General features: G+C 44.1%; 42 protein-coding genes and 1 riboswitch (2 of these 43 running past the window's edge). Of the genes, 27 read left to right on the top strand and 15 right to left on the bottom strand.

Annotated elements, in window-relative coordinates; translation table 11 throughout:
* Both grdD and OCU77_RS21455 read left to right on the top strand, forming a co-directional pair.
* Positions 1–1,120: the 3' portion of a glycine/sarcosine/betaine reductase complex component C subunit alpha gene (gene grdD, locus OCU77_RS21460; RefSeq protein ID WP_048897593.1), read on the top strand. It extends 44 nt beyond the left edge of the window; 1,120 of the gene's 1,164 nt are visible here — the last part of the coding sequence; its start codon lies beyond the left edge, outside the window; the stop codon is at positions 1,118–1,120.
* 319 nt (positions 1,121–1,439) lie between these two features.
* On the top strand, positions 1,440–2,720 hold the full coding sequence (locus OCU77_RS21455; protein ID WP_053111754.1) for a rhodanese-like domain-containing protein: 1,281 nt from the start codon (positions 1,440–1,442) through the stop codon (positions 2,718–2,720).
* A gap of 166 nt (positions 2,721–2,886) precedes the next feature.
* Here the strand turns inward: OCU77_RS21455 and OCU77_RS21450 are convergent, their stop codons facing one another.
* Positions 2,887–3,585, bottom strand: coding sequence for a DUF4336 domain-containing protein (locus OCU77_RS21450; protein WP_048897594.1), 699 nt, complete (start codon positions 3,583–3,585; stop codon positions 2,887–2,889).
* Positions 3,586–3,623: 38 nt separating this feature from the next.
* A complete protein-coding gene (gene malT, locus OCU77_RS21445; RefSeq protein ID WP_048897595.1) occupies positions 3,624–6,332 on the bottom strand; it encodes an HTH-type transcriptional regulator MalT in 2,709 nt (902 codons plus the stop codon).
* A gap of 499 nt (positions 6,333–6,831) precedes the next feature.
* Between malT and OCU77_RS21440 the strand changes: the two genes are divergently transcribed.
* The 12 genes from OCU77_RS21440 to OCU77_RS21385 all read left to right on the top strand — a co-directional run bounded on the left by OCU77_RS21440 (position 6,832) and on the right by OCU77_RS21385 (position 27,203).
* A complete protein-coding gene (locus OCU77_RS21440; RefSeq protein ID WP_048897596.1) occupies positions 6,832–9,291 on the top strand; it encodes a glycogen/starch/alpha-glucan phosphorylase in 2,460 nt (819 codons plus the stop codon).
* A 94-nt stretch (positions 9,292–9,385) separates the two neighbouring features.
* Entirely contained in the window at positions 9,386–11,578 is a 2,193-nt protein-coding gene (gene malQ, locus OCU77_RS21435; RefSeq protein ID WP_048897597.1) for a 4-alpha-glucanotransferase, read from the top strand.
* A gap of 4 nt (positions 11,579–11,582) precedes the next feature.
* Positions 11,583–13,766: a 1,4-alpha-glucan branching protein GlgB gene (gene glgB, locus OCU77_RS21430; protein WP_162845615.1), complete on the top strand. Its 2,184-nt coding sequence runs from the start codon at positions 11,583–11,585 to the stop codon at positions 13,764–13,766.
* Between the two features lie 386 nt (positions 13,767–14,152).
* The gene (locus OCU77_RS21425; RefSeq protein WP_048897598.1) at positions 14,153–15,064 is read left to right on the top strand and encodes a hypothetical protein; all 912 of its coding nucleotides are present in this window, start codon (positions 14,153–14,155) and stop codon (positions 15,062–15,064) included.
* Between the two features lie 11 nt (positions 15,065–15,075).
* A complete protein-coding gene (locus OCU77_RS21420; RefSeq protein WP_107302605.1) occupies positions 15,076–16,239 on the top strand; it encodes a BamA/TamA family outer membrane protein in 1,164 nt (387 codons plus the stop codon).
* 6 nt (positions 16,240–16,245) lie between these two features.
* The gene (locus OCU77_RS21415) at positions 16,246–17,577 is read left to right on the top strand and encodes a DUF4056 domain-containing protein (RefSeq protein ID WP_084711706.1); all 1,332 of its coding nucleotides are present in this window, start codon (positions 16,246–16,248) and stop codon (positions 17,575–17,577) included.
* The gene (locus OCU77_RS21410) at positions 17,567–18,568 is read left to right on the top strand and encodes a patatin-like phospholipase family protein (RefSeq protein ID WP_048897599.1); all 1,002 of its coding nucleotides are present in this window, start codon (positions 17,567–17,569) and stop codon (positions 18,566–18,568) included. The genes OCU77_RS21415 and OCU77_RS21410 overlap by 11 nt, the downstream gene beginning before the upstream one ends.
* 332 nt (positions 18,569–18,900) lie before the next feature.
* A complete protein-coding gene (locus OCU77_RS21405; protein WP_048897600.1) occupies positions 18,901–20,484 on the top strand; it encodes a methyl-accepting chemotaxis protein in 1,584 nt (527 codons plus the stop codon).
* A 207-nt stretch (positions 20,485–20,691) separates the two neighbouring features.
* Positions 20,692–21,315, top strand: coding sequence for an NAD(P)H-dependent oxidoreductase (locus OCU77_RS21400; protein WP_390624780.1), 624 nt, complete (start codon positions 20,692–20,694; stop codon positions 21,313–21,315).
* Positions 21,312–23,249 carry a monovalent cation:proton antiporter-2 (CPA2) family protein gene (locus OCU77_RS21395; RefSeq protein WP_107302607.1) on the top strand — a complete coding sequence of 646 codons (1,938 nt, stop codon included), beginning with the start codon at positions 21,312–21,314 and terminating at the stop codon, positions 23,247–23,249. Before OCU77_RS21400 ends, OCU77_RS21395 begins: the two co-directional genes overlap by 4 nt.
* 324 nt (positions 23,250–23,573) lie before the next feature.
* Entirely contained in the window at positions 23,574–25,022 is a 1,449-nt protein-coding gene (locus tag OCU77_RS21390; RefSeq protein ID WP_107302608.1) for a Na+/H+ antiporter NhaC family protein, read from the top strand.
* Positions 25,023–25,034: 12 nt separating this feature from the next.
* Complete coding sequence (locus OCU77_RS21385) at positions 25,035–27,203, top strand: molybdopterin-containing oxidoreductase family protein (protein ID WP_048897603.1); 2,169 nt, start codon at positions 25,035–25,037, stop codon at positions 27,201–27,203.
* A gap of 91 nt (positions 27,204–27,294) precedes the next feature.
* Here the strand turns inward: OCU77_RS21385 and OCU77_RS21380 are convergent, their stop codons facing one another.
* Positions 27,295–30,918: a hypothetical protein gene (locus tag OCU77_RS21380; protein ID WP_107302609.1), complete on the bottom strand. Its 3,624-nt coding sequence runs from the start codon at positions 30,916–30,918 to the stop codon at positions 27,295–27,297.
* Between the two features lie 243 nt (positions 30,919–31,161).
* A riboswitch (purine riboswitch) is annotated at positions 31,162–31,261 on the top strand.
* 99 nt (positions 31,262–31,360) lie between these two features.
* Here OCU77_RS21380 and OCU77_RS21375 point away from each other — a divergent pair.
* A complete protein-coding gene (locus OCU77_RS21375; RefSeq protein ID WP_048897604.1) occupies positions 31,361–32,365 on the top strand; it encodes an adenosine deaminase in 1,005 nt (334 codons plus the stop codon).
* Between the two features lie 77 nt (positions 32,366–32,442).
* On the opposite strand, the gene OCU77_RS21370 is transcribed toward OCU77_RS21375, so the two are convergent.
* The 5 genes from OCU77_RS21370 to OCU77_RS21350 all read right to left on the bottom strand — a co-directional run bounded on the left by OCU77_RS21370 (position 32,443) and on the right by OCU77_RS21350 (position 37,509).
* Positions 32,443–32,829, bottom strand: coding sequence for a hypothetical protein (locus OCU77_RS21370; RefSeq protein WP_048897605.1), 387 nt, complete (start codon positions 32,827–32,829; stop codon positions 32,443–32,445).
* A 127-nt stretch (positions 32,830–32,956) separates the two neighbouring features.
* Positions 32,957–35,113, bottom strand: a complete 2,157-nt coding sequence (locus OCU77_RS21365; protein WP_107302610.1) for a cytochrome c — start codon at positions 35,111–35,113, stop codon at positions 32,957–32,959.
* Positions 35,110–35,724 (bottom strand): cbb3-type cytochrome c oxidase subunit II, encoded by a 615-nt coding sequence (locus OCU77_RS21360; RefSeq protein WP_193391641.1) that lies wholly within the window; start codon positions 35,722–35,724, stop codon positions 35,110–35,112. Before OCU77_RS21360 ends, OCU77_RS21365 begins: the two co-directional genes overlap by 4 nt.
* Positions 35,725–37,134, bottom strand: coding sequence for a cytochrome-c oxidase, cbb3-type subunit I (ccoN, locus tag OCU77_RS21355; protein WP_048897607.1), 1,410 nt, complete (start codon positions 37,132–37,134; stop codon positions 35,725–35,727). It lies immediately after the preceding gene.
* A 15-nt stretch (positions 37,135–37,149) separates the two neighbouring features.
* On the bottom strand, positions 37,150–37,509 hold the full coding sequence (locus OCU77_RS21350) for a c-type cytochrome (RefSeq protein WP_048897608.1): 360 nt from the start codon (positions 37,507–37,509) through the stop codon (positions 37,150–37,152).
* 298 nt (positions 37,510–37,807) lie between these two features.
* Between OCU77_RS21350 and OCU77_RS21345 the strand changes: the two genes are divergently transcribed.
* Complete coding sequence (locus tag OCU77_RS21345; protein ID WP_048897609.1) at positions 37,808–38,395, top strand: cyclase family protein; 588 nt, start codon at positions 37,808–37,810, stop codon at positions 38,393–38,395.
* Positions 38,396–38,443: 48 nt separating this feature from the next.
* Positions 38,444–39,142 (top strand): ferredoxin reductase domain-containing protein, encoded by a 699-nt coding sequence (locus tag OCU77_RS21340; protein ID WP_048897610.1) that lies wholly within the window; start codon positions 38,444–38,446, stop codon positions 39,140–39,142.
* Between the two features lie 64 nt (positions 39,143–39,206).
* Here the strand turns inward: OCU77_RS21340 and OCU77_RS21335 are convergent, their stop codons facing one another.
* Positions 39,207–39,638, bottom strand: coding sequence for a DUF2000 domain-containing protein (locus OCU77_RS21335; RefSeq protein ID WP_048897611.1), 432 nt, complete (start codon positions 39,636–39,638; stop codon positions 39,207–39,209).
* A 158-nt stretch (positions 39,639–39,796) separates the two neighbouring features.
* Between OCU77_RS21335 and OCU77_RS21330 the strand changes: the two genes are divergently transcribed.
* On the top strand, positions 39,797–40,237 hold the full coding sequence (locus OCU77_RS21330) for an Lrp/AsnC family transcriptional regulator (RefSeq protein WP_048897612.1): 441 nt from the start codon (positions 39,797–39,799) through the stop codon (positions 40,235–40,237).
* 36 nt (positions 40,238–40,273) lie between these two features.
* Here the strand turns inward: OCU77_RS21330 and OCU77_RS21325 are convergent, their stop codons facing one another.
* A complete protein-coding gene (locus OCU77_RS21325) occupies positions 40,274–41,152 on the bottom strand; it encodes a LysR family transcriptional regulator (protein WP_048897613.1) in 879 nt (292 codons plus the stop codon).
* A gap of 149 nt (positions 41,153–41,301) precedes the next feature.
* Here OCU77_RS21325 and OCU77_RS21320 point away from each other — a divergent pair, with 149 nt between their 5' ends.
* Entirely contained in the window at positions 41,302–42,831 is a 1,530-nt protein-coding gene (locus OCU77_RS21320; protein ID WP_107302611.1) for an amidase, read from the top strand.
* Between the two features lie 72 nt (positions 42,832–42,903).
* On the opposite strand, the gene OCU77_RS21315 is transcribed toward OCU77_RS21320, so the two are convergent.
* Positions 42,904–43,788, bottom strand: a complete 885-nt coding sequence (locus OCU77_RS21315) for a LysR family transcriptional regulator (protein ID WP_048897615.1) — start codon at positions 43,786–43,788, stop codon at positions 42,904–42,906.
* A gap of 155 nt (positions 43,789–43,943) precedes the next feature.
* Between OCU77_RS21315 and OCU77_RS21310 the strand changes: the two genes are divergently transcribed.
* The 5 genes from OCU77_RS21310 to OCU77_RS21290 all read left to right on the top strand — a co-directional run bounded on the left by OCU77_RS21310 (position 43,944) and on the right by OCU77_RS21290 (position 49,296).
* The gene (locus OCU77_RS21310; RefSeq protein ID WP_048897616.1) at positions 43,944–44,858 is read left to right on the top strand and encodes an SDR family oxidoreductase; all 915 of its coding nucleotides are present in this window, start codon (positions 43,944–43,946) and stop codon (positions 44,856–44,858) included.
* 156 nt (positions 44,859–45,014) lie between these two features.
* A complete protein-coding gene (locus tag OCU77_RS21305; RefSeq protein ID WP_048897617.1) occupies positions 45,015–45,689 on the top strand; it encodes a response regulator transcription factor in 675 nt (224 codons plus the stop codon).
* On the top strand, positions 45,683–47,071 hold the full coding sequence (locus tag OCU77_RS21300) for a sensor histidine kinase (RefSeq protein WP_048897618.1): 1,389 nt from the start codon (positions 45,683–45,685) through the stop codon (positions 47,069–47,071). Before OCU77_RS21305 ends, OCU77_RS21300 begins: the two co-directional genes overlap by 7 nt.
* A gap of 101 nt (positions 47,072–47,172) precedes the next feature.
* Positions 47,173–48,585, top strand: a complete 1,413-nt coding sequence (locus tag OCU77_RS21295; RefSeq protein WP_048897671.1) for an FAD-dependent oxidoreductase — start codon at positions 47,173–47,175, stop codon at positions 48,583–48,585.
* A gap of 54 nt (positions 48,586–48,639) precedes the next feature.
* Positions 48,640–49,296, top strand: a complete 657-nt coding sequence (locus OCU77_RS21290) for a GNAT family N-acetyltransferase (RefSeq protein ID WP_048897619.1) — start codon at positions 48,640–48,642, stop codon at positions 49,294–49,296.
* 122 nt (positions 49,297–49,418) lie between these two features.
* Here the strand turns inward: OCU77_RS21290 and OCU77_RS21285 are convergent, their stop codons facing one another.
* On the bottom strand, positions 49,419–51,065 hold the full coding sequence (locus OCU77_RS21285) for an ABC-ATPase domain-containing protein (RefSeq protein ID WP_048897620.1): 1,647 nt from the start codon (positions 51,063–51,065) through the stop codon (positions 49,419–49,421).
* Positions 51,066–51,255: 190 nt separating this feature from the next.
* Here OCU77_RS21285 and OCU77_RS21280 point away from each other — a divergent pair, with 190 nt between their 5' ends.
* On the top strand, positions 51,256–51,498 hold the full coding sequence (locus OCU77_RS21280; RefSeq protein WP_048897621.1) for a hypothetical protein: 243 nt from the start codon (positions 51,256–51,258) through the stop codon (positions 51,496–51,498).
* 104 nt (positions 51,499–51,602) lie between these two features.
* Here OCU77_RS21280 and OCU77_RS21275 read toward each other — a convergent pair whose 3' ends face one another.
* The 3 genes from OCU77_RS21275 to OCU77_RS21265 are packed head-to-tail and all read right to left on the bottom strand — an operon-like array spanning position 51,603 to position 53,963.
* Positions 51,603–52,946 (bottom strand): ATP-binding protein, encoded by a 1,344-nt coding sequence (locus OCU77_RS21275; protein ID WP_107302612.1) that lies wholly within the window; start codon positions 52,944–52,946, stop codon positions 51,603–51,605.
* Positions 52,930–53,595 carry a response regulator transcription factor gene (locus OCU77_RS21270; RefSeq protein WP_107302613.1) on the bottom strand — a complete coding sequence of 222 codons (666 nt, stop codon included), beginning with the start codon at positions 53,593–53,595 and terminating at the stop codon, positions 52,930–52,932. Before OCU77_RS21270 ends, OCU77_RS21275 begins: the two co-directional genes overlap by 17 nt.
* Positions 53,592–53,963 carry a PepSY domain-containing protein gene (locus tag OCU77_RS21265; protein ID WP_107302614.1) on the bottom strand — a complete coding sequence of 124 codons (372 nt, stop codon included), beginning with the start codon at positions 53,961–53,963 and terminating at the stop codon, positions 53,592–53,594. The genes OCU77_RS21270 and OCU77_RS21265 overlap by 4 nt, the downstream gene beginning before the upstream one ends.
* Before the next feature lie 207 nt (positions 53,964–54,170).
* Between OCU77_RS21265 and OCU77_RS21260 the strand changes: the two genes are divergently transcribed.
* Positions 54,171–56,063 carry a methyl-accepting chemotaxis protein gene (locus OCU77_RS21260; protein ID WP_048897623.1) on the top strand — a complete coding sequence of 631 codons (1,893 nt, stop codon included), beginning with the start codon at positions 54,171–54,173 and terminating at the stop codon, positions 56,061–56,063.
* 398 nt (positions 56,064–56,461) lie between these two features.
* A protein-coding gene (locus OCU77_RS21255) for a peptide MFS transporter (protein WP_048897624.1) crosses the window boundary here: on the top strand, positions 56,462–57,671 show its 5' portion. 287 nt of this gene lie beyond the right edge of the window; only the first 1,210 of its 1,497 coding nucleotides appear in the window; it begins with the start codon at positions 56,462–56,464; its stop codon lies off the right edge, out of view.

Below are 57,671 nucleotides of genomic sequence, written 5' to 3'. Positions count from 1 at the left end.
GGCGGATGGCCTGTTAAGTGGACAATTTGGTAAGAAAACCCGAATTGCGCTTACGCTGATCGGCAGCGAACACGGCCCACAAGAACTGCTTCGTGGTGCTCAGTTAGTTGCACGACAACACAGCGACATCGAACCTGTGCTCATTGGTTGTAATGATCCTGAGTGTGGTTTTGAATGCCACCCTGCAGAGGATTTAAACCAATGCCACCAAGTGATGGAAAGCTTGTTTGAGCAAAAGCAAATCGACGGCTGTGTCACTTTGCATTATGCCTTTCCTCTCGGTGTGAGCACCATGGGTAAAGTGGTAACACCGGGTACTGGGCGTGAGATGATCATTGCCTCTACCACAGGTACCACAGATACCAATCGTCAAGCGGCGATGCTCAAAAACACCTTGTATGGGATTGCACTAGCAAAAGCGACGGGGATCGAAAAGCCAACGGTTGGGGTGCTAAACATTGATGGTGCAGCCCTCTGTGAGCGTGGTCTACGAGACCTTCAACAAGCGGGTTATGACATTCATTTTGCAGAATCAGGACGAGCTGATGGCGGAATTGCCATGCGCGGTAATGATTTGCTGCAAGGTACACCAGATGTCATGGTGACTGATAGCCTAACCGGCAATTTGCTGATGAAAATGTTCTCTTCGTTCACTACAGGTGGTAGCTATGAAGCCTCGGGCTTTGGTTATGGACCGGGCTTAGGTGAAGGTACGGCAGGTAAGCTAGTGAATATTATCTCTCGGGCGTCAGGGGCACCAGTTGTGGCAGGAGCCATGAGATTATGTGCAGACGCAGCAAAAGGAGAGGTAATGAAGCGCGTTGACGAGGAGTGGGAAGCAGCAACCTTATCAGGCTTAAACAGTACTCTGGCAAAATATTGTCAGCCAAAAGCGCCAGTAGAAACCAAAGAAACCGTCGTCGCACCACCTGAAAAGGTGACAGACTCGGAGATCGGTGGCATTGATATCTTAGAGATTGAAGATGCATGCCAATCATTGTGGCAAGCAAATATCTTTGCTCGCACTGGGATGGGCTGTACAGGCCCGATTATCTTAGTTGCGAAGGAAGATATCGATGCTGCCAAAGCTCGCCTAGTTGAAACGGAGTTCTTAGGCTAGTGCTGTGATTTAAGATAATATTGAGCACGAAAACCATCATGGTGAGTAGTGCTTTTTCTTTCTGTTCTCTCTTCTTATCTTTTCTTTTTTCTTTTGAATTGTGTCTTTCCTAATTGAACTATCCTATTTTGCTTTCGTCCCCTATATGCATGATTTGATATTTAATTTTGCTTATCTCTAATTTTTAAGTGTGAAACTTCATCAAAGGCAAAGTTGAGAGCCGAGTCGCCATAATATGTGCTTTGTTTCATTATAATCAGTAGAGTTTTTAATTTATATCACTCAGTTTGAGTGGTGATAAGCACAGTAAGGTTGGCTGATGAATACAATGAGGAAAGTGCTGGTACCTGTTATTGTTTTTTCAAGTTTTGGACTTCAAGCAATGACGTTTGATCAGTTATCTAAAAGCCTTGATGAATCAACGCAAGTGATTGATTGCCGATCGAGTAATTACTATAACGGTTGGCCTGAAATCGGTGCTAAGCAAGGAGGACATTATCCTGGTGCTGTTAACTTAGATGCTCAATGGCTAGGGATGATTGAAGACTCAGCGTTTAAACAGTTGTTGGTGGATAAACAACTGAAGGTCGATCAGCCAACCTATCTATATTGTGCTCAAGCAGATAGCCAGAGAGTGGAAAAGGCACTGTTAAGTCAAGGGTTTAGATCGGTTAAAGCAATTGAAGAACCACTTTCAAATTATTCAGGTTCACTCACAGCTTTACCTCAATTCCAGCAGCTTGTGAGTCCTGAATGGGTGAAACAAGTGATTGATGGTCAGCAACCACTCTACGCCCCTAAAAAAGGGTATAAGTTAGTCGAGGTCGCATGGGGGCCACCAACTAAGTACCTAGTTTCACACATACCCACAGCCTTGTATTTGAATACCAATAACATTGAAACTAAACCGCTTTGGAATCGTGTAAGCAATGAAAAACTAACGACATTAATGCAAGATCTTGGTATTCGTTATGACACCACAGTGATCTTGTATGGGCGCGATAATATGGCCGCGGCGCGTGCAGCGAGCATAATGATGTACGCTGGTGTTGAAGATGTCCGCTTACTTAACGGAGGCTGGAAATCTTGGGTAAACGCTGGTTTTGCGTCTGAACCTATGCTGCAAAAAACCGATAAAGTGATGGATTTTGGCCGTGATATTCCTGCCAACCCAGAGCTGATTATTGATATGGCTGAAGCGAAAGCTATTCTCGATGGCGCTCCTCAAAATAACTCGTTGGTGAGTATCCGTAGTTGGGATGAGTACTTAGGTAAGATCAGTGGGTACCATTACATCAAACCGAAAGGGCGCATACCGGGGGCGAAGTGGGGGCATGGCGGTAGTGATGCCAATAGTCTTGAGGATTTCCGTAACCCTGATGACACCATGAAAAGTGCTGATGAGATTGAGCATTTTTGGCATCAATGGGAAATCGATCGTGACCAGAAAGTATCTTTCTACTGTGGTACAGGTTGGCGGGCATCAGAAACGTTTTTCTATGCTTATGTGATGGGCTGGAAAGACATTAGCGTTTACGATGGCGGTTGGTATGAATGGAGTGGTATTAAAACCAATCCAACCTTAGTTGGCCCTGCGTAATAGCGATTTTAATAGGATTAGCACATTCTCTTCGGGAGAGAAACTTCGCATTGCGAAGTGGGTAGCGGGCATATTCGCCCGCTATTTTTATGCTTATTAATCGTGCCAAGTCTTTTGTTCGGGGCGATATTGAGTAGCTAGTGGCAGATGGTAGGGCGTTGTAAGGTTATCTGGTTACTGCCGCTGGCTTTAATGCCCATGCAAATGCATCGGCAAAATATTGTTTGCCATTTTCTGGGATCACTTGACCATGCGCCAAAATAATACGGTCGAATGGCCAAGTTAAGATCTCTTGTAGTGATTGGCGTAAACGCGTTTTATCGTGAAAGGATAAACGCCAATACAGCGGCATTGCTGGCTTAGAGTAACAGCCGTTCAATAAAGCCAAGCCAATCGATAATGGGTGAGTGCTATCTTTCATCCAAGCCAGCGCATCACCTACTATTAAGGTGTGCGATTGCGGATCGCAAAATACCACTTCTTCCATTTTATCACTGCCCCTAATCAGGGTTTGTAATAGCTGATTGCGCCATAGCGAGGGGGTTGTGGCACTTAGGGCATTATCAAATATTAAGTCAGACCGTTTTTGCTGTAATCCTGGCGGTGCAAAAAAGTAAGCATTGGGGTAGGCGAGCCACCATTCTGAAAGAAACAGGTGATGGTTATGGTTCGGTGTCAGTATTGCGTGTACTTTGCCTAACTTACTCAGTGACAGTTGAAGTTTGGTTGTGAGTTGAATAGGGGAATGAATCAGTAGTTTCTGATCCTTCAGTCGAATAACGGTCATACGGGCACCAACAGGAATACCGCTCACATTGAGCGGCATATCTTGGTACCAAAGGCGCTCATTAGCCCATTCTATCAAGTGGTCATCCTTAACCTTATTTGTGGTCTAAAGGGGTACTAGAACCCCATTAATCCAAGTAAACTTTCTGCTGTTTCAATCGCTTGCTGACGATTGGCAATGTTGAGTTTTTGGTACAAATTGCGAATGTGAGTTTTGATGGTTGTCGATGCGACATCTAGCTCAGATGCAATTTGTTCATTGCTGTAACCTGTGTAGATTAAGCCTAATACCTGCCATTCCCGTTGGGTTAACGGGCTAGTACGTACTAACTCAGGTACATCAGGCAAAGTCAGTAACTTGTCGACAAAGCTTTCATCAAAATGCACAGAGCGATTGCGCTCTTTACTCGTCATTTCACGCAGTAATTGTTGTGCTCGGTGAAGTTCCAGTTCGCTGAGCTGGCGTGTGTCGACTAACTCTTTAAGCAAATCACAAATGGTATTGGCTTCACAGAGGAAGTTGCCAATCATGCCTGTGCTGTTCGTGAGTTTTAATGCATCTTTTAGATACGCTAGCGCAGTCTCACGCTCATTTTGGTATTTGCTCAATACCGCTTGTACCACAAGGTTTCGATTTTTGTCTGTGACTAAATTGTACTTTTCCGCATCTTCTTGCAAAGACAGTAATATTTCATGTGCTTGGTCATACTCACCTAGTGTCAAGTGAGTGCGAGCAATATTACGCCACTGTAGTTGTTGGAAGTGGTTGCAAGCGCCCTCAGGTCGTTCTGCTTGCTTTAACCATTTCGCTAAACTTTGGGTATCGTCTTTAGCTTGCCAGTAAAGAATATTGGCAAAATCAGCATTAGCACGCCAGTCGATGTGATACTCAGAACGTTCAACTAAGCTGTTACACAGTTCAAGGTAGCGTGCGCCTTTGTCTAATTCGCCGCGGGTAATCGCAATACGTGCCAGCATCGAATAGGCGTGTAATGATTTGGTTTCATCAAAGGGTGCTAATACTTCTAAGCTCTTGTGGGCGCACTCTTCTGCTTCTTCTAAGCGGTTCCAACACCATAGAATTTGTGCGCGTAACCGGAGTAAGAACTCATGCAGCGGCACTTGTTGCAGGTGTTGCTCTTTTACCAGTTTAAAGGCTTGATCTAATAATTCGTAAGCCGATTGAATGTAGCCTTGAGCGACTAAGATCTCACTCTGTTGCAGCAGTGCCCACAATGCTTGGTGATAAACATGGTACTGGCGCGCCATTTTTTCTGTCTGCTGCATCATAGGTAATGCACGGCTTAGGTTACCTAAGCAGTGGTGGACCTCACCGACTACCGATGTTGCAACAATTCGGCTGCGGTAAGTCGTTGAAGGCAATTGACCTAGCGCTTGTTCTGATAATAGCAAAGCGTCTTCGGGTTTAGATTGGTTGATCGCAACCTGCGCCAGTAAGGCGTTAAACTCACCTTGTAGCGCATCATCTAGCTCAATGCTGTGCTTGCTTAATTGTGTCTTGGTTTCATTGATCAGTTCACCGACATCATTATAACGGTGCTGACTTTGAGCAAGCCATGCACGTAGTAATGCAAGACGGGGGGAGGAGAACAATTTATCAGCGGTTAGAGAGGCAATGGAGTCTTCAAGTAACTTCAGCTCACCATGGTGATACATGTTCCAGCCGTAATCGGTAAGTACCTCAACAATCAGGTCTTGGTTTTCACTTTTTAAGGCATGGATTAATGCTTGTTGTGGGCTTTTTTGTTTTAACCACGCGTAAGCAGCCTGTGTGTGTAACTCTGTACGTTGCTGTGGGATCTGGGAATAACGTTGGTGACGTAAGAATTCTGCAAATAAGTTATGGAAGCGATACCAGTTATCGTTACTTTCTAACGTGTTTAAGAATAAGCCGAAGCGATTTAACGATTCCAGCATAGATAACGCATCACTACGCCCTGTTAAGTCCGTCACTAACTGGGCATTGAAAATGTCTAATACTGAACATTGTAATAAGAACTGCTGAGTATCACGATCGAGTTGGTCAAAGACCTCCTCGGCTAGGTAATCCCATAAGTGGCTACGGTTGAAACTCGCCATTGATTCGGCAGATTCAGCTAAGTTGTTGGGCTTTTGCTGGGCGTGCAGTGCGATAAGCTGTAGTGCAGATGGCCAACCTTCAACTTGCTCACGCAGTGAATTGAGCACAGTGAGCTCAATGTCTTCACTGACCCGTTTTTGGAAGAAGCGTTCTGTTTCTTCTTGGTCAAATGCCAAATGTTCATTGTCGACTTCAATTAATAAGTCGCGTACGCGCAAGTTTGCAGTACTAAGCGGCGGTTGCGTTCGGCTCGTGACCACAAGAGTAATGCAATCTGGCATGTGTTTAAGGAAAAAACGCATACCATCATGAATGTCATCGTTGTTGATGACATGATAGTCATCGAGCACTAAATAGGTTTGTTCATGGTATTCTGCAATTTCGCCGAAAAGCTCACTAAAAAGGGTGGATAAGCATGCAAATTGGCGTCTTTCAGCCATAGATTGCGTTTTTAAACATGCCCCGTTTGTTGCTTTATTGATAGATTGCAAGAAGTAATTGGCAAAGCGAAACGTATCGTTATCGCTCTCATCAATATTCAACCAGCCTGTATGCGGATGATCGTTTAGCCATTGAGCAGCCATAGTGGTTTTACCGTAACCCGCTGGAGAGCGGAAAAGTACAAGACGGTAAAATGGCGCTTGATTAAGACGATCCAGCAAGCGTGGACGGAGAATGGCATTGTGAAGACGTGCCGGGCGCGTTAGTTTCGATGGTATCCACATAGTTCTTTTGTCTAATCCGTTGTTTCAACTCTGAATATGACCAAAGTATAATTTTTGTTATGAGAGAAGGTGATGTAACAACCTTTCACTTCCTTGATCTTTTATTCTCATTAGGCACTAAAATCATGCCTCAAATGAATAGGGTGGCATTTGATCTTGCCCAATACTTTACCTAGCAAAAGGGCAATGTAACCAGAACATCGCCTTCTCATCCCTTGATTTATGAACTAAATCACAAATATACGAATTCAAATAGAATAATCATCATCCAGCTGCACGCGAAAATTAGCCGTTAAATTGTGAATCATGTTGCATTAATTTTCACTAGATGATGTTCTCTCCCCCCTGAACTTTGGTTTGAGTCACAAAAAGTACGCGCTTAACTAACCTACGCCCCTCCTCCTCCTCCCTCTAGTCCAAAAATTCAGGAGGATGCTTTTGCTAGGGATAACAGGCAGCATAGATTCCAGTTGAGATAATCTTAGAGAGAGAACGAACCATGACAACACGTGGTCAAGCACAACAATTTGATAAAGCACAATTTAAAGCTTCAGTAGAGAAGCATTTACTGACGACGTACGCGAAAACCAAAGAGACAGCAGATGCTCGTAGTTGGTACTTAGCGGTAGGTAAGGCTCTAGCTGAAATCAGCACAGGTAGCCTACTTGAGACTGAAAAGCACGTTGCTGAGCAAAATGTACGTAGCGTTAACTATCTTTCTTTAGAGTTTCTAATTGGTCGCCTAACAGGTAACAACTTAATCAGCATGGGTCTGTACGACGAAGTCAGCGCCGCAGTTGAAGAGTTAGGCCTTAATTTAACTGATCTGCTAGAAGAAGAACGCGATCCAGCACTCGGTAATGGTGGCCTTGGCCGCTTGGCTGCGTGTTTTATGGATTCACTGGCAGCACAAGAATTTCCAGCTGTAGGCTATGGCCTGCACTACGAGTACGGTTTATTCCGTCAATCATTTGAAGATGGCCATCAAGTAGAAGCGCCTGACGCTTGGCGTGGTATTGAAGGTTACCCTTGGGAAGTTGTTCGTCCTGAGCTTGGTCAATCAGTGGGTCTATTTGGCCATGTTGAAACCTTCATTAACGAACAAGGTGAATCATGCCGCCGCTGGGTTCCTGCAATGAACCTTGACGGTGTGGCATGGGATCTACCAATTGTTGGTTACGACAATAAAAGCGTTTACCCACTGCGTTTATGGGAATGTCGTTCGCCAGCCCCATTCAATTTAGCGCGTTTTAACGATGGTGACTACGTAGGTGCTCAGTACGGTCAGCTAGAAGCCGGCAACGTGACTAAAGTACTTTACCCAAATGACAATCACGACCAAGGTAAAATGCTGCGCCTAATGCAACAGTACTTCCACTGTGCATGTTCGGTTGGTGATATTCTTCGTCGCCACGAAGCGGCGGGTCACAGCATTGAAGATCTTGCGAAGCTTGAAACCATTCAACTTAACGATACCCACCCAACGATTGCGATTCCTGAACTTATGCGCGTCTTGATTGATGAGCACCAATTAGGTTGGGATGCTGCGTGGGCAATTTCTTCAAAAGTCTTTGCGTACACTAACCACACGTTACTACCTGAAGCGTTGGAAACATGGAGCGAAAAACTGATCGCTGACATGCTGCCACGTCACATGGAAATCATTTTTGAAATCAACCACCGCTTTATGTTGGAAGTTGAAGCAAAATGGCCGGGCAATAATGAAGTGAAGCGTAAGCTTTCTATCATTCAAGAAGGTCCACACCGCATGGTACGCATGGCAAACCTATGTGTAGTGAGCACTTACGCTGTGAATGGTGTTGCGGCACTTCACTCTGAATTGGTTAAGCGTGACCTGTTCCCTGAGTTCAACGAACTGTTCCCTGGTCGCTTACAAAATGTAACTAACGGCGTAACACCACGTCGTTGGTTGAAATTCTGTAACCCAGGACTGACTGAACTAGTTAACGAAAAAGTAGGCAAAGATTGGCCTGCAAACTTAGAAAAACTGTCTGGTCTGGCTAAATTTGCCGAAGACAAAGCGTTCCAAAAACGCTACATGGCAGTGAAGAAAGATAATAAACAACGTCTGGCTGACTGGGTTCTGGATAACATGGATATCGAGCTTGATACCAATGCTATCTTCGATGTTCAAATCAAGCGTCTGCACGAGTACAAACGTCAGCACTTGAACCTGCTACATATCTTAGCGTTATACCATCGCTTAGTGAACGATCCGACATTTGATATGCACCCTCGTGTATTTATCTTTGCAGCAAAAGCAGCACCGGGTTACGCACTCGCGAAAGACATTATCTTTGCTATCAACAAAGTGGCAGAGAAAGTAAATAACGACCCACGCCTTGGCGGCAAACTGAAGGTGGTCTTCATTCCTGATTACCGCGTAAGCCTAGCTGAAATTATCATTCCAGCGGCAGATGTGTCAGAGCAGATTTCGACTGCCGGCCTAGAAGCTTCTGGTACAGGTAACATGAAGATGGCGCTAAACGGTGCATTAACGGTTGGTACTATGGACGGCGCAAACGTTGAGATCCGCGAAGAAGTGGGCGATGAAAACATCTTTATCTTCGGTCTATTAGTAGACGAAGTATTGAAACTAAAACAAGAAGGGTATGACCCTTACCGCTATTACCATGCAGATAGTCTGTTACGTGCAGCACTTGATGTATTGGAAACCGATGAATTCACACCGGGTAACCCAGGTCAACTGGCTGCGATTCGTCAAAACCTACTTGAAGGTGGCGATCAGTACCTTGTCTTAGCTGACTTTGCTGATTACGTAAAAGCGCAAGCTCGCATTGATGCTGAATACCGTGACCAAGCTACATGGGCACGTAAAGCGATTCTGAATACAGCACTCGTAGGTAAGTTCAGTTCTGACCGTAGTATTCGTGACTACGTGAATAACATCTGGAAACTAAAAGCGGTGAAGCGTTAATCATATTCAGTGATTGACAATCTGGGTTAACAAACCTTTTTATCAGCAAAAATTAAACATCGTAGCGGCTCTTGGGCCGCTAACGGAGAGAACGATGAAAGACAATCAAGCATTAAAACAAGTTGCTGAAATGGTGGGAATTGCCGACAGCTACGTCAGCGCTTGGGGTGATGAAGCTAAAGTAAAAGACGAAACCATTCGACGTTTACTGATGGCTTTAGGCTACGACACTAAGAACGACGAAGCATTGCTCGAATCGGCACGCAAAAAACACCGCCCAGATGTACTTGCACCTGTAAAAGTGGTACGTAGCGGTGAAGCAATGCACATCGCTTTACAGTTGGGGGCTAGCGCACGTGTTAGCGACTTTAGCTGGCGCTTAACTACTGAGCAAGGTGAGGTGATGGAAGGCTGGTTGCAGTCTCAGCTAGTGAAAGACGACCGTGAAGATGGAGGGGAACTAACATTCGCCTTACCTGATGATCTTGCATGGGGTTACCACAAGCTAGAGTTGTTCCGTAAACGCCGTAAATCACCGTTTGAAATGACTTTGATTGTGACACCAAAATCTTGCTACAAGCAGGAAGATCTCCTTAACGAGAAAAAACTTTGGGGTACCAGCGTTCAACTATACTCAGTGCGCACTAACCATAACTGGGGTATTGGTGACTTTGGTGATCTGAAACAATTAGTGGCAGACATTGCTGCGCGTGGTGGTGATTTTGTAGGCCTAAACCCAATCCATTCATTGTTTCCTGCGAACCCTGAAGGGGCGAGTCCATATAGCCCATCTTCTCGTCGTTGGTTAAACCTAATGTACATTGACGTTAGCTCGGTTGCTGAGTTTGCGCAGTGTAATGAAGCTCAGCAGCTTGTTGGCAGCCCTGAGTTTCAGCAACGCTTAGTGGAAGCGCGTGAAACCAATTGGGTGAACTACAGTGAAGTCTCTTGCTTGAAGATGGCTGTACTTCCACTGTTGTTCGATACCTTTGTTGAACGCCACATTAATAATAAAACAGCGCGTGCTGATAACTTCTTGAAGTTTGTTGAAGAAGGCGGTGAAAGTTTACTTCACCAAGCAGCTTTTGATGCATTACATGCACACTTGAAGAAGCAAGATGATAATACTTGGGGTTGGCCTGTTTTCCCTGAAGAATATCGTCACTTTGATAATGCAGCCGTTAAAGCCTTTATCAAAGAGCATAATAAAGACGTTCAGCTATTCATGTACCTTCAGTGGTTGGCTGATAGCCAATTAGCAGAAGTGAATGAGCTGGCTGAAGAAAAAGGCATGGTGATGGGGCTTTACCGTGACTTAGCGGTTGGTGTTTGTGATTCAGGTGCTGAGACATGGGCTGACCATGGCGCACTCTGCCAAGATGTAAGCATTGGTGCGCCACCGGATATCTTAGGCCCTCTAGGTCAAAACTGGGGCTTACCGCCACTGAATCCGCAAGTGCTACAAGAACTATCATACGAACCGTTTGTGCAGCTATTACGTGCCAATATGCGTAACTGTGGTGCATTACGTATTGACCACGTATTGGGCTTGCTACGCTTATGGTGGATTCCAAAAGGTGAATCGGCAACGGAAGGGGCGTACATGTACTACCCAGTTGAAGATATGATGTCGATCCTTGCTCTAGAATCACACCGTTACCAATGTACTGTTATTGGTGAAGATTTAGGAACAGTGCCAGACGAGATTGTTGATCAACTTTCTGATGCTGGGATCCATTCGTACAAGGTATTTTTCTTCGAAACAGCGGAAGATGGTGGCTACTATTCACCAAGCCATTACCCGAGCCAATCGATGGCAACACTATGTACACACGATATGCCAACCCTACGCGGTTTTTGGCATTGCGATGACCTGAAAATGGGTCAAGAGCTGGGTTTATACCCAGACGCAGAGCAACTCAGTGGTTTATTTGACAGCCGAGCTGAAAGTAAGCAAAAAATCCTTGATAGTTTGAGCTGGCACGGTTACCTTCCTCAAGGTGTTGGGCATAATGCTGCATATGTACCTATGGACCGTTCGTTAAGTGAAGGCATGCAACTTCACCTTGCTGCGAGCGCTAGTGCATTGTTAAGCCTACAACTGGAAGACTGGTTGGAAATGGATAAACCAGTCAATATTCCAGGAACGGTGAATGAATATCCAAATTGGCGTCGTAAGCTTTCTACTACTTTGGACGATCTATTTACCCGCCAGGACATCATTGACCTGACTCGTCGTTTAACAGAAACACGAGCAAAAGCTAGTCCAAACAAAAATCAGGAGTAATGCGTTGGACACCACCCAAGTGACCCGCAGTGATAAGGAATATTTGCAGCTCGAAAGAGCTGCATTCTCAGATCCGTTTTCGTTTCTCGGCCCACAATATGATGCAAACGGTATTGCCTTAAGGGTATGGATACCAGGTGCAGAAAGCGTAACCGTAGAGCTACAAAATGGTCAGAAGTATCCATTAACCCGTGAAGCCGATAGCGGCTTCATTTTGACTGGTGACATGGATTTAACCACTGCTTATTATCAGTTACACATCAGCTGGCCGAAAGGTGAGCAAACGATTCATGACCCTTACCAATTTCATTCTATTTTACCTGCAGGTGATGCACTGACTACACCATCGCAAATGCATTGCGAAATGGGGGCTCAGCTAATTACCTTGCAACAAGGCAATACGCCAGTTGCTGGCGTGCGCTTTTTGGTATTTGCACCGCATGCATCCGCTGTGAGTGTGGTGGGTGAGTTTAATGCGTGGGATGGCCGTCGTCATCCACTTCAACGTCTGGATGATGGCTTGTGGGGTTTGTTTATCCCAGATTTAAAAGAAGGCACGCAGTATAAATTTGAATTAAAAGACAGCCAAGGAAATGGTTTACCGCACAAAGCAGACCCTTGGGGCTATGCGTCAGAGCAGTACCCGTCTTTTTCATCACAAGTTTACGATCAATCTCGTTACCAATGGCAAGATAAGCAGTGGCAGCAACGCCCTGTAACAGCAAAGCATCAAGAAGCGCTGTCTTTTTATGAACTGCATGCGGGTTCTTGGCGTCGTAATGAGCAGGGTGAGTTTTTAACTTACCGCGAATTGGCAGCAACACTGATCCCGTATATTGTCGATATGGGTTACACCCACATTGAGCTAATGCCAGTATCAGAGCATCCATTCTATGGTTCATGGGGTTACCAGCCGATTGGTTTGTTCTCACCAACCAGCCGTTTTGGTTCGCCAGATGATTTCAAATACTTTGTTGATCAATGCCACCAAGCTGGTATTGGGATCGTTCTTGATTGGGTGCCTGCGCACTTCCCATCGGATGATCACGGTTTAGCTAACTTTGATGGTACAGCACTGTATAACGATCCTGATCCTCGTCGTGGTTGGCACCAAGATTGGCAAAGCTACATTTACGATTACGGTCGTGATCATGTTCGTCGTTTCTTAGTCTCTAATGCTTTATTCTGGTTTGAGCATTACCACATTGATGGTTTACGTGTCGATGCTGTTGCATCCATGCTGTACCTTGATTACTCGCGTGAGCATGATCAGTGGATCCCGAACCATGATGGTGGCAATGAGAACTACGATGCCATTAGCTTATTGCGTTGGATGAATGAAGAAGTTTACCGTCATTATCCAAATGCAATGACTATCGCTGAAGAATCTACGGCCTTCCCTGGGGTATCAAAACCAACAGATATGGGCGGTTTAGGGTTCGGATTCAAATGGAACATGGGTTGGATGCACGATAGTTTATCGTACATGCAAGAAGAGCCTATTAATCGTAAGTATCATCACGATACTATTACTTTCCCGCTGGTTTATGCATTCAGTGAAAACTATGTATTATCTTTATCACACGATGAAGTGGTATATGGCAAAGGCTCACTATTGGATAAAATGCCGGGCGATGAATGGCAGAAAACGGCGAATTTACGGGCATATCTCGGTTATATGTATGGCCAGCCGGGTAAAAAACTGAACTTCATGGGGGCGGAAATTGCTCAAAGTGCTGAATGGGCACATGAAGGTCAACTCGAGTGGCATTGGTTAGAGTATCCACGCCATAGCGGCACACAAGCGCTAGTGCGTGATTTGAATAAGATGTATACCTCAGTGCCTGCATTGTACGAGCAAGATTGTTCGCCAGAAGGTTTTGAGTGGCGTTTAATGGATGATGCAGAGCAAAGTATTCTTGCTCATGAGCGTTTTGCATTAAATGGCGATAAAGTCTTAGTTATATCAAACTTCACCCCTGTTCCACGATTGGGTTACACCTTAGGTGTTCCTCAAACAGGGCAATATGAATTGCTGATCAACACAGATAGTAAAGCATATTGGGGCAGTGGCGTTGCTGTAAATTCAGTGATCCCAACGCAAGCTGTGAGTTCACATGGACTGGATAATTCCATTGTTATTGATTTACCGCCACTTTCAACTGTGTTCTTATCATTCAAGAAATAAATCATAACAATTAAAGTATTCAAGCTCGTAATCTTATTGCGAGCTTTTTTATTATTAATCATAAACCTGCCCAATACTTCTTTTTTAAAGTAAATATTTACTCACTGGTCAAACCTTCATTGTAATTGTATTATTCGCACCATGAATGCCTTGGTTTATTGTCCTCTTATAATCGACTAGTGTTCAATTATTGCTGTGTCTAGCTCTAATTCACTAACCGTGGCTATATTGACTAATTAATCTGCTGAATATTAATGCACTTTACTTGGTAATATTATGAGTAATAGTGGAATTTTCACGTAAGTAAAAACTATTAAAAACAACATCTTCTACCAGATTTCAATGCGGTATCTGAAGGTGAGTGTTATTTTTGTCGAGATGAAATTTTGAAAACACCCGCTGCTGTCTTGCTGTTGGCCGCATTATTTGCGCCAACAACATTTGCACAACAATCTTATTTCCCTATTTGGGGCGATGAAGCTGAAAAATTGGGTTACACATTACCGAAGCCTTACGGTATTTCTGTATCTTACATGGATATGAGTAACCCGATCACTGTTGAAAGCATTAAGTTAACTGGTGCGCCTATGCTTGATGCGATTGATGTCGACGCAAGAAATGCCACTTTCACAGGATCTAACGTTACTGTTCGTGGTGATGTGTGGGTTTTTCCGTTTATGAATGTTTACGGCATCATTGGTTACACTCAGGGTGAGAGTAAGGCCAAAATTAATTCAGTAAGCTGCGATGCGAGCAAATTAGGCGGTCCTAATTTACTTTGCAGCGTGATTAATCTTGTTGGTGATAAGCTGCCAGCAAACACCATGTTTAACCTAGAAATGGATGGTGGTACATACGGTATCGGCACAACGCTGGCTGGTGGTGTTGGTAATTGGTTCGGTTTGCTTGATATGAACTACACCTACACCAGTATTTCAGCGATAGAAGGGGATATTCGTACTTTTGTTGCTGCGCCACGTGTCGGTTACCGCTGGGAGTACGAGGGGGGGCGTGAACTGCGAGTTTTCACCGGTGTTATGTATCAAAAAGTGGATCAGTTTTTATCGGGCGATATAGCAAGCCTAGGGTTGCCATCAAGTGTTGTAGCCATTGCAGATAAGATTGCGAATGATGCGGGTAACGACAGTGCAGGGTTCGAAGTTAGCCAGCATGCCAACAGTAATTGGAATAATGTGGTTGGGATGCAATATGCCTTCAATCGCGACTGGGATGTATTAGTCGAGGCTGGCTTTGGTGCACGTGAATCTTTATTTATCGCCCTTGGCCGACGATTTTAAGTGAGTGAACAATGAAAAAAACACTCGCATTATTGCTTGCAGCGACCTGCTCATTACCTACATACGCTGAAGATAAAGAACCGACAACCTACGAACGTTATCAAGCCTGGTTGAATCAGATGTTGCTTGAGTTGGGCGCAGACGGCCAATTTAACCCTGAGAAAGGGGTCGATTGGAGTGTGATGCCTGGGCCGTTTTACACACCTGAAAAACAATTCGGTGTGGGGATATCAGCGGTTGGTCTCTATAAGCCGGATCTTGACGATACCGTGACGCAGCCTAGTTCCGTTACGTTAAATGGATTTGGTTCTATTAATGGTGCTTATGGCCTGTCATTTAGTAACACCAACTACCTTGCTCATGATAAATACCGCTTATTTATTGATGCTGAACTGATGGATTCTCCCGACGTCTTTTACGGTATAGGGATGGACGCAGGCTTGAATAATGGCCGCGTTGATTACACACGTAGAACTTATGCAGCGTCCGTTAAGGGTCTGTTACAGGTAATGTCGTACACTTATGTGGGCTTAGGGGTAGAGTTTTCGAAAAACGAAGCGTCAAAGGCGGAAATTGATGACCCCGACAAGCCATGGATTGGGCATACGTTAGCTGAATTCCCTGATAAGCAATTCAGCGCAGGTGTGACCATGTCTTTAGTTTACGATTCGCGTGACTTTGCTTTAAATGCCTCGCAAGGACATTTGCTTAAATTGGATTACACCCACTTTAGCCAAGCATTGGGATCCGATCATGAGTTCGATCGTGTTGCGCTGAATTACAGTGATTATTACTCGCCGCAATCTTTTGATGGTGTTATCGCATGGCAGGCATTGCTTGAAGCTAACTTTGGTGACGTGAGTTGGGACCAGATGGCTCTGCTTGGGGGCGCGAGTGCACTGCGTGGCTATGAACAAGGGCATTACCGTGACCGAAATATGCTGCTGTCGCAAGTCGAGTATCGTCAACCTCTGAGTGGTCGACATGGCATGGTGTATTGGGTTGGGGCTGGCACATTGTCTAACCAGCTTGATGAGTTAGGACAGGAAAAGTGGTTAACAACGGTTGGTGTGGGTTACCGCTTTGAAATTAAAGAGCGGGTCAATTTACGGCTAGATATGGGCTTTGGTAACGGCGAAAGCGGTTTTTACTTTGCAATAAATGAAGCATTTTAATCAGTAATGATAAATTTTAGTTTGAAGCCACTGCTGAGCTTAGCACTGTGTGCAGTACTCAGTGGTTGTGCAACTGAGGCGTGGCAGATTCATGCAACGCCTTCTGAATCACAGGTTCAAACCATACTGTCTGGCGGAGAAATCCGCCAAGAAGAGTGGTTGATAACGCCGTCGCAATTGCCTGATTTGTCTGTACCTGACAATGTACGCCCTTGTTGTGCGTTTGGTGATATGCAGAAGGTGAGGCTAGGCCCTGTACCGCTCCCATTTTTTCGCTTAAACAATGTTGTTAGCCTCGATGAGGTTGGTCCGCATAAGTTTGCAAGTGGAATCTACCACTATACACCGGCTTCAGCATCAGCATCTGGTATTACAGGTAGTGAAAATAATGGGCTGCTTTATACCACGCAAGGTGGCTTCATCGACTTAGCACATGTACGTGATACCGCCGATGATACTATGGGTTTATTTTTTGAAATGTTGCTCCATTTAGGCACTACGCATCGGATCGAGCTACCTGCAGAACTTGGCCCGCGTTATGTTGAAATGAAAGCGTTTGATGTGTCTGGGTTTACTGATTCTCAAAAGTGGCTGATAGCGGCCAATATGGCTGCGCGTATTGCTTATTTCAAAGCGGAATCGCATGAAATTGCTCAATGGCATGGCTACAGTAGTTTCTCTCAATGGCCTGAAACGATTTCTGCCTATTCGCCCGAAGATTTGTACTCCAATATGTTAGGGGCAAAGTTGTCACTAGCGTTGATTGAACAACACAAGATGTTGAATGAAACCGAGTATAACCAGAATCTGACACTGTGGATTGCCGCAAGCTTAAAGCAGCTTGGGGCTGTCAGCACCGAGCAGGCCCAGCTCGCGTTAGCGGCTGTTGATGGCCAGTGGTGGGATTCGACAGAATCGATTCCTAGCAAATATATGATATTAAAACGCCATTACACCATGGGTGATCATCAAGTGCCCCATGTGTTAGGGACGAAAGGTGGCGATAAGGATGTAGTGGCAGGCGATATGCTTAAAAACATGGTCGCTGATGCCGACACTAATGGTAACAGTGAAGAGCAGCAAAACCGACACGCTTTACTTGCTCACATTGAACCGACAGCCTTGTCGTTAGCCAGTGAAGTAGAAGGGATTCAGTTAGATGATATTGCTCGCTTAGTACTGGAAGTTGATGAAGACTATGCCGATACGTTTTCTCATGTCCCGCCAGCATTGTGGAAACATCGCATCGAGCATACTCATTTTCAACAGATTGCTGATTATGCCCAGCAACTAGATGAACAAGATTTACTTCAACTAAGGCAGTCTAATGACCAATAGCCAGCAAAATACGTTAGGTATGCGATTTAAGCCACTGAATAGCTCAACCAAAAAGTGGGTAATGGCTGTGTGCCTGATCGCTGGCTTAGCGGGATGTGGGACGACCAATTATTACGATGCACTTACCACGCAAGACATAGTGCCTCCAACTGATAACCAAGCGACTCACCGTGAGATAGGTGTGACCGAAGGTAAAGCAACGCGTCCCCGCTTAGCGATTGCATTTGGAGGTGGTGCAGCTCGCGGTATGATGCATCTTGGAGTAATGAAAGCGCTTGATGAAGCAGGGATAAAAGCAGATCTTGTAACGGGCACGTCCGTTGGTTCTATCGCTGCGGTGCTTTATAGCAGCAAGGATTACGATGAAATTGAAAAGATCATGTATTCTTTTGCTGAACATGAAATTGCGGACTTTAATGTTTCGAAACAAGGCCTAATTAAAGGTAGAGCGTTAGCTAAGTGGCTCAATAAACAAGTGGATTATGAGGATGTTGAAGATCTTCCGATTCCTACTGGCATCATAGCAACCAACCTAACAACTAAACGCACCGTGATGTTCACGCATGGTGATATTGGTCGTGCTGTACAAACGTCATCGAGCGTGCCTGGTGTGTTTGTTCCCGTTCAAAATAATAACGATATTTTGGTTGATGGTGGTGTATTGTCCCCCGTACCTGTTTACGCCGCTCGCCAGATGAAAGCGGATATTGTTATTGGGATTGATGTATTTTGTAGTCAGCCTCCACCCTTGACAGACAGTGCTGCGACTGTAATAGCCAATACGTATTGGCTGCAAAGTTGTGATGCTTCAAGCAAAGAAACGAATAGTGCTGATATTGTTGTCAGACCAACGCCATGGGATGACAGCTTGGTTAATTTTGGTAATAGACAAGACCGTGAAGCCGCAATGTCCGCTGGCTATCAAGCCATGCTGCCACATATTCCTCAGCTAAAGGCGTTGTTAAATAAGTTTGAGGGTACAGACAAATAGGCGGTTTAGTTGGATGTGAGTTAATTGTATTTGACGTTAATCTTTATTAATAAACGATCACCGGTTAGATACAAAACTAGCGAGAGCATGCGACGATTTTTCACATGTTTTTTTAATTTAAAAATAATATGGTTGATATTAAATCAATTAAATATTTCAAACTTACTTTGCACCATTAGTGACTTGTTTTTACTCGCATTTAGTATATAAAGTTGGACAAATGTCACAGTTTCGTCCTTTATGTGCAGGTTGTTGCTTATTTTTTATTTCTCTGCTGTGAATGGCAGAGGCCTGATCTGCTTGTAATAAACTTTATTCTTTAAGGGCTGGTAATGCATCAAACAACGCCGCTTCAAGATACCCGACCTCAGGGTAAAGAGCGTGAGTATTCCTCGTCGCTTAACCTTATTTCGACAACTGATCCGAAAAGTCATATTACGTACACGAATCAGCATTTTTGCGATGTAGCAGGTTACCAAGCTGAAGAGATGTATGGTGAACCTCATAACTTAGTGCGTCACCCGGATATGCCTAAAGCTGCTTTCGCTCAGCTATGGCAATACGTTCAGTCAGGTAAGAGCTGGATGGGGGTGGTAAAGAACAGCTGTAAAAATGGTGATCACTACTGGGTGTCAGCATTTGTAACTCCAATTACCGATGATAAAGGACAGATTGTTGAGTATCAATCGGTTCGAAGTCGCCCATTACGTGATGAGATTAACCGTGCGTCTGACATTTACAGCAAACTAAAACAGGATCAAAAAGCAGGTGTTGCCACACGTCCGCGTTTACGCCAAGGGCATTTGTTAAATGGCTTGTTGGTTGCGACTTTAGGTCTGGCGGCTTACCAAATGTTTGCTTCTGATTATAGTCTTGCTTCTGTTGGTATGATGGCAATCTCGTCGCTAGCATTGGGTTTATCAGGCATTATGGGCAAGCGTCAAGCGGCAATCAATGAACTTGCAGCTAAGGCTTACGATAATCCATTGATGGAAGCTGTTTATACCGGTCGTAAAGATGACTATTCTGCGGTTGAATTAGCGTTGCGTATGCGTCAAGCAGAGCTTCGTGCCATTGTTGGCCGTGCCAGTGAAACCTCGGCAGATATTCTGATTTCAGCTGAAGATGAACGCGCTAACTCACAAGAAATAAAAACCAATTTGGCACGTCAAACACAAGCCACAGAACATGTTGGTGTCGCGATGGGACAGATGTCGACTTCTATTCGTGAAGTTGCGGAGAGCGCAGCCCAAGCCTCGGAGCTTACTTCACAAGCACAGTCTATGTCGGAAGATGGGCAGCAACGTGTGCAGCAAACCATTGATTCTGTACAAGCACTACACAGTGAATTGGATAATTCTAAGCAAGTGATTAATGCGCTATCCGATAGTAGTCGCCAAATTGAAAGTATTCTGGATGTGATTGGTTCTATTGCTGATCAAACTAATTTGCTTGCACTTAACGCGGCCATTGAAGCAGCGCGTGCGGGTGAAGCTGGTCGCGGTTTTGCGGTTGTTGCTGATGAAGTCCGTTCTCTGGCACAAAAGACACAAACATCGACGGAAGAAATTCAAACGATGATCACTAACTTGCAGCAAACAGCAGAGCAGGCTGTGACTGCCGTTGAGCGTGGTGGTGATTTATCTGAACAATGTCGTGCCCAAGCGCTAGAAACGGGCGATCAACTGAGTCAAATTAATGAGATGCTCAATCGTGTGACGGATAATAGCCATCAAATTGCTGCAGCAGTAGAGGAGCAAGCGGGTGTGTCAGATGATATTGGGCGTAACGTCGAGCAAATTAACGAGTTGTCTTTTGCTACTTCTTCTGTGAGTGATAGGGCTGTTGAAAGTACCCAACGCTTGGTTGAGCGATTAGAAGGGCTGAGCCGCTTGATGAAACAGTTCCAACGTTAAGTTTCTTGCTACGTGAATACAACTAACGAGCCTCAGTGTTATTGCACTGAGGCTTTTTATTTTGTACCGCCATTTAGCCGTAATACTCAATATCTCCCATTAAGTCCTATAGTTATCAGTTAACATATATGTGATAACTATAGAACTCAATGTCCAGGCTTCGGCCAAGTATTTACTAGATATTTCAGCAGCATAATAAGGGATATTATGACCCAAAAGGTATTGGTGCTTTTTGCACATCCTTCTCAGCATCGTTCTGAGGTTAATCTTCCCCTTTTTGACGTGGCAAAGCAGGTGGATGGTGTAACAACTGTCGACTTATATGCTGAGTATCCCACGTTCAATATCAATATAGATCGAGAACAAAAGCGTTTACGCGAGCATGATGTGATCATCTTTCAGTTTCCACTCTATTGGTACTCTACACCAGCAATTTTAAAAGAATGGCAAGACTTAGTGTTGGAATACACATTTGCTTATGGAACTGGCGGTGATGCTTTAGTGGGCAAGACATTTTTCTGTTCGCTGACTGCCGGTGCAAAAGTAGATGCTTACCGTGCCGAAGGCTACAACCATTTTACAATTCGCCAATTACTGTATCCACTTGAGCAAATGGCAAGTCTAACGGGGATGCATTACCTTCCTCCCTTTTGTTTGTTTGGCTCGCGTACTGCGCTTGAGGAGAAACGGATTGATGCGCACCTTGCTGAATGGCGGAATCTACTGCAGCTATGCGTCGCAGGTGATATTGATCGTGAACACGCAGCCCAGTTCGAGAAACTCAATCACTATCTAGGTGATGATCAATTTAAGATGGAGGTGGCGAAATGACCAGTATCTTTCTGCAAGCCTTCATCTATCTCGCCGCAGCCGTTATCGCAGTGCCTGTTGCTAAGCGCTTGGGGTTAGGCTCGGTATTGGGCTATCTGATCGCGGGTGTAGTGATTGGCCCTATTATAGGTTTAGTCGGTGAAGAGACGACAACTATTCAGCACTTTGCTGAGTTTGGTGTGGTCATGATGTTGTTTTTGGTTGGCCTCGAACTTGAACCGAAAATGCTATGGGCGATGCGAAATCGCCTTATGGGATTAGGTGGCTTACAAGTTGGAGGAACGGCCGCAGTTGTGATGGGAGCTGCGCTGTACTTTGGGCAACCTTGGACGATAGCGTTGACGATAGGTTTAATCTTCGCACTGTCTTCAACAGCCATTGTGCTGCAAACCTTTAGTGAAAAAGGATTAAGCAAAACCGAGGGCGGCCAGAATGCCTTCTCGGTATTACTCTTTCAAGATATCGCCGTTATTCCTATGTTGGCGTTTATTCCGCTGTTGGCTATGCCGGATCTGGTGGCGCAAGCACAGTCAGCCGTAACTACAGCTGCTGAACACCATGACGAACTGAGTTTAGTTGCTGGCCTTCCTGGTTGGGCGTATGGCTTAGTGATCACAGGCTCTATTATCGCAGTGGTGGTTGGTGGACACTATTTGAGTCGTCCACTGTTTCGTTTTGTTGCTAGCTCAGGCTTGCGGGAAATTTTTACAGCGACTGCGCTAATGTTGGTGATTGGTATTGCCGCCTTAATGAGCCTAGTGGGTCTATCGCCAGCGTTGGGGACCTTCCTTGCAGGGGTTGTGCTTGCCAACAGTGAATTTAGGCATGAACTTGAGTCTAATATTGATCCGTTCAAAGGGTTGTTGCTTGGCCTGTTCTTTATCACGGTCGGGGCTGGGATTAATTTCTCGGTATTGTTTAATGATTTTGTCGTTATCATCGCATTAACCTTGGCTGTCATGGTTGTGAAAGCCTTGGTGCTTTACAGCCTTGCACTGATTTTCAAAATCAAAGGTAGCGATCGCTGGCTATTTACATTGAGTCTTGCGCAAGCGGGTGAATTTGGTTTTGTGCTATTGAGTTTCTCGCTGCAAAATCATGTTATCCCTGCTGATATTGCTCAAACACTATCGTTGGTGGTTGCGCTATCTATGTTCTTAACACCGGGCTTGTTTATTCTATTCGATAAAGTCATTTTACCGCGTTTTGAAAAGACCTCGAATGATCGTGAAATGGATGTGATAGACGATCAAGGTACGGTGATCATTGCAGGGATAGGGCGTTTTGGTCAGATCGTAAATCGTTTATTGATTTCTAATGGTGTGAAAACGGTAGTGTTGGATCATCAAGCCAATCAAATTGATGTTGTGCGTTCTTTTGGCGCAAAAGCCTTTTATGGTGATGCGACTCGTCCTGACTTATTACATACGGCAGGTATTGAGCATGCGGCGGCTTTGGTTATAGCGATTGATGATCATGAGCACAGTGTCGAGTTGGTGAAATACGTTAAACATACCTACCCGAAAGTAAAAATTATAACTCGCGCTTTCGACCGTGGACATGGCTACCTTCTACGACAGGCAGGGGCGGATATTATTGAATCAGAAACCTACCACTCTGCACTGGAAATTGGCGGGCATGCCATGAAAACACTTGGTCTGCATCCTTTCTTTGTTGAGCAGCAAAAAAACACCTATAAGCGGGTAGAAGAGCGTAAATCCGACAAGCTCTATGCTGTATGGGAGGATGACTCTGAAAGCGAACGGTTTGATAATCACTATCGTGAACTCTTCATTCGCCTTGAAGAAGTCATGGCAGAAGAAATGAAAGTTGACCGTAGTGATAAACATGCTCGTTCTGAACGTGGCTGGACGCCGCCACCAAAAGGTTATGCCGACGGTTTAGAGGATGACGAGCAGCCTCAAGTGAACTAACTGATCGTGTAAGCAAACGAATCAAACACCGCCTCTAATGGCGGTGTTTGTGATTGGGCTTTATAAATTTCACGATAAATAATTGTGATTTAACTAAGGGAAATAAACGCGGCTGATAGGGCGAAGTTGGTGTTTCTTTAATCTAGTGTGATGTTTTAGGGTGCTATATTGTTAATAAATTGATTTTTTATACGATATACAGTGATTTGTATAACAAAATAAAGGTTGTAGTATAAAGTCTACTAAAACAACCAGTTAAGTCACAGATATTGTCTGTTTCCTCTTTAGAATTGCTCTTTCAACTTTTCTTCAGAGGAAGTGACCGTGGAAAACCGTTCATCACTTATCGATAAAAGAAAAGGTATTCGCCTGCCGTCTTTTGGCGAAGCCGTGTTTCTACTTTCATTCATCACTATATCTTTGATTATTGGCATCATGGTTTTTCATCTTGATGTCCATATTTTGCTGATTATTGCAGTGGTTCTCACCATGTTACTTTGCTGGCGTTGTGGTTATAACCTCGATCAGCAAATTGAGATCATGGGTAATAGTTTAAAAAATGCCACGGGCGCTATGTTTGCCTTTTTGCTTATCGGCATGATCATCGGTGTCTGGATTTTGGCTGGTACAATTCCAGCCTTGATCTACTACGGGCTAGATATTGTTTCCCCCGCACTCTTTTTACCTGCTGGCTTTTTAGTCTGTTGTGGCATCACCTATGCCACGGGGACCAACTGGGGTGCAGCTTCTACCATAGGTGTCGCGCTCATCGGCATGGGGATCAGCTTAGGTGTGCCGTTACCTGTGATTGCTGGCATGATCATTTCAGGCGGTGTGTTTGGTGTTAATTTATCGCCACTTTCTGATGTCACGATTTTATCGTCGGCGACAGCAGGAACCACAGTGAGTGATCACTTAAAAGCGGTCAGTAAAGTTAACCGCATCGTATTAGTATTATCTGCTGCCGCTTATTATTTTATGGGCGCGTATTATGCGGGTTCAGAAACGGGTGGGACTGAACATATTGTTGAGCTACAACATGTCCTCAGCCAAACCTTTGATATGAATCCTTTGGTATTAGCACCCATTGTGATCACCTTGGCGATGACTTTCGCCAAAATACCCTCTCAAGTAGCCTTGTTTTGCGGCATTATCGCCGGCGGTCTGGTGGCTGCTGTTGTACAAAGTAATAGTCTACATGACATTTTTGCAGCGCTTAACTACGGCTTTACTCACACTACGGGTCATGAACTGGCTGATACCTTGCTGGTCCGTGGCGGTATTCAAAGCATGATGTGGACTTTCTCGTTGGCGTTTATTGCTCTTTGTATGGGCGGCTTACTTGAGAAAGCACATTTTCTTACTGTGATGCTTGAGAAGATCCTTCCCAAGCTTAAAAGTAACGTCAGTTTGGTGTTCACCACGTTGTGCACCTGTGTACTGGGTAACGTTACAACCAGCGAAGTCTACCTATCGATGATCCTTAACGGGTCCCTTTACAAAGAGGTATATGCACAACGTGGTTTTAAGCCTGAAATGCTTAGTCGTTTGCTGAGTGAAGGGTCAATGACATCAGGTATGTTATTACCATGGACAACTGCAGGGGCATTTATGACGGCGACGCTAGGGGTTAGCCCATTAGTCTATGCGCCTTATGCTGTGTATGTGTGGCTTACACCTATTATCTCTCTGTTGCTCGTTGGCATGGGGCGTACGCTTATTAAGTACGAACCCGCACAAGGCTACAGTGTGCCTAAAGACATTACAAACTGATTGGGGGCGACCATGTTGAACTTATTTGCAGCGGCGCCTCTCGCGCTTAATCGACAGCAAGATAAAAAAGTCACAATAACCAGCTGCGCGCTTTGTGGTGGCGGTTGCCAGTTAAAAGTTATCGAGTCTTTTGATGGCAGTCAGAAAATCATGGGGGATAGTGATGATCCCGTGTCGCAAGGTCAGTTATGCCGTAAAGGGTGTAACGCATTAGCAATCATGAACCATCCCGATCGCCTAACACAGCCATTAATGCGAATTGGTCAGCGAGGAGATGGGCATTGGCAAGCGGTGAGTTGGCAAGAGGCGATTAATTATACGGCTGAGCGTTTAGCGCAAACTCAGCAACAGTGGGGCGATAACAGTGTTTTTCTGGCTTATGGGCATTCGAAAGACTTTATCAATACCCAGTTATTACGACTTGCCAATGGCATGAATACAGCCAATATTGTCGGCCCTGAAACTGTCTGCTGGGCTCCAACAAAACTGGGCCGTGAATATACATTAGGTTATAGCCCAAGTCATGATATCAATGAACAAACCCAGTGCATCATGTTTTGGGGAGTTAACAAGTATCACACGCGTTTTAGTGAGGTCAAAACCTTAAAACGAGCCCTTAAAGCGGGTTCTAGCTCAATCTGCATTGATCCACAAAAAACGAAGCATGCTCAGCAGGCCGATCTGTGGTTACGTGTTGCACCAGGAGCAGACCTGTCCCTAGGGCTGGCGATGCTTAAAGTGATTATTGAAGAGGATCTTTATGATCATGATTTTGTCGCCAATTGGTGTGTAGGCTTTGAATGGCTTCAGCAGCAGCTTAGTTGTTATTCATTTGAGCGTTTGGCACAAGATGCACAATTAGAGATAAGCCAAATTCAGGCTGCAGCACGAACCTATGCGCAAGCTAAGCCTGCGGTAATAGTAAGTGGTAATGCGCTCGATCATAACAGTGACAGTTTTCAAGTGAATCGAGTGATTGCCATCTTGATGGCGATTACAGGTAACGTCGATGTCCCTGGCGGACAATTTCATAATCAAGAGGCTTCTTTGATAACAGGTCGCTGGCCTTACGATGATCAAGAAGTCAATGCCTTGTCACAAGTCGAGCGAGATCAAAGTGCAGGTACGCCAGTTATCCCTGAGTATTTCAGGGCGACGAATCAAGGGATCACTGATGCTATTTTGCATAATGAGCAAAACCCAGTGAAAGCAGGCTTTGTGGTTGGTGCGAATCCATTATTAAGTTGGCCAGATACCCGTAAAGTGCATCAGGCGCTTAAAGCATTAGACTTTCTTGCTGTGTCAGAGTTATTTATGACGCCAACAGCGATGATGGCTGATATCGTTTTTCCTGCGGCAAGTTTTATGGAATACGAAGGTTTAACTCAAGGTAATGATGGTGCGATTCGTTATCAACCTAAGTTGGGACAAGTGGGGGATGCGAAACCCGATCATCAGATTATTGCAGCTATCGGTGAGGCCTTGGGTGTCTTCGAAACGAAGCATGACAGGCTGTTAGAGCAAGACCCATTCAAGCACTTTCAAGATGAAGCGTATTGGAACCTATTCTTGCAGCCAAGTGGTGTGGATTTCACTGCATTAAAAGCAAAACAACGCTTGGTTTCCACACCACCTGTTAAGCAGTATCGTAAATATTTGCATCATGGGTTTCCAACGCCTAGTGGTAAGGTTGAGCTGTATAGCAAGGGATTGGTGCAGTTAGGTGCGGATCCATTGCCTGCGTTTAAGCCTATGCAAGCGGTTAAAAATTCACGCTATCCTTTGCTACTGACTACGGCCAAATCAAAACATTACATGTTCTCGCATGGTCGCCAAATAGCCGCGTTGCGTGATGCTCATCCTAATCCATTAGTGCGGCTTCATCCTGAAACAGCTTCTTCGTTTGGGCTTATTGAGGGTGACAGTGTACGTATAGAGGCAGAGAGTGGCCAAGCGATCTATCAGCAGTTGAAGCTAGATCCAGATCTTGCACTAAATGTCGTTGTTGCGGATTTAAGCTGGTGGTATCCGGAACTTGGGTACAACCGTTTAGGTGATGTTTTTGAATCTAACTACAATGTGTTAACCAACGGTGATGACGATGGGCGCGGATTAGGCGAAGCGGGTAGTTTTAATATCAACGGGATTAGGGTGAGGCTGAGTAAAGAGTGGGTGAGATAACGTCGTCTTATCTTGGTCTTTAAGAAACCGTGAAGAAATAAAACGCCCTTGGCTATGGTAAGCCAAGGGCGTTTTAAATGAAGCTATTGCATTATGCTGGGCTGTAATTTGCCACGGCTTCTTTTACAGTGCGAGAGCGATCTTTAGTGAGAGGTTCCATCAAGATAGCAGCATCACTTGCTTGGCTTAAAATCTCAGGCAGTTGTGCGCGTCGACCTGCATGTAAATAGGCCAAGGTTTTTTTGAAGTTACCATGCTTGCCTCGCGCATGGTTATGAATAAATTCACAACACGCTTCGAAGTCAGAGTGCTTAATACAAAATAGCGTAATGTGGGCTGGGTTTATTTCCAGCTCTACTAGCCATTTGAGTAAGAAACGCAGTCCTGTTTCTGTTGCTTCGTTGTCATATTCACGAATACGTTCAAGGTAGATATCAAAGTCAATATCCCCTTGGCTGAGCTGATGGTGCAACCATGGTTTTTCGTAATTCCTTTCAATGGCTTTAAAGCCACGGTAGTTATGGTTGAGCAGTAACTTGGCGAAACGATCACGGCGCACTTGATCCATGGTCCAAATAAACTGGTTCAAACCGTACATGGTGTATTCCTCAGCGTTAGGACTGAAGTATTCGCCTGACAGCTGCGCGGCATAAAGTGACGTTATGCTGTCGAAATCGGTTTTTCCTTCGAGGTACTCCAAGGTTTGCATGACGATATGTTCGATTCTCGCCTTGGTATTCTGCAGTTCAGCGATACGGGTAAGTAGCGCTTGGCTATCGACATCTTCTGCGAAAATCAGTAATGGCCCGCGAGGTAGCGACTCATGGTAGGCCTCAAGGGGAACTTCATGGTCAGCCATCAAAATGACATGATGATCGTCGCCTTGTTCGTTACGGCGTTTTTGCACCACGGTGATCGCCATCCAACTCATGCCATCCATATGGCAAGGCTGGTCGTGAACCGTATCTTCATCAGCGATGATAGGAAGGCGTAGTTTCGCTGGTGTCTTATCACCGTCACCAACGAATAAGCAGCTTTTACCCAACTCGTAGGCTAACGCTTGTTCCCAAGACTGAATATTCAGCTGCACCATGATATTGAGCGCACGTTTGAAGTCGTGGTTGAGATCGAGTGGGATCTCAGGGTACTTGAGCGATGCATGGTGCAAGAACTCAATTTTTGTGTGTTCGTTGATGTAGCGTAAACCGTCGCGCATGGCTTCGGCTTTCTTACGATCTATGCTGCCGAACATGCTGGTTTCAGTGCTAGTTATTTCGCTATACACATCGATCCAATGTTGATAACGCTTGGTATCATGGAACTGACGATCCATTTCATAGGCGCTGAGTATTCCCTGATTAATCCCTGCTTTTTCGAGCTGTTCTTGGATGTTGATGTCATCAAGTATGTTCTCAAACTCAATATCCCACGAATCATCTGAGTAGGCGCGCAAGATGTTCCGTGCGGCACGAACAGGGGCGAGGGTAATGATAAATTGCCATAGACGATCGGCTTGTGCACGTAAGGGCAGTGGCAGCTGACGTAACCAGAATGCAATCAAGGTGAAGCGCTGGAAGTCTTCATCGTGGTCTTGGAATAACTTGTAACCTGATTGGTGTTCGCTGTATTTATTCAGGTAGATATGACTGCGGCGGCAGCAATCATCGCGGAATAATTGCGGTTCAAGCAATGCCAATAGACTTTCTTGACTCTCAGTTGGTTTGTCAGTCATAAAATAGGCTTTGATGCGAGCAACATCCGCTTCATTCAGCCCTTTGTCTTCAGGACAGTAGTAGGCCCCTTGAATGAAGGCTTCTTTTACTATGTGCGAGGCGGCCATTTCCCATACATTGTGTTCGTTTAAGTAGTGAAATAGTGCCTCGGTAACATCATCGCCTAGGTTTTCATTGAAATCGCGGTGAAGCTGGTAACTTGCCAGCGCCATAAAGCCCATGTGAGGTTCAGGCCAGTGCGTTGGACGACTGAGGTCGCGAGAGGTACGCAGTACCTTATCGACATGCTTAAAATGCTTGCTGTACAGCATCTCATCGTTATCGGTGAAGCTGCAGAAGATAGACTGCACATCACGCGATAGTGCAGGTTCGAGAGGTTCATTGTCAGCATCTGATGGGGTTGTTTCAGGTGCTGGCAGTTGGCTATAGCGACGGTAGCAGTCTTGACGTGACAGTAGGGCGTCTTCATCACCTTCTGTGAGTGATTCCATCATGTATTTGCGAAGTTCACGTTTACCGAGCGCGTGATAAAAGACATCAATGACACGCAGGTATTGTTGGCGACGTGCTTCCAGTCGGCCTTTATCGCTGTCTGCGGTGACAGTTAAGGTCGTGATTAAGCCATTTTCATGTTCAATGGTCGACTCTTCGCCAAAATGATCCGTCAGCAGATCCCCACGGACTAAATCTAGAATACTATTGAGCTCTTCGGTAATACCTTGGTTGTTATATTCAAAGCTGCACAGGTGATCTTCAATTTGAGCTGACATTTCAGGTGCATGCGCTTTGGCGAGCGGGATAAGTTCAATTTCCTCCAAGGCATCCAATGCACTGCGGTCTTCGCCGTTTTCGATATAACACCACAGCTGTTCACCTTGTGGCATGGCTAGAATGAGCGGTTTGAGTACCTGGGTGCCAAAATTTAGCTCGTATTGACGCTCATCACGGGCGAGATAGGCGAGGTATTCTGCACGTTCTTTCAGTGCATTCTCAGAGGCTTCCACCAAGGTATCTGTTATTTGGCTTCGAATATGGGCTTCTAGATCGTAAGCTTCATCTTCCAGCGTGCTAGCCATGAATGCTTGCTGCATAAAGGTATCTAGTTTTTCATCTTCGTCGTAAAAATCAGAGTGTGAGAAGAGGCTTTGGTACAGCCACAGCACGGGGTGATGGTGGCTAAAATCTTCATCATCTTCTTCAGTGGTATCTATGCGACACAACAATACGGGTTTGGCCTGAAAACGTTCAATCACCATCTGCTTAAAGCTGTCGTATTGATCTGGGTTTTCTTTTAAGTACTCACCTAAAGGCTGATAAGTGACGGCATTGCTATAGGGATCATCCATGAACATCCCAGTTCGAAAAGTAGGGTTGTCACACCAAATAAAGGCTTTAATCAGTGCGGGATGCCAGCCGTGTTCTGTTAATAATGAAGCAAGATAGCTTTCATATTGGGTAGCGTGCTCATCGTCCCAATAGGGGATGAAAAACTGTCCCAGAAGGTAGGTGTATTGAAGATCGGTGCTTGCCAGCATATACAGCGCTTCGACACCAAATACACGCATGTCATCAATCCACATTTCACTGGTATCGTTCATGCGGCGAGTATAAGCAACAATGGCTTTAGCGGTATCGACAATAGTGCTTTTAATTTCAGGGTATTGGAGTGCGGCAGCAAATACGATCACCTCTGAGATATAGGTTTCAGTGGTATCGGTGATCTCATGGTCGTAGTAGTGAGAACCACCTTCTTGACCTTTATCTAGCGCGGACTTTAATAGCCCAAGGTTTTGCCCTGCATCACTAGGTTGTAAGCGGCGCTGTTCATTAGAGTTGCTATGTGTGAACTCCACATCAAACTCTTGATTATTAAAAGCTTGGTCAGTATTGAGGAGCGTTTGGTATTGAATAAGCGCTGCTTTAATTTGTTTTGGGTCTTGAATATCGAGGGTAATTATTTTGTTTTTATCAAATTGATTCATAAGGTGAGATTTTTATTTTAAATAACTTTAAATACAATAGCTTAAATGAATTTGTGATGAAAGAGGGCATCTTTCATGATGCGCTATGTACCCGTTTTTCGACGAAAATATTTCACTATATAGGTATAAAGCGACCAAAGGTGCGCTTTTCTAATTCATTAATTGACATCCAAAGTACATACTAAGTAACACGCTTTAAATCACAGAAGATCCATAAGCTCTGGCCAAGCATCACTTTTGGCGTATAATTACTGACGTTTGCTTCGTATAACCCCAATGATATGGTTTGGGGGTCTCTACCAGCGCCCTCAAAGTGCTGATTACGAAGAGTTGAGATCGCGGTGGATCTTACTCTTTGTAATGGCGTTCGTTTTTTTCAAATCTGTGCCTATTCTTAGAGTAATTGTATCCACAATAATCATAAGAAAAGATGGATGAGAATATGAACGCATTTATTCAGGGTCTTCCTAAAGTAGAGCTGCACTTACATATCGAAGGTTCACTAGAGCCAGAATTATTGTTTGAATTAGCTAAACGTAATGACATCGATATTCCATATCAATCCCCACAAGCCCTTCGCAAAGCTTACGAGTTTGAAGATTTACAGTCTTTTTTAGATATTTACTACCAAGGTGCTAACGCGTTACGTACCGAGCAAGATTTTTACGATCTGACTTGGGCATACTTAGAAAAGTCTAAAGCCGATAACGTTATCCATACTGAAATCTTCTTTGATCCGCAAACGCATACAGATCGTGGTATTCCTTTCGATACCGTTATCAACGGCATTCACCGCGCGATGCAAGATGGTCATAAGCAACTGGGTATTAGTTCGCAAATCATCGCGTGCTTCTTGCGCCATTTGCCGGAGCAAAATGCGATAGAAACCCTGCAATCTATCTTGAAGCATAAAGATAAAATTATTGGGGTAGGGCTGGACTCTTCAGAGCAAGGGCATCCACCAGCAAAGTTCAAACGTGTGTTCCAACAAGCTAAAGAGGCTGGTTTACTGACGGTGGCTCATGCAGGAGAAGAAGGCCCAGCACAGAATATTGTCGATGCAGTCGAAATGCTAAGTGTTAGCCGTGTTGATCACGGTGTACGTTGTGTAGAAGATGAGCTGTTACTCGAAGCGTTAATAGACAGCAAAATGCCGTTAACAGTGTGCCCGCTTTCTAACATTAAACTGCGGGTATTTGATGAAATGGAACAACATAATATCGCTGAACTTCTTCGTAAAGGCGTAGCGGTGACCATCAATTCTGACGATCCCGCTTACTTTGGTGGTTACATGACGGATAACTTTTTAGCCGTTAGCAATGCTCACCCAATGAGTAAGCAAGAGTTGGCACAATTTACGATCAATGCGATCAACGGTAGCTTTATCAGCGATGCACTTAAAGCGGATTACCGCGCTCAGGTGGAAAATTATTTAGCGAACCATTGATGATAAAAAGGGCTAGGCCGCTAGCCCTTATTCTCTAGCCCTGTCAGCTTGTTGGATTAGCATTTTCTAACTCATGATCACGCATTTGTTTCAAAGTAGAATTTGTATTTACGCACACCGTCTATCTGCACGCCCTTTTCTCTTAACTCAAGGTATTGTTGGAGCTTAACTGTTCTGAAGTCCATCGCTTTCAGCGCAAGGATTATTCGTAGTTCATCCATTGAGCGTGACTTAGCTGCTGAACTACAAGTCCCGCAGATCACATGAGCCTTCTCTTTAAAGCCTGTCTTATTAAGCCAGTTCAGCTCTTTTGTTTCTTTTTGTTCACCACAAAAGTAGCAGTGGTTGTTTTGCTTTAATGCAGCCTGTTCCCTTAACGCTTTAGGGCTTGGCGATTTGACTGATGGGGCTGTGTTGGTCTTCTTACTTCCACTGAACATAGAGAACTGAACGACATTCGACATTTGGATTGCTCTTACTACTGACTAATGGGCGGATACGGCACATAACACAATATACTTGTTAAGTGCTTTTATATCCTATTTCTTGTGCGCTTAATGAGTCAAATGACCATTTGATTTCGAATGCCGACTACTTAATATTAATCGTATTGTCACGTCGGTCATACATATCGGGTGTGGTGTGCAACCCGCCAGCATAACCTGCGGCTTCCAAGGTCTCCCTGACTTCTTTGACGTGTTCCGCGGTGACGGGCTCATGCCTGTCACCAAGATTGGAACGGACAAAAGTGATCAGTTCTGCGAGGTTCTTATCAGACAGTACATCCTCAAAACTGGCCATGGGCATAAAATTACGATCTTTGTCGATATAGGTTGGTTGTAACCCGCGAACAGTGACGGCAATAGTATTGAACGGATCGCTGTGCATGATAATACCGTTGTTTAACAGTGTTGGTGCAATTGGTGGGCGGCCTTTACCATCGTCACCATGACATGCACCGCAGGTTTGGCGGTAGGTAGCGTAGATAGGTGTTTGATAAGCTGTTTCATCAAACCCTTTGGGTTGTAGTGGCACTGCACCTTTGCTGATCACGTTATTTGTATCGCCACTTAGTAGGTAATAAGACATAGACTCAATATCTTCTCGTGTCATTAGGCTCAGGCTGTTTTTGACCACATCGGCCATACCTGCAAAGGCTGTCCCTTTATCGGAATGACCTGTGTGTAAGAAATCAGTCAATGTCGCTTCATCCCAACCATCGATAAATAGCTCATTGGCGGTAATGTCTGGTGCATTCCAACCATCTATGAGGTTCCCTTGGAAAATGCGCTCAGCAATTAAGGCTTGCGCGATGTTTCTTGGGGTATGACATTCCGAACAATGGCCCAGCCCAGCCACCCAATATTTGCCTTGTTGCCATTTTTCAACATCTTGAATTTGGTCTATTAACTCAGAGGGTACGCTATAGTCGATTGGATCTGTGTCCATAAATACGATATTCCAGCCTAGTAACCCTAAGCGAATGTTCGACGGAAACATCATGCTGTTGTCATCGTTACGGCGTGAAACCGCAGTGATCGATTGCATGTATTCCCACAAGTCGAGCATGTCTTGCTCGGTGAGGTATTGGTAAGAGGTGTAAGGCATTGCTGGGTAGAGGTATCCCTTCTTGCCTTTACCACGAACGAGCGCATCGCGGAAATCGTCAAAGTCATACTCCCCAATCCCTTCGCTGGCATGCGGTGTGATATTGGTAGAATAAACGGTGCCGAATGGTGTCACAAAAGGCAACCCACCCGCAAATGGTTCGCCACCTTCAGCGCTGTGACAAGCCACGCAGTCACCTGCGTATGCGAGGTATTTACCTCGTTCGACAGGTTTTTGTTCCAGCTCTGCTAATTTCACTTGCTGTGTAAATTCGGCATGACGAATATAAGCACCTAAAGCACGTATTTCATTATTTGTTAATTGGCTTTCGAATGCCGGCATGAGGTTATTTAAGCCATAGTTAATGGTGTGTTGGATCTCTTCAATACTACCGCCATGTAGCCAAATATCGTCTGAAAGATCGGGTATACCAAGCTGTGGATTCGCGACTGAGCCGTCGGCATGACAAGATGCACAGTATTGAGTAAATAAGGTTTTACCCAGTTCGACTTTGACTTCGGGCACGTCGGTATGACGCTGATTTAACGAGGCAAGGTAATACGATATCTTAGCGACTTCATCGGGGCGAAGGACTTCACTCCAGCCAGGCATAGCGCCATTTCGACCTTTCGCAATCGAATGAAGAATGGCTTCATCAGTACCGCCATATAACCAAACTTGATCGATGAGGTTAGGGAAATGTTTTTGCCCTTGTGCATTATTACGGTGGCAGGCGGCGCAGTGGGTTTGAAATAGAATTTGTCCGCTTGTGATAATCTCTGGGTTTTCAGCTAGCTTAGCTAAGCTGGCGCCATTGAGTGGTGCAAATTGTTGATCCAAACTGGTATTGGGTGAGCTCAGCCTATCATCACTTTGTTGCCAATCAATGAGCCCTTGCCACTCTCCTAGGCCTGGATACAAGACAAGATAACCAGCAGATAATACGAATGCGATAGCGTAACTGATAAACAATATTTTTGGCGGTGGTGCGTCTTTTTCATCGATGCCATCGAAGCTACCTATGGTGTGATTTTGATCCGCTTGATGGTTACTGCGCCAATATTTCACAATAACAGAAATCATCAGTACAAAGAAAATGAGCGTGAAAATAGCGGCCCATAGCGCCCAAAAACTACTCATGGCGATACCTCCTGTGATGTATCTTTACCAAGGCTTTGTAGGTACCGAATTAATGCTTCACCTTTGGTTTTTCCTCTTACTTGTAACCTCGCATCACCGATTTCTTCGTCGGTATAGGGCACACCGAGTGTTCTGAGGGTTTCCATTTTTGCACTGATGTCATCACCAGACAGTATTTGTTCGAATAGCCAAGGGTAAGCAGGCATGATGGAGGTTGGGACAACTTGCCTTGGGTCGACAAGATGAAGCACATGCCATTGATCTGAGTATTTGCGTGCGAGGTTGGTCAGGTCGGGCCCTGTACGCTTTGATCCCCATAAGTTCGGGAACTCATAGATATCATCGCTTTCTTGATTTGGGCGACCATTGCGTTTTACTTCGGGATCAAGCGGACGCACCATCTGGGTGTGGCACACATGGCAACCTTCGCTGATATAAATATCGCGGCCTGCGAGTTCGATAGCGGTAAAGGGTTTGGCTAGGCTGCCTTTGGCAATATCATCACCGCGAACAATGTTAGGTACAACCCAAACCACTAATGAAAACGAAGCCACCACAAGGGTTACTATGATCAAAATGACAAGGGAGTGGGTGAAATCTTTACTCATGATTTAGGCCTCCTTTGCCACAAATACTGCAGGCATACGGACGGTTTTGTATAAGTTCACCGCCATTAGTAGTAAGCCAAGCACAAAGAGTGCTCCCCCGAAGAAGCGCAGAAATAGCCATGGTGCTTTGAAGTCCATGGCCTCAATAAAGCTATATACCAGTTCACCATTGTCGTTTTGAGCCAGCCACATATAGCCTTCACCTATGCCAGCTACCCATAGCGCGATTGCGTAAATGGCTACGCCTGCATGTGCTAGCCAGAAATGCCATTTAATCAAGCGTTGTGACCACAATTCGGTTTTATTCCACAAGCGAGGAATAAAGTAATAGAAAACCGCGATCCCTGACATGGCGACCCAACCTAAGGCGCCAGAGTGGACGTGACCAATGACCCACTCAGTGTTGTGTGCCACCATATTAAACCAGCGGATCGCCAATAATGGTCCCTCAAATGTGGCAAGGCAGTAGTAAAGAATGGCAGAGAAAAAGAACAGCAGAATATAGTCAGATTTCAGTTTCTCTTTGTTTTGGAGCAAGGTCATTGCACTGTTGAAAGCGCCAGCCCAAGAGGGAAGCCATAAGATCAGCGACATCACTATTCCGATGTTTTGGACCCAAACCGGTACTGAAGAATAAATAAGATGGTGGGTGCCAGCCCAAGTGTAAAAACCGACTAACCCCCAAAAGTGGATGACAGATAGGCGATATGAGTAAATAGGCCGCTCAGCGGCTTTAGGAATGAAGTAATAGTTCATCCCAATTACCCCTGCAGTTAGTAAAAAGCCCACCGCATTATGTCCCCACCACCATTGGACAATGGCGTCTTGTGCGCCTGCAAACACCGAATAAGACTTCATGGCTGAGACAGGTATCGCAAGGTTATTCACGATGAAAATCATGGCGATGACGATAATAAAAGCGGCAAAAAACCAGTTAGCCACAAAGATATGACCAACCTTACGCTTTGCGATGGTGCCAAAAAATAACACGGCATACAGTACCCAAACCAATACGATCAAGAGGTCGATCGGCCATTCTAATTCTGCGTACTCTTTTGATGTGGTGTAGCCTGCGGGTAAAGAGATAAGTGCAAGAAGCAGTACAAGTTGCCAGCCCCAAAAGACCATCCACGACAGGCTTTTATTGAAGATTTCGCAACGGCCTGTGCGTTGTGCGATATAAAGCGACGTTCCCATCAGAATGTTGACCACAAAGCCATAAATAACACCCGATGTATGAAGTGGTCTGAGTCGGCCAAACTGAAAATATTGCGAGTCGAAATTAAGTGATGGCCAATAGAGTTGCGCGGCCAAAATAACACCGATAGTCATGCCTGCAATTGCCCACACTAAAGCCGCGAGGATGAAATACTTCACAACTTTAATGCTGTACTGCGTTGTCACCGGTTCCATAACAAGCCTCTTTGCTTAAGGTTGTGATTCATTACCGAGCTGAGAATAGAAATAGGCAATATCTCGAATGTCTTGATCAGACAGAGCATCTGCTTGTTGCTGCATCAGCACAGCGAGTCCACTTGTACGCTCACGGGTTTGATAATCTTTTAATGAAGAAATGAGATACCCCATTTTTTGACCGCGAAGGTTAGGGTAAGGATCTTGAGTGGAGATACCGTCCGCCCCATGGCATGTCATGCAAACTTTGGCTTTTTGTTTACCAATTTCGAACTGTTCATTTTCAGAGGCAAGCAGTGTTGGGGAAAAGGCCGCCGTGACAGCAAGTATTGAAAGTGTGGCTAGCGAATGACATTTGAACTGATTAAAACGCATCACAGCTCCTTTAGGTGTACGCAGATTTTGTCGTAAATAGATTGACACTAAGCGCGCTATTGCATGACTTACTTTGAATAAATGCATTTAGCTCTTTTCAGTACGTAACGAGTTTTAAGAATAGATCACTTGGTAAATCCGTATAGCCAAATTAACCATTCTTTTGCCCTCACAGAATGCTTGTCGAAACCGCTATAGGCTAGAAGTCCTTATTTTGATGTTTTTTGTCTTAATGTTTGTAATGGAGCTCTTGTTTGATCGCTAGAATTCTCCCCATCAACTAAAGAGGAGAACAACAATGACTCGAAGCGATTTACATTCAAAAAACATCAGCCTTGAGATTAACGAAGAGCATCCAGCTTATCAGTGGGCTAAAGCTCAAGCAGATTCAGTCAATGCTATGGGTCACATTGGTACTCACATTGATTGCTATACCAAGGTACCACTTGCAACAAACTACCAAACAGATGTTCATATTCTTGACTGCTCAGACGCGATGCCGACGATTGATCAGATTGAAGGGCTGGAACTAGATGGTAAGTCACTTGTGCTTTATACCGGTAACTTCGAGAAGAATGGTTATGGCAACCCAAATTATGGCGCGCAATCGACAGTGCTTGATAGCGATGTGCTCGATGCGATATTGAAACAAGCGCCGCAATTTATCGTGATTGATAGCTACGGTATTGGTGCCCATGGCGACGAGCATATTTCGTTTGATAAACGCTGCGAAGAGCACAATTGCTTTGTGATTGAAAATGTTTGTCTCACTCAAGCCATGCTTAGCTCCATTGTTTCGTTAGACATTCGTTTTGATCCGACATCAGCTTCAACGGGTAAGCGTTGCGACGTTACTGTGTTAAGCCATACCAAGTTGGATAAGTAAGTGTTTAGGTTTCGTGAAATGGCAAATTATTGATAGGGAGGCGTTAGGATGACAATACATTGTAAGGTTGTGAGCTTAACTTACCTAAATACAAAAACACTGGCGGTTTGTTTACAAGCGGATAGAGAATTTGAGTTTAAAGCCGGCCAATATGTTTCGATTGATCTTGGCGAGAGTGGCAAACTGCCGTTTTCAATAGCCAGTATGCCGATGGGGGATTCTCGATTTGAATTGCACTTAGGTGGAATTTCAGAGCAAAGTTCTCTACTTGCGGGGGTGAAGTATCTTCAGTCGTGCTTCGAGCGGGGGCACGTAGTGAAGGTTGAAACAGCCAAAGGTAATGCTTGGCTTCGAGAGACTAAAGCTAAGGTCATCTTGATCGCTGGTGGTTCAGGTTACACGTATGCGCGGAGCATCTTGCAGGCAGCACTGCGCCAAGACCCAGAGCGTCATCTCACGCTTTATTGGGGTGCATACAGTGAAAGTGATCTGTATGAGCATGATTATCTAATGGGATTGACGAAAGAGTATACGAACTTTCATTACATACCAGTGACAGAAGTTACGTCAGCCGATAGCGTTACTCGCCAAGGCAAGCTATTGGACATCGTTTATCAAGATGCTGACTTTTGGGCTTTGCCCGATGTGTATATCTGCGGAAGGTATGAAATGGTGCAAGCAGCGTCTCTTTATTTAGAGCGCCAATATGAAGGCCGTTTAACGCTTTATTCCGATGCGTTGTCATAGATTTTGATCGAAACTAAAATAAATCAGGTACGCTTTTGTACCTGATTTACATCAATAAATGCATTTATTTATACAAGCTGAATTTCTTGGTAATGTTTTTAAGTGCTTCGCTATCGCCAAAAAAGGCGATGCCAAGGTATTCGAGTTCTTGTTCTTTGGTTTGGCTGGTGGTGTGTTGCTGAACCGTTGATCCCCCCTCAATCATAGTATGAGTAAAGTCGGTAAATTTGATGCCTTGCTCGATAGCTAGTTCACGTGCTTTTCTGATTTTGTTTGAGTTATCTGCTTTTAATACAATAAAAGGGTAGTGGGACAAGCTTGGGTGAATGCCTCCGTCGCCATCTTGGTAATCAACAAACAGCGCTTCATTTACTTCCAGTTGGTTAGTCAGTCCAACACTTAAGTGCCCCAACACATTGAGAGAGCGGCCTAGTTCTATTTTTTTGTTTAATACTGCGACAAATCGTTTTTCGTTCTCACTAGATACCGATGTCATCGTGTTATTTCCTCTTTCCGCTGTGTGCTATTCGATTTATGGTAACCAAAAAGTGTATAACCATAAGTAAGTTACGTTTGATATTTTAATGCGCAATAAGGTAAATTTTATTGCTATATTTGGCTTATGTGCTGTTCAATTCACAATGAAATTAATATATGGATAGATTTGACGATAGAATATTGCGTGAACTTGAATCCAATGGTCGGCTGACAAATGTCGAGTTAGCAGAAAGAATTGGTTTATCAACGTCTGCGACCTTACGTCGGGTGCAAGAGCTTGAACGTAGTGGGGTAATCAAAGGTTACCGCGCAGTATTGGATAGAAATAAATTGGGAATGGGTTTTATCGCTTACGTCACTATTGGGTTATCAAGCCATAGTAAGCACGCTCAGTTAGCATTCGAAGAGAGCGTTAGACATGCTATTGAAGTGAAAGAGTGTCATAACATTACAGGTGTGAGTGAGTACCTGTTGCGTATAGAAACGGCAGATTTGTCGGCTTACAAACGTTTTCATGCGGATGTGCTGGGTGAGATCCCGCAAGTGAATGCGATTACCACCATGGTCGTAATGGATAGCCCAAAAGAAGCGGGCTAATCGTTGATGCGTGCTGCGCTAATCAATCAGCACGTTTTATCGTTTGGGCATTGCTAAGACACGATCAATGAAAAATGCCATGGCATCGTTGACTGTCTTTTCGGAACGCCATAACACTTCAGCATGCCAATCAGCAAATTGCCCGCCATCCAAAGTGAAAGGCTTCAGTAATCCTTTCTCGATATCGTCATCAACTAAGAATTTAGGTGCAGCCGTCCAGCTAGGGATGCCTTTAACTATCGCCAGTATATCGTGCATATTTGTACAGTGGGTGATGCGGTGGCTGATTTCGTGAACCTCTTTGAGCCCCAATTCATGAAAGTAATTTAAAGAGACTTGTGGCAGTCGGCGCAATGTTTTTTGTGAAACCTGTGAAGGGGATATATCAAGCTGAGGGTGGGCAACCATAGTAATAGCAAAAGAAAAAGCGTGAGCAACAGACAGCTCATGGTGCTGAGTTAATGTGGTCATGCTAAATCCCACATCGGCTTGCCCTGTTAATACCCAGTTTCGGATTAATAAGGGATCGCCACTTAAAATCTTCATGTCCAAAGTAGGGAATCGCTTAAAAAGCTGATTATAAATATCGATAAGTTCAGCGTTATACAGCGATGGATCAATTGCCAGGGTTAAGCTACTGGGGATACCATTTAATAAGCTATCGGCTTTAGAGTCGAAATATTCGAGTTCGTGCATTGCCGATTTTGCGTAGTTATATAACTCAGTGCCTTTTTCTGTTAGCTCTAGCGATCTCGGTTTACGGGTGAAGAGTTCAAATCCAAGTTCAGATTCTAGTTTTGCGACTAAGCCACTGATTGTGACTGCGTGTTTGCCAATTCTTCGACTTGCAGCTTTAAATCCACCAGCTTCAACACTTTCGACAAATGCTTCTAATTGTTCAAATGATCGCGCCATTAATTACGTCTCACTATGATTCGAAATCTTTAATTAGAGTGATAAGGGTAGGTTAAACCTATTCTTGGGTGCGTGGCAACAAAAGATGTTTTGCTAGAAGATAGCGTCATTGAAACGGCTTACGGCTAACAAGTTTGAGACTGGAGAATATGATGAAACTTACCACGGCATTAAAACTAACCCCGATTGCATTAGCGATGATTGCTGGGCAGTCTTTCGCTGCAGAATTTTCACAGAAAGAGTTGGCTTACATGCCAGCGAACACTCAAATTGAGTTGTTCAAAAGTGGAATGATTTCTCCAGTCGATGTGTTGAAGGCGCAAAAAGCACAATACGAAAATACGAATGACACTGTTAATGCGGTTACTTATGCGCACTGGGATAAAGCATTAACTGCGGCAAAACAAGCTGCTAAACGATACGAAGATGGTACTTACCGTGAGATGGAAGGTGTGACTTTTGCGGTGAAAGATGAGCATCATGATGTTGGTATGAAAGTGACATTTGGCTCAAAGCTACATATGGATGACGCGCCAATGACACATGCAGATCCTATGGTGTCGAAGTTGAAAGCGGTGGGGGCGATTCCTGTTATTCAAACGACAGTACCAGAACTTTACTTTAATTGGATAACCAGCACCGATGCATGGGGAACATCTCGTAATCCTTGGAATCCAGATTTTGCAGTCGGTGGTTCGTCTGGTGGTTCAGGTGCCGCTTTGGCCGCGGGTTACGCGACTATTGCAACGGGCTCTGACATGGGAGGCTCTATCCGTATTCCTGCATCATTTAATGGGTTGTACGGTCTAAAGCCTGCGGCATTTACAGTGCCTAACGCGACGTTATATTCATATTTTTCTGGCAGCGGTCCAATCGCACGTAGTTTTGAAGACATGGTGATGATGTATAACGTAATGTCAGGACCAGATGCTCAGTGGTCGGTGCCAACAGTGGGTAAACAAGAAAAACTCAGTAAAGCCGTTGAGTCTTTAAAAGGGATGAAAATTGCCTATATTGGCGATATGGGAACCAGTCCAATGGCTGATTATGTTGCTGATGGCATGGAGGATGCAATTAAAGTGTTGCGTAAACAAGGTGCGACGGTAGATGTTGTCGATTTTGACTTTGATATGAAAATGGGCCTTCTTGAAGGGGTGTCTAACCTAGCATTTTCAGGCGCGATGGGAGCGCCAATGATTGAAGCATACGGTGATCATACTGACCAAATGACAACCTATACTGGCGCTTTGTTGTCAAAAGCAAAGAAGCATCACTATGGCCCACAATCTCAAGCCAAAACGGAAGCTGAAGTACAACGCATGTGGACTAAATTATCATCTGAAGTCTATGCACAAGGGTATGATTTAGTTATCGCACCAACAATGCCGACAGTCTCTGTTCCTGCGGATTATAACTTCATTACAGATGCACCCATCCAAGAAGATGGCCACACCTATGATAATGCTGTTGGAATGATGTATACACTGCCGTTTAACTTACTTGGTTGGTTACCAGCAGCAAGTGTACCTGCGGGTTTAAGCCCTGATGGGGTCCCATTTGGTATGCAAATTATCGGTAAGCCAGATGATACTGCCACTGTTGTAAAAGTCGCTGGCGCATACAGTAAAGGGGCTCCGACTTTCTACAAAGGGGACAACCTACCTAAAGGTGTTAAATAACTATTTTCGTTAGGTTGGTATAAATCAAGGCCTAGCATCTTCGTGTTGCTAGGCCTTGTTCTATTGATTTTTTTATCCAAAAGCCTCTTCATGCTGTTTCAAGAAATCGATTAAGGTTCTTATTCGAAGGGGCATGAGTGCCTTTTCTTGATATACCGCGTAAATTGGAATTTGTAGATCATGTACGTCAGGTAAGATCCGAATAAGCTTGCCCTGTGCGAGTTCTTTTTTCACCGTAAAACTTGGCATAATGGCAAAACCCAGATCATTCAATACAAACTCTTTTACTGATGCAGAAGTACGAACTTGCACTTTTGGCGAGTGAGGTAATAAAGTGACCTGACCGCGGTGGTTGGTTAGCCTTAGTTGCTTGTCGCCATGCACAATATGATGGCTGATCCAATCAAGATGCAGTAGATCTTCACTGGTTTCAATTTTTTGTTGGTTCGCAAGGTAAGTCGGCGAAGCGCATAACATGTCGCAAAAATAGCCTAGCTTAATGGCATATAAACTGGAATCCTCCAGGTCCGAGGAAGCGCGCAGGGCAATATCACACCGAGACTCAATCAAATTGCTATAGCTATCACTTTCAATAATATCCAGTTTAATCTCAGGGTACTGATGAAGAAATTCACTCAGTATATTCACCATTGCTGTACTCGGTGTTGAGATCCGAATAGTGCCACTCGGTACTTGATCCACTTCGAGGATTTCGCTATTTGCTTCTGCTACGAGTTCGCTAATAGCTCGGCACTTTTCGTAATATCTGGCACCTGCATCGGTTAAAGACAGTGAACGAGTTGTACGATGCAACAATCGGGTGTTGAGCGATTTTTCAAGTTTGGTGATAATTTGAGAAACTCGCGCCTTACCAATCCCTAATTCATCGGCAGCTTGAGTAAAAGACTGTTTTTCCGCAACTTTGGCGAACACCATCATGTCATCGAGTGAGATCATTGACTTTATTGTTTAGTGGCAATTAACAATGAGTTTATCCAAGCACTAATTATCTATCAAGACATAAACGATATAGTGACTCCATCAACAGCGACAAGCACTTAACTCAGTGATTTGATTCGCTCTATAGAGAATAAAGAGATGGAGAAATAAAAATGTCAGATCGTAAAATTTTAGTAACAGGTGCTTCGGGCAAACTCGGACAGCAAGTGGTGTCTTATTTACTGAATGATTTTGATGTGAAGCCGAATCAATTGATAGTGACGACTCGTAACGTGGAAAGTTTGGCTGAGTTAGCGGATAAGGGCGTTGATGTACGTGAAGCGGACTTTTCAAGCCCTGATGCGTTAGAGCAAGCATTTCATGGCGCGCATAGTATGCTTTTGATTAGCATAGATGCGTCAGGACCTCGTACTCAAGCGCATTTAAATGCGGTAACAGCAGCAGAAAAAGCGGGCGTTACACACATTGCCTATACTTCAATGCTAGCACCTACACAGTCACCAGTAGTCTTTGCTCATGAGCATGAGGCAACTGAGCAAGCGATTCTTGATAGCGCTATTCCGAACGCAACGGTTATGCAAAATAACTGGTATTTCGATAACCTTCCTGACTACTACGCTAGCATTCTACAGACGGGTCATTGGTTATCTGCCGCGGGGGAAGGACGTATCGCTCAGCTATCTCGTAAAGATTTAGCTTATGCGGCGGCAACTGCTGTAGTCAAAGGTAATCAGTCTAAGGGTCTGCATCAGAGTAAAGTGACACTGCCTATGCATGGCGCAGAAGCACTTACTCATGCAGAGATGGCGAAAGTCATCGACAGCGTGATAGGTACAAGTATCAATATGGTGCATTTGTCTGATGAAGAATATCAGGCGCAGCTTGAGTCATTTGGTTTGCCAGCACCGATAGTGTCACTCTGTACTACCATGGATCATCATAACCGTTTGGGATTGTCCAATGGTACGAGTGATGTGTTTGAAGCGCTAACAGGTAAGAAACCGCAAAGCTTTGAATCTTGGCTTGAGGAGAATAAAGCGGAACTACAAAAGCTCGCGAATATGTAATGGTATTGTGACACTGACAGAAAGGGGCTTTATCGCCCCTTTCTTGCATCTGAGGGAGGTGAAATTGAGTCAGTGTGAACCACGGTAACCCAGCGATAACTATGCTTATGTTATCTTTGCGGGGGGAATGAACATTATGAGTAGGCTAAGAGAAAAATGATTGTTCTGATGATTGAAGATGACAAGGTACTCGCCTCGGCATTGAGTGATTATTTTGAACTCGATGATATTGAACTCGACTTTGCCTATAACGGCGAGTCTGGTTTAAAACTGGCGACAGAAAATACGTATGATGTGATCTTGCTGGATATTATGCTGCCTAAGCTGAGTGGCTATAGTGTGTGTAAAACAATACGAGAAAGAGGGATTTCAACCCCTATCTTGATGATGACAGCACGTGATACGTTAGAGGATAAGCTTGAAGGGTTCGATGCTGGCACGGACGATTATATAACAAAGCCTTTTGCGATGGCTGAGTTGTACGCTAGGCTCAACGCGTTAGTTAAGCGCAGTAAGGGGCAGGTTTCGTCACGGTTGCAAATCGAAGATCTGACTTTAGATCTAGATAAGCATCAAGCTTACAGAGGGAAGACTCCACTCGCACTCTCGCCATTAAGTTGGAAACTACTGCTCGTGCTTGCTCAACATAGCCCTGCCATTGTGACTAAAGAAGCCTTGGAGCAAGAGGTGTGGGGGGAAGAAATCAGTGCAAACAATTTAAAAGTCCAAATTCACAAACTCAGGCAGTCGGTCGACAAACCTTTTGCGAATGCGTTGATTCAATCTGTCCCTAAAGTTGGCTTTGTTCTAAGAGGTAATCACCCATGCTGAGTATCAAGCAAGAGGTGATAAAGCTGCTAAGTGTTTTTGTCGTATTACTTATTTTGCTGTTTGCTTCTTTAATGTTTATTAACGTTAATTATGGGATCAGTACAGATACGCGCAATACTATGATTTACCAAGGGGCGTTGTTAGAGCGTACCCTTGATGAATCTGGCGTTTTACCTTCAGCTGTTGATAGTGGGATGCTCAGTATTTATAACGACTTTAACTCGATGCCAAATTATCTTCGCCAGAGCTTTGCTTGGACTGAGATGAAAAATCGTCAAATGATAGAAAAATACGTATACGATGATGGGGAAAATAAACGCTATATCTATGCAATGAAATACTCAATTAAGCGCTTAGATAAGCCCGTTTATCTTATTCTGAATTATTATGACGACCTAGAAAATCAAATAAAATACGATTATAAAATCCAGAGAGGAAATCTGGTTCTGATCGCAATTGGCCTGATTCTAATTATTACCACCATTGTGCTTTTTACATCAATTCTATACTGGCGCTTACTCCATCCCGTTGAAAGAATGTTTAACTGGATCACCCATCCAGGTAAGTCTCCTCAACCTGCATCAAAAGAACTCAAATACACCGAGCTGAACAGTATTGTCGATAGCGTCGAACTCAATCGACAGCGAGAGCAGGACATTATCAAGCGCGAGGCGTTCTTTTTGCGCACGCTTAGCCATGAATTAAGAACCCCCATTGCGATTATCCTTTCAAGTGCTGAATTATTAGAAAGGGTGATAACCCGAAGTGGATCTGAATATAAATCAATCTCAGAAAGCGACTTAGCACAGAGTCATTCGTCCCAAAATACTAAACTGATTAAAGGTGCAGAAAGGGCAACGGGGCGCATTCTGTATGCGGTGACTAATATGAAAAAGTTAGTACAAACCTTGCTATGGCTTTCACGAAAGAACGAAGCTCCTTTGCCTATTTCACGCGTTAATTTAGCGACGGTGATCAGTAAAGTTATTGAAGATAATCGATATTTACTGCAAGACAAAAATGTTGATATTGATGATGAGAATATTGATCGCCAAGCTGAAGTGTCAGCGAACGACACTGTCATTCATTTATTGTTAGAGAACCTGATCCGTAACGCGATACAGTATTCACATCAAGGCACGATCCGCATCACCGCCAGTACCAACCTATTTATGATCAGTAATCCTGTTGATAGCCCTGATGATGGCTCTGTTTGTTCAGCAAATAATGACAATACGCATGATAGTGATATTTCACAAGATCATGAATCTCATGGAATTGGTCTGTATCTGGTTGAGAAGATTTGCCTGAAAAAACAATACCGCTATGAAATGGACACCAATTCTAGCCAAGTGACTGCAAGGCTCTATTTCTCACCTTGATAACCGGTTGGTAACCGCTTGTTGACTATATTGACCTGCATACGATGCCTGTTACTGCGGGGATTTGTATTGAATATAACGATGAGATAGTCGAGGTCGCAATGAAAATGATAACAAAGCTAATTGCTGTAATGAGTAGTGCATGGTTAGTTGCTGGAGCTGTTCACGCAAAAACCACTGAGTATGATTACGTCATTGTTGGGGCGGGTGCTGCTGGCCTTTCTGCAGGCTTTACACTTAACGAAGCGAATCAGAACTTTATTATTTTAGAGAAAAATAACCGTGCAGGTGGTATTGCTGAAAATGGCCGTAAAGGACAGTTCCATTATGCAAAAGGCACGGAATATATTGGTGAGCCGGAAGGGGCGTTGAGGAATATCGTTTATAAGTTGAACATTCCAATGGTTGAGATCCCAACACCCATGGATGCAAGCTACTACCAAGGTAAGATGCATATCGGCAGCGATAGGGTGGCAAAGCTCACGAACGATATGGCAGGAGAGAAGCAGTTTAAGCACTTTCTTCAGTTACTCAAGAAAACGTTAACCCTTGCATCCAAAGAGGATTTACTAGCCTTGGATACAATCACTGCCAAGCAGTGGTTTGATGATAATCATATTGACCCGTTTATTCAGCGTCGTTACGACGTGATGTCTCGAGGACTATTTGGTGCCAATTTAAATGATATCTCAGCGTTGAGTATTTTGCCTGAAGTGGCATTTGATTACCTTGGTACCTCGTCTTACAGTGATTTGATGGAGCCTTCTGATGAGTCTGGCTCTTGGACGACAGAGCGAGGCATCAGCTTGATCACAGATACGATAGCGCAATATCTTGATGATCGCGTTCGTTATAACAGTGAAGTGACGAATATCATCAAGCTAGATGGTAAATATAAAGTGACGTTTTCTGAAGGTACAAGCGAGTCATTTGTCTTTGCTAATAAGCTGATAATAGCAACGCCAGCCCCCGTCACTGCTTGGATTGCAAAAGATGTCCTCACAGCTAAACAGAAAACATTATTGTCAAAAGTCGAGTACGCACAATACGTGACGGTCGCGTTATTTTCGGACTCCCCGATTTTCGATAAGGCGTTCGATCTTGCTATTTTAGACGGTGAAGTGGTGACGGATTTATACGACTCTACTTGGGTGGAGCGTTTTTATAACCCGGAGTTGAAAGATACAAAAGAATATATCGCCAGTGCTTATTTAGCGCCAAAAGGTGTTGCAGATAAATCATTAATGACGCTGAGTGATACACAGCTGATGACGATAGTTTATGACGAGCTATCAAATATTGTGCCTAACATACAAAGTAAAGTATCAGGCTACGATATTAAGCGGTTTAAGTATGCTTACCCTGTAATGAGCCTTGGGGCTTATTCTCGACTAAATACGTTAAAAAAGAGCTTTCAGGGGGTGTATCTTGCGGGGGATTACATGAAATATCCGACGATTGAAGCAGCCTTTAATTCTGGTGACTCAGCAGCAAAACAAGCAATGAATGATTAATCCCCTCCACCATATTAATTTGCACATTGCTAGATTTAGCACGTAAGGGTTACTGTGAAGAATTTAATATTTAAGCAATATGATGATTCGTATTTTGAAAGTTGTATTCGCCTCATACAAATTACCTGGAATTTACATGCTGGCTTTAAAGGTATTCCGGATGATAAAGCGGTTTATGCCTATTACTTGAAAACTTGCTTAAACTGGAATGCACATTTAGACATTATTGTTGATGAAGCCGATAACGTGAAAGGCATCTTATTTGGTAGCAATGAACATCCTTCACTGATTCGAGAATTAAGTTTTATGCGAACAGATAGGAAAATCAACAAGTGGAAGAATGAGCACCTTAAACGAGGCACATTTGGAGAACTGGATGCGGCGAAGAGGGAGTTTGCTAAGTTGACCTTGAATGACAAACTGGGTGAAGAGGATGCTGAGTTATTTGATAGCGAAATAAATCTTTTCATTGTCAGTCCAGAGCTTAAAGGCAAAGGACTAGGTCGTAAATTGATGGATCGTTACGTACATTTTTGTAAAACCTATGGTATCGCAACGGCTTTTCTATGGACTGATGTAGATTGTGATTATTCGTTTTATCAGAAGTATGGTTTTAAGATCCATAAGACTTTTAACTCTGCCAAGCAACATCACCGTGACGCCGAACACCAAGATGGTCTGGTGTTTTTTATTGTTATCGATCAAGTCTGAAATGATTAGCCTATAACGGTGAAGATAACAAAAAGCGGCTCGGGATTAACCGAGCCGCTTTTTCTATTTGAGCGTTAGCGTAATATCACAACTGAATATCTTTCAGTATGTACTGTTCGCTATTATTTGAATTCAGATTTACGCATACGGTTAAGTACCGCCATCACTTCAATAACACGCGGCTTAGCTAAATCACCGTAGTTTGGCATCATGCTAAACCAGTCATCATTGAGCATGTTCGCAAAGGCTTTACTCGGTACTTTTTCCCATCCTTTGCCTTGAGCCAGTTGGAACCATAGCCAGCCAATAGTGTGAAGTTGGCTTGAATCAGCGACTTGTTCAAGTGCTTTCAAATCTACTAATTCACGGCCAAAACGCATTGCTGTTTTGTCTTTTACTTGTACGCGGAACTTACCATCTTCAAGCAATGCTTTTAGAGCGGCACGATTGATAGGGCGAGTACGAGGGCGCTGTAATGATTCAGAACCTTCTAGTGCACGGCGCGTTGGGTGTGACGCAACCACTTCTTTTGCTTTTGCTGTTACATCAATGGCTTGGTAGTTATGCATTTGAATGACAGTATCAGCAACATCTAGGTAATCGCCAGAGCCACCCATTACCAGTAATACTGAAATATTTAGCTGGTCACGTAGGAGTGAAACGCGGTCAACAAGTGGTGTGATTGGTTCATCATCTTTGGCGATAAGCGCTTGCATACGCTCGTCACGGATCATGAAGTTAGAGGCTGAGGTATCTTCATCGATAAGGAGTGCACGTGCACCTGCTTCGATAGACTCTTGCAACCATGCCGCTTGTGAGGTTGAGCCTGATGCGTTTTGCGAGCTAAATGATGCCGTATCTTTACCCATTGGCAGGTTAGAGATGTACGGAGATAGATCAACATTATGAACGCAGCGACCATCTTCAGCACGGATCTTAGCCGCTGTTTCGTCAGAGACGATGTACTCACGGCCATCACCTGGTAGATGATCAAACACTGAGCTTTCAATTGCATTCAATAGGGTAGATTTACCGTGGAAACCACCACCAACGATCATGGTGATACCCGTTGGTACGCCCATGCCGCGAATTTTACCACGGTGTGGTGCGTCTAATTCAATCGCTAGCGATTCAGGTGCGATGAAAGGAACAGCATCAGCAAGTGGTGAATCATTATTACCAGCTAGACGTGGCAAAATACTGTTATCAGCTACAAAGGCTAATAAGTTGTGTTCTTTTAGCTGAGCACGAAGTGCAACTTGGTCTTCAACCGCTTCACAGTGACGTTTCATCGCTTCAATATCCAGTTCGCGTGCAATAGTCGCACGGCGAATGATTTTTGGCATGGTGAAGGTCAGTAGGTTTAGCGTTTTCTTGGCGATAATCGTACGACCGTCAGACGGCAGATTTACGCGAAAACGTAATTCAATACCTTCGTCGTCGAAGACAACAGCAGTACGATCAAGAACGGTTTGTCCTGGGCGGTCAATTCGGATCCCATTCTCTTGCTGAGCAAGATCGGCGAATGCACGCGCAATAAAATCACGTGCTGCACGTTGGTAATCTGCAGATTGGTCTTTCAGCCAAGCAAGATCAGTCAATGACCATGCGCGGTGCGCACGAACCCGAGAAGCTGGCGCGTATGGGTCTGCTTGGGTGATATCGATATAAAAGTCGAAGTCGACGAATTTGTATTCGCCACGAAGGCTAGAATAGCTGCGGTAATTGTGTCGATCGATTTTTTGTAATTTGGCTTCGAGAAGTTGCATAGTGCCTCGATATCAGTAGTTGTTCATTCTCGGGGAGGCGATACTACACCAAAGCGCTTAAATAAGCATGTGGCTTTTATGGTAATCCGTTGAAATAAAGTGTATCCCCTTGCCACTAAGGTCTAATTGCTGATTTACCCCTTTCGCTTATGCTGAGAATAGAAGTAAGTGCTATCAAAGGGAAGTGAACATGCTGCAAACAAGTCTGTCAGTCATAGAGATGCTTTTGATTACCTTAGGCGTGTTAATGATTGCAAAAAGCATGCTGCAATTTGGCCAGCGAACTCATAATTGGTTGGGTGTGGCGACCATGTTTTTTAAGCGGGTAGGGATGAACGTGGCTGAATACCGCTGGTATCGAATGGGCGTGGCGAGCTTTGTATTAGGTGTGGTTGTTCGTATTGTAAATTTGACGGTGTGGCCTGCTTATTAGCATGACGTAGCAGGTTATGACGTAAGTAAAACGCGGAATGCGTGCCATATATAAGGAGCCTATATTTCGTCTCTAGTCTAGATGGAATATAGGCTCTATTAAGTTTAAGCCCCTCGTGGAAGAGGAAGCAGCAAATCCACTCTCAAACCACCAAGATGGGCACGAGAAAGTTTTAATTCACCACGATAGCTATGGGTTAATTCATTCGCTATGTTCAAACCAAGGCCAGTGCCTGGGGTGGATTCATCAAGGCGCACACCGCGTTTTAACACTTCAATACAACCCTCGTCACTGATCCCTGGACCATCGTCTTCAATAACAAGGTGAACGGCTTGCTGTGTGTTTGGTTCAATATATACGCGGATTAAGTTATCAGCCCATTTGTAACTGTTTTCAATAAGGTTACCAATGATTTCATCAAGATCGCGCTTCTCGACGGCGACCACTATGTCGCTTTCTACTTCATTCACTAATACCAAACCACGTTGGGCGTAGACTTTATCCATTGCCATAGATATTGCATCAATACGGGCTGAAGGCTGGGTTTTAGCAGCAAGAATATTGGCTGCGCCAGCCATGCGAGCCCGACCTAGATGATAGTCGATATGTTGCTGTAACTGATTGATAGTAGGCGCTAACTTCTCCCTCGCGTCTTTTGGCAGCACAGTTACTTCATTGTTTAGAATTGCAATGGGCGTTTTTAGCGCATGAGAAAGGTTGCCCGATTGATTGCGCGCTCGTTCTAGCAACTCTTGGTAGTGGAAAAGCAGTGCATTTAAGTCATCAATAACAGGTTGCACTTCTTTAGGGTAATTTGCCTTGAGCTCAGTTGTATCACCGTCACGTACTTGCTTAAGATTGGCTTGTAGTTTTTTCAGTGGTAGTAATGACCAACTTACTTGGAGCCAAGTGAGCATTAGCATACCAACGGCCATGATCAGTAATAAAATCCATAAACCTTGGTTGAGCTGGTGCAGCGTGTCGTTAAGACGGCTTTTATCTATCGCGATAGTTAAGGAGACGGGATCATCAATGTCAGGTAGATAGATGTCACGCTCGACAGTCAGTAATGCTTGGTCGTTTGGCCCTGTGAAGCCTTCCTCTTCGTTGCCTGAAATACGGCTATCCCACAATGAGCGAGAGCGAAGTTGGAATTGTTCGGTACTGAGCGACCAATATAAACCGCTGTAGGGTGATTGAAATCGAGGGTTAGCCATCGGCGCGGTAATGGTAATACGTCCATTGGCATCGGTATCGGCCAGCGCAGTTATTTCATCAAGGTACAGGTCTAGTTGTTGCTTTTCTTGATCCACTAAATATTGATGGATAACGTTAGGGACGAGATAACCCGCACTCAGGGTGATCAGCAATAGCCAAGCAGCCGCCGCAAAAAGTAAGCGGCTGCGAAGACTTGCGGGTGTTCGGTTGGCCTTATTTTGCATCGGCATTAATGCGGTATCCTAGCCCTCGAACAGTTTTGATGACATCACCACCAATTTTTCGGCGAATGCGACCAATGAAGACTTCAATGGTGTTGGAGTCACGGTCGAAATCTTGCTTATAGATATGCTCAACCAGTTCAGTACGAGAAATCACTTTATCAGTGTTATGCATCAGGTAAGCAAGCACTTTAAATTCAAGTGCTGTTAAGTCGATAGCTTGGCCTTGCCACATGACTTTAGATGTACGTGTATCTAAGCTTAGGCCGCTTGCTTGAATCACTGGTGAGCCACTGCCTGATGCTCGACGAAGTTGGGCACGTAAACGAGCGACTAATTCAACCATTTGAAAGGGTTTTGTAAGGTAGTCATCGGCGCCTGCATTTAATCCTTCAACACGCTGAGTTAATTCATTTCGGGCACTAAGAATAACCACGGGCGTATTGACGTTTTCATCGCGAATACCTTTAAGTACGGTTAACCCGTCTAATTTAGGTAGCCCCAGATCAAGGACAATGGCATCCCAAGGCTCTGAGGTCGCGCGGTATAATGCATCGATGCCATCACATGATAATTCGGCAACCCAGCCATTTTGTTCTAGGCCTTCAACAATTTGACCGCCTAGCGTAACTTCGTCTTCAACAACTAAGATTTTCATTCTGTTCCCTTGATAATATTCTCAAGCTGACGCCCTGATATTTTGATAATAGAAAGCGTACGGGCATCGTATTCAACTTTGACGATATTATTGTTTGGATCGAGCAATTTTAGCTCATAGATCCAGATATCATCATCTTCTTCTAATTCCACTTTGATGATACGACCATGTAATTGACGCGCAACGGTCGTTTGTAATGCCGAAAAAGATTGGATCAGTCCTTGTTCAACGGCTTCCATGAAATCATCATGATCTTCGTCGATTTCTAATCGTGGTGTGGGGGCAGCGGTTGCTGTTGCACTCATCAGGGCAATCCAGCAAATAATCGTGCTTAATGTCAGTGACTTAATGATTTTGCTTACCTTCATAAGTACCTTCCACCAGTGAATATTTATCATGGTGAGTATTGTAAGTGATGCAAGGTGAACTCAAAGTGAACATTTTGCTCTCATTCTACCCTGTCAATTGAGTGCATTGTAATTAGTTTGATATGTGTCGCAGATCGAATTACTGCTTGCATTAATATCCGTTATATATAAATGGTTTTAGACGTGCTAATTATTATAAGGGATATTATGCGGTTATCTTTAAAGATGAAATTGGTTTTATCAAGCCTTTCATTAATTTTTTTGACAATTGTCGTATTGAGCTGGTTTTCGTATCAATCAATGAAGGACCAAGCATGGAGTGCAATTCGTAGCGAAAGTCACAATACTGCAGCGGCTTATAGCAAAGGGATCGGTGATTGGTTTGGTGCCCGCCAGCAAGCAGTTCAAGCACTAAAAGAAGCGATTGAACTCAAACCAAACTTAGACATTGTTTCTCACTTAAAACAAACGCTAGTGGCGGGTGATTTTGGCCTAAGTTACTACGGTACCCGTGAAGGTGTGATGCACCGTCATGATCCGTCCTTGAATAAAGCTGGATACGATCCTCGTACCCGCGGTTGGTACAAAGAAGCATATGCTGCTCGCCAACCTATCACGACCAAGCCGTATGTTAGTCATACTATGCAAACCTTGGTGGTGACATTGGCTGATCCTGTATTTCAGCAAGGTGAAATTGTTGGTGTCGCAGCCTCTAATCTTGCCATGGGTGAATTGGTAAAAGATATCCTCAATATTAACGTGCCAGGTAAAGGTTATGCCATGCTACTTGATACCCGCGATAATGTTGTTGTTGCTCACCCTAATGCAAAAATGCAATTAAAACCACTGACAGATATTGGTGCAGATTTTGCCGCTGATAAGCTTCAGCGCGTTATGGCGGGAGATAACTTCTTCTTTAGCCAAGTGGGTGGTGTAGAAAAAGCGGTTGTTGTCGCAGCGGTGCCAAATACCTCTTGGGCGATTGCGCTAGTGATGGATCAAGACACACTTGAAGCACCGATGCGCGACATGTTGATTAAACAAGCTTTGATTGGTCTCGTGATTCTACTCTTTGTGTCTGTCTTCGTGGCATGGTTAGTTACTCATCAATTGCGTGAATTGAACACAGTGTCAGATGCATTAGCAGATATTGCTAATGGTGAAGGGGATTTGACAGTACGCATTGATGTTCAAACCGACGATGATATTGGCAAATTGGCAGACAACTTCAATCAGTTTGTTTCACGCCAGCACGTGATGGCAACGAAACTGCGTGATATTACCCATCACCTGAATGAAGCAGCAGCAAACACGGCTGATTCCGCGTTTGCGCGTAGTGAAAGTATTCGTCGTCAACAAGATGAAATCACTATGGTGGCGACGGCCGTGGCTGAAATGGCTAGTGCCACGCAAGAGATTGCGAATAATGCTGAAAATACGGCTAAAAGCGCTGAAGAGGCAGTGGGCCTGTCTGAAAATGGTCATGTTCAGGTTGGGCAAAGCCAAACTTCTATTGGTAACTTAGCGCAAGAGGTTGATAGTGCAGTGAATATCATTGAGCACTTGAATGATCATGCGTTAAAAATTAGTTCTATTCTTGCCACCATCCGTTCGATAGCGGAGCAAACAAACTTGTTAGCCCTAAATGCAGCAATAGAAGCGGCACGTGCTGGTGAGCAAGGTCGTGGTTTTGCTGTTGTGGCTGATGAGGTACGAGTGCTGTCGCAACGTACACATACTTCTACTGAAGAGATTCAATCGATGATTGAAACTTTACAGTCAACGACGAAGCAAGCGGTCGATGTTATGTCTGATAGCCATCAATTAGCTGAAACCAGCGTTCAAGATGTGAACAATGCTGGTGTTAGTCTTGATGATATTGCACGCCAAATTACAGTGATTAATGATATGTCTACTCAGATTGCTTCCGCAGCGGAAGAACAATCAAGTGTCACAGCAGAAATTAGCCGTAATACAGAGGGTGTTCAAGAAGTTGCCAATCAGATGGCTGAAGAAGCACTGGCCGCGGCAAAACAAGCGGAAGGGTTGAAAGCCTTGGCTGATCAGTTGGAACAAGAAGTTGAACGTTATAAGCTATAAAGTTCTGATGCTTAGAACCTCGAATAGTTAAGTTATTAATTTATCTATCTATCAATAAAGCCCAACATCGTTGGGCTTTTTTATATCTATTGTTTTTACGTCTAAATGATTAGTTATGTATATATTAACCATTGACTATGTATAGATGTCGTGAATGTTCGGTTTTTATAAAGGTTTTAAAGGTTATTAAGTATATTTTCAAGTTTAATTAAAAATCGCAAACAGTACTGATGATTAGAGTACAAAACAAAGCCACATCTTTTATTGGTTATAACTTTAATTAATTCATGTTTTTAGATTAAAAGTTAAAGTAAAGATTCCATTTTTAAAGAGTATGAGTAAAAGGCTCGTATGCTATTAATAGGATCTCATAATAATACAATCAAGGAAGTAGGAAAGTGAGTGCAACATTATCTAATGATAAGAGTTTAATAAAGAGTCAAGTCTTCAATGTAACTACCATTACTTTTCTCGGTCAGTTTGCATCTTATTCAATTATGTCAATCTTCATTCTTTTTCTAACCATGCCGTTAGCAAAAGATGGGTTGGGTATGACGGAAAAAGAAGCCTATGAGTTTATGGGAGTAACGCAAGCTATTGGTTATATGATGCCAATTTTAGCGGGTTTCATTATTGATAAATACTTAGGCCTACGTCGAGGTATCACCCTTGGTATCGTACTCTTGGCAGTTGCCTACGGCTTGGTGTATTTAGGTAGTTCTTATGTCCATGTATTTGGTACGACAGCATTTATTGCCGCTTATGCATTAATCCCAGCAATCAACGCCTTAGTGGGGTCGCCTTCATCGGCGCTGGTGAGTAAGATCTATAAGCAAGACGAAGTCGGTAGTAAATCTGGTATGACTTATTACTACATGTCTATCAATATCGGCTCGTTAGTGGGGATTGGCCTTGCGCCACTTTTAATGGATAGCCAATATGGCGTAATGTCAGTGCTAGGTATTGTTGTTATAGGTAAAGCATTAGCGGCTTTAAACTTCGTTGCTAAGCATAATATCTATGAAAATGTTATCGATGATAAAGATAAAAGTAAAATGACACTTAATCGACTGATTCCTGTTATTTGTTATTTGGTTGCAGGTTATGCGGTTGCTTTCTTTGCTTATTTAAATCCACATGTAAGTACATATATTATTGGCATTGGGTGTGTAGCGGGTATTTCAACTTTCTGTGTTCGAACATTATTATTATCTGGTGATGATAGAACCAAGCAATTAGTGGCAACCTTCCTAATTGTTGTTGCGATCATCTTTTTTGTTTTGTATAACCAAATGGCCACAACCATGGTTATGTTTACAAAGAACAATACTGATTTGTCACTACTTGGTATCAACTTATCAGCCGCGCAATTTCAAATGATTAACCCATTCATTATTCTGCTGATCGGTTCAGCATTGCCGAAGTTTTATAGCAAATACCAAAACTTCACGATCCCATATCAATTCTCGGTCGGTGTTATCTTGGCGGGTGTTTCTATGATAGCACTTTGGTTTGGTGCAACGCAGTCTTACGACACCGGGATTGTTAATGCAAACTATGTTGGTTTGTCATATCTATTAGTTACTATTGCTGAACTCTTTGTTAGTG

Origin of the sequence: Photobacterium swingsii (genome assembly GCF_024346715.1) — a bacterium.
Taxonomy (GTDB): Bacteria; Pseudomonadota; Gammaproteobacteria; order Enterobacterales; family Vibrionaceae; genus Photobacterium; species Photobacterium swingsii.
Note: the sequence above shows the minus strand (reverse complement) of the source record. Positions and strands in the feature narration are given on the sequence as shown.

Bases quoted from the DNA above. Each gene is read 5' to 3' on its own strand.
- OCU77_RS21455 (WP_053111754.1), top strand. From the start codon at position 1,440: ATGAATACAATGAGGAAAGTGCTGGTACCTGTTATTGTTTTTTCAAGT.
- malT (WP_048897595.1), bottom strand. From the start codon at position 6,332: ATGTGGATACCATCGAAACTAACGCGCCCGGCACGTCTTCACAATGCC.
- OCU77_RS21440 (WP_048897596.1), top strand. From the start codon at position 6,832: ATGACAACACGTGGTCAAGCACAACAATTTGATAAAGCACAATTTAAA.
- malQ (WP_048897597.1), top strand. From the start codon at position 9,386: ATGAAAGACAATCAAGCATTAAAACAAGTTGCTGAAATGGTGGGAATT.
- OCU77_RS21420 (WP_107302605.1), top strand. From the start codon at position 15,076: ATGAAAAAAACACTCGCATTATTGCTTGCAGCGACCTGCTCATTACCT.
- OCU77_RS21415 (WP_084711706.1), top strand. From the start codon at position 16,246: ATGATAAATTTTAGTTTGAAGCCACTGCTGAGCTTAGCACTGTGTGCA.
- OCU77_RS21410 (WP_048897599.1), top strand. From the start codon at position 17,567: ATGACCAATAGCCAGCAAAATACGTTAGGTATGCGATTTAAGCCACTG.
- OCU77_RS21405 (WP_048897600.1), top strand. From the start codon at position 18,901: ATGCATCAAACAACGCCGCTTCAAGATACCCGACCTCAGGGTAAAGAG.
- OCU77_RS21400 (WP_390624780.1), top strand. From the start codon at position 20,692: ATGACCCAAAAGGTATTGGTGCTTTTTGCACATCCTTCTCAGCATCGT.
- OCU77_RS21395 (WP_107302607.1), top strand. From the start codon at position 21,312: ATGACCAGTATCTTTCTGCAAGCCTTCATCTATCTCGCCGCAGCCGTT.
- OCU77_RS21385 (WP_048897603.1), top strand. From the start codon at position 25,035: ATGTTGAACTTATTTGCAGCGGCGCCTCTCGCGCTTAATCGACAGCAA.
- OCU77_RS21380 (WP_107302609.1), bottom strand. From the start codon at position 30,918: ATGAATCAATTTGATAAAAACAAAATAATTACCCTCGATATTCAAGAC.
- OCU77_RS21375 (WP_048897604.1), top strand. From the start codon at position 31,361: ATGAACGCATTTATTCAGGGTCTTCCTAAAGTAGAGCTGCACTTACAT.
- OCU77_RS21370 (WP_048897605.1), bottom strand. From the start codon at position 32,829: ATGTCGAATGTCGTTCAGTTCTCTATGTTCAGTGGAAGTAAGAAGACC.
- OCU77_RS21365 (WP_107302610.1), bottom strand. From the start codon at position 35,113: ATGAGTAGTTTTTGGGCGCTATGGGCCGCTATTTTCACGCTCATTTTC.
- ccoN (WP_048897607.1), bottom strand. From the start codon at position 37,134: ATGGAACCGGTGACAACGCAGTACAGCATTAAAGTTGTGAAGTATTTC.
- OCU77_RS21350 (WP_048897608.1), bottom strand. From the start codon at position 37,509: ATGCGTTTTAATCAGTTCAAATGTCATTCGCTAGCCACACTTTCAATA.
- OCU77_RS21345 (WP_048897609.1), top strand. From the start codon at position 37,808: ATGACTCGAAGCGATTTACATTCAAAAAACATCAGCCTTGAGATTAAC.
- OCU77_RS21340 (WP_048897610.1), top strand. From the start codon at position 38,444: ATGACAATACATTGTAAGGTTGTGAGCTTAACTTACCTAAATACAAAA.
- OCU77_RS21335 (WP_048897611.1), bottom strand. From the start codon at position 39,638: ATGACATCGGTATCTAGTGAGAACGAAAAACGATTTGTCGCAGTATTA.
- OCU77_RS21330 (WP_048897612.1), top strand. From the start codon at position 39,797: ATGGATAGATTTGACGATAGAATATTGCGTGAACTTGAATCCAATGGT.
- OCU77_RS21325 (WP_048897613.1), bottom strand. From the start codon at position 41,152: ATGGCGCGATCATTTGAACAATTAGAAGCATTTGTCGAAAGTGTTGAA.
- OCU77_RS21320 (WP_107302611.1), top strand. From the start codon at position 41,302: ATGATGAAACTTACCACGGCATTAAAACTAACCCCGATTGCATTAGCG.
- OCU77_RS21315 (WP_048897615.1), bottom strand. From the start codon at position 43,788: ATGATCTCACTCGATGACATGATGGTGTTCGCCAAAGTTGCGGAAAAA.
- OCU77_RS21310 (WP_048897616.1), top strand. From the start codon at position 43,944: ATGTCAGATCGTAAAATTTTAGTAACAGGTGCTTCGGGCAAACTCGGA.
- OCU77_RS21305 (WP_048897617.1), top strand. From the start codon at position 45,015: ATGATTGTTCTGATGATTGAAGATGACAAGGTACTCGCCTCGGCATTG.
- OCU77_RS21300 (WP_048897618.1), top strand. From the start codon at position 45,683: ATGCTGAGTATCAAGCAAGAGGTGATAAAGCTGCTAAGTGTTTTTGTC.
- OCU77_RS21295 (WP_048897671.1), top strand. From the start codon at position 47,173: ATGAAAATGATAACAAAGCTAATTGCTGTAATGAGTAGTGCATGGTTA.
- OCU77_RS21285 (WP_048897620.1), bottom strand. From the start codon at position 51,065: ATGCAACTTCTCGAAGCCAAATTACAAAAAATCGATCGACACAATTAC.
- OCU77_RS21280 (WP_048897621.1), top strand. From the start codon at position 51,256: ATGCTGCAAACAAGTCTGTCAGTCATAGAGATGCTTTTGATTACCTTA.
- OCU77_RS21275 (WP_107302612.1), bottom strand. From the start codon at position 52,946: ATGCCGATGCAAAATAAGGCCAACCGAACACCCGCAAGTCTTCGCAGC.
- OCU77_RS21270 (WP_107302613.1), bottom strand. From the start codon at position 53,595: ATGAAAATCTTAGTTGTTGAAGACGAAGTTACGCTAGGCGGTCAAATT.
- OCU77_RS21265 (WP_107302614.1), bottom strand. From the start codon at position 53,963: ATGAAGGTAAGCAAAATCATTAAGTCACTGACATTAAGCACGATTATT.
- OCU77_RS21260 (WP_048897623.1), top strand. From the start codon at position 54,171: ATGCGGTTATCTTTAAAGATGAAATTGGTTTTATCAAGCCTTTCATTA.